Origin of the sequence: Deefgea rivuli DSM 18356 (assembly GCF_000620145.1) — a bacterium.
GTDB classification, from domain to species: Bacteria; Pseudomonadota; Gammaproteobacteria; order Burkholderiales; family Chitinibacteraceae; genus Deefgea; species Deefgea rivuli.
Map to the genome: position 1 here is coordinate 57,198 of NZ_KK211082.1, position 57,671 is coordinate 114,868.

50 protein-coding genes and 4 tRNA genes (1 of these 54 only partly in view) are annotated in these 57,671 nt (G+C 48.5%); 20 read left to right on the plus strand and 34 right to left on the minus strand.

What is annotated here, in order from left to right:
• The first annotated feature begins 2 nt into the window (after positions 1 to 2).
• From Q320_RS0113015 to hrpA, 4 genes are all read left to right on the plus strand, one after another.
• A tRNA-Val gene (locus tag Q320_RS0113015) sits at positions 3 to 78 on the plus strand.
• Between the two features lie 157 nt (positions 79 to 235).
• Positions 236 to 312, plus strand: a tRNA-Asp gene (locus Q320_RS0113020).
• Positions 313 to 624: 312 nt separating this feature from the next.
• Positions 625 to 1,665: a PAS domain-containing protein gene (locus tag Q320_RS0113025; protein ID WP_027469364.1), complete on the plus strand. Its 1,041-nt coding sequence runs from the start codon at positions 625 to 627 to the stop codon at positions 1,663 to 1,665.
• A gap of 96 nt (positions 1,666 to 1,761) precedes the next feature.
• Positions 1,762 to 5,709 carry an ATP-dependent RNA helicase HrpA gene (gene hrpA, locus Q320_RS0113030; protein WP_027469365.1) on the plus strand — a complete coding sequence of 1,316 codons (3,948 nt, stop codon included), beginning with the start codon at positions 1,762 to 1,764 and terminating at the stop codon, positions 5,707 to 5,709.
• 35 nt (positions 5,710 to 5,744) lie between these two features.
• On the opposite strand, the gene Q320_RS0113035 is transcribed toward hrpA, so the two are convergent.
• Complete coding sequence (locus Q320_RS0113035) at positions 5,745 to 6,578, minus strand: sulfurtransferase (RefSeq protein ID WP_027469366.1); 834 nt, start codon at positions 6,576 to 6,578, stop codon at positions 5,745 to 5,747.
• A 352-nt stretch (positions 6,579 to 6,930) separates the two neighbouring features.
• Here Q320_RS0113035 and Q320_RS22145 point away from each other — a divergent pair, with 352 nt between their 5' ends.
• Positions 6,931 to 8,592 carry a lytic polysaccharide monooxygenase gene (locus Q320_RS22145; protein WP_051534730.1) on the plus strand — a complete coding sequence of 554 codons (1,662 nt, stop codon included), beginning with the start codon at positions 6,931 to 6,933 and terminating at the stop codon, positions 8,590 to 8,592.
• Between the two features lie 98 nt (positions 8,593 to 8,690).
• Here the strand turns inward: Q320_RS22145 and Q320_RS0113045 are convergent, their stop codons facing one another.
• Positions 8,691 to 9,470 (minus strand): inositol monophosphatase family protein, encoded by a 780-nt coding sequence (locus Q320_RS0113045; RefSeq protein WP_027469367.1) that lies wholly within the window; start codon positions 9,468 to 9,470, stop codon positions 8,691 to 8,693.
• 371 nt (positions 9,471 to 9,841) lie between these two features.
• On the opposite strand from Q320_RS0113045, the gene bfr (Q320_RS0113055) reads away from it, so the two are divergent.
• From bfr (Q320_RS0113055) to Q320_RS0113065, 3 genes are all read left to right on the plus strand, one after another.
• Positions 9,842 to 10,315 carry a bacterioferritin gene (gene bfr / locus Q320_RS0113055; protein WP_027469368.1) on the plus strand — a complete coding sequence of 158 codons (474 nt, stop codon included), beginning with the start codon at positions 9,842 to 9,844 and terminating at the stop codon, positions 10,313 to 10,315.
• An 11-nt stretch (positions 10,316 to 10,326) separates the two neighbouring features.
• A complete protein-coding gene (bfr, locus tag Q320_RS0113060) occupies positions 10,327 to 10,794 on the plus strand; it encodes a bacterioferritin (RefSeq protein ID WP_027469369.1) in 468 nt (155 codons plus the stop codon).
• Between the two features lie 151 nt (positions 10,795 to 10,945).
• Positions 10,946 to 11,701: a YdcF family protein gene (locus Q320_RS0113065; protein WP_027469370.1), complete on the plus strand. Its 756-nt coding sequence runs from the start codon at positions 10,946 to 10,948 to the stop codon at positions 11,699 to 11,701.
• Between the two features lie 48 nt (positions 11,702 to 11,749).
• Here the strand turns inward: Q320_RS0113065 and Q320_RS0113070 are convergent, their stop codons facing one another.
• From Q320_RS0113070 to Q320_RS0113100, 7 genes are all read right to left on the minus strand, one after another.
• Positions 11,750 to 12,148 (minus strand): VOC family protein, encoded by a 399-nt coding sequence (locus tag Q320_RS0113070; RefSeq protein ID WP_027469371.1) that lies wholly within the window; start codon positions 12,146 to 12,148, stop codon positions 11,750 to 11,752.
• Position 12,149: 1 nt separating this feature from the next.
• The gene (locus Q320_RS0113075) at positions 12,150 to 12,983 is read right to left on the minus strand and encodes a CheR family methyltransferase (RefSeq protein WP_035853722.1); all 834 of its coding nucleotides are present in this window, start codon (positions 12,981 to 12,983) and stop codon (positions 12,150 to 12,152) included.
• Positions 12,984 to 13,034: 51 nt separating this feature from the next.
• Entirely contained in the window at positions 13,035 to 14,558 is a 1,524-nt protein-coding gene (gene ubiD / locus Q320_RS0113080) for a 4-hydroxy-3-polyprenylbenzoate decarboxylase (protein ID WP_027469373.1), read from the minus strand.
• A 61-nt stretch (positions 14,559 to 14,619) separates the two neighbouring features.
• Positions 14,620 to 15,516 (minus strand): D-hexose-6-phosphate mutarotase, encoded by an 897-nt coding sequence (locus Q320_RS0113085; protein ID WP_051534731.1) that lies wholly within the window; start codon positions 15,514 to 15,516, stop codon positions 14,620 to 14,622.
• Positions 15,517 to 15,570: 54 nt separating this feature from the next.
• Positions 15,571 to 15,990: a MaoC family dehydratase gene (locus Q320_RS0113090; RefSeq protein ID WP_027469375.1), complete on the minus strand. Its 420-nt coding sequence runs from the start codon at positions 15,988 to 15,990 to the stop codon at positions 15,571 to 15,573.
• Between the two features lie 89 nt (positions 15,991 to 16,079).
• Positions 16,080 to 16,904 (minus strand): dienelactone hydrolase family protein, encoded by an 825-nt coding sequence (locus Q320_RS20960; RefSeq protein WP_027469376.1) that lies wholly within the window; start codon positions 16,902 to 16,904, stop codon positions 16,080 to 16,082.
• On the minus strand, positions 16,905 to 17,246 hold the full coding sequence (locus Q320_RS0113100) for a DUF4870 domain-containing protein (RefSeq protein ID WP_027469377.1): 342 nt from the start codon (positions 17,244 to 17,246) through the stop codon (positions 16,905 to 16,907).
• Between the two features lie 210 nt (positions 17,247 to 17,456).
• On the opposite strand from Q320_RS0113100, the gene Q320_RS0113110 reads away from it, so the two are divergent.
• Positions 17,457 to 18,254, plus strand: a complete 798-nt coding sequence (locus Q320_RS0113110; RefSeq protein ID WP_027469379.1) for an enoyl-CoA hydratase-related protein — start codon at positions 17,457 to 17,459, stop codon at positions 18,252 to 18,254.
• Here Q320_RS0113110 and Q320_RS21630 read toward each other — a convergent pair.
• The 9 genes from Q320_RS21630 to Q320_RS0113160 all read right to left on the minus strand — a co-directional run bounded on the left by Q320_RS21630 (position 18,247) and on the right by Q320_RS0113160 (position 27,622).
• On the minus strand, positions 18,247 to 18,426 hold the full coding sequence (locus Q320_RS21630; protein ID WP_027469380.1) for a hypothetical protein: 180 nt from the start codon (positions 18,424 to 18,426) through the stop codon (positions 18,247 to 18,249). The genes Q320_RS0113110 and Q320_RS21630 overlap by 8 nt on opposite strands.
• Before the next feature lie 151 nt (positions 18,427 to 18,577).
• Positions 18,578 to 20,416, minus strand: coding sequence for a SurA N-terminal domain-containing protein (locus Q320_RS0113120; RefSeq protein WP_027469381.1), 1,839 nt, complete (start codon positions 20,414 to 20,416; stop codon positions 18,578 to 18,580).
• Between the two features lie 119 nt (positions 20,417 to 20,535).
• A tRNA-Asp gene (locus Q320_RS0113125) sits at positions 20,536 to 20,612 on the minus strand.
• Between the two features lie 196 nt (positions 20,613 to 20,808).
• Positions 20,809 to 21,081, minus strand: coding sequence for an HU family DNA-binding protein (locus Q320_RS0113130; RefSeq protein ID WP_027469382.1), 273 nt, complete (start codon positions 21,079 to 21,081; stop codon positions 20,809 to 20,811).
• A 156-nt stretch (positions 21,082 to 21,237) separates the two neighbouring features.
• The gene (lon, locus tag Q320_RS0113135; RefSeq protein ID WP_027469383.1) at positions 21,238 to 23,646 is read right to left on the minus strand and encodes an endopeptidase La; all 2,409 of its coding nucleotides are present in this window, start codon (positions 23,644 to 23,646) and stop codon (positions 21,238 to 21,240) included.
• A 224-nt stretch (positions 23,647 to 23,870) separates the two neighbouring features.
• On the minus strand, positions 23,871 to 25,139 hold the full coding sequence (gene clpX / locus Q320_RS0113140) for an ATP-dependent Clp protease ATP-binding subunit ClpX (RefSeq protein WP_027469384.1): 1,269 nt from the start codon (positions 25,137 to 25,139) through the stop codon (positions 23,871 to 23,873).
• 81 nt (positions 25,140 to 25,220) lie between these two features.
• Positions 25,221 to 25,841: an ATP-dependent Clp endopeptidase proteolytic subunit ClpP gene (clpP, locus tag Q320_RS0113145; protein WP_035853724.1), complete on the minus strand. Its 621-nt coding sequence runs from the start codon at positions 25,839 to 25,841 to the stop codon at positions 25,221 to 25,223.
• Positions 25,842 to 25,860: 19 nt separating this feature from the next.
• The gene (tig, locus tag Q320_RS0113150) at positions 25,861 to 27,171 is read right to left on the minus strand and encodes a trigger factor (RefSeq protein ID WP_027469386.1); all 1,311 of its coding nucleotides are present in this window, start codon (positions 27,169 to 27,171) and stop codon (positions 25,861 to 25,863) included.
• A 366-nt stretch (positions 27,172 to 27,537) separates the two neighbouring features.
• A tRNA-Leu gene (locus tag Q320_RS0113160) sits at positions 27,538 to 27,622 on the minus strand.
• Positions 27,623 to 27,898: 276 nt separating this feature from the next.
• Here Q320_RS0113160 and Q320_RS0113165 point away from each other — a divergent pair.
• Positions 27,899 to 28,237 (plus strand): P-II family nitrogen regulator, encoded by a 339-nt coding sequence (locus Q320_RS0113165; protein WP_027469387.1) that lies wholly within the window; start codon positions 27,899 to 27,901, stop codon positions 28,235 to 28,237.
• Between the two features lie 116 nt (positions 28,238 to 28,353).
• Here the strand turns inward: Q320_RS0113165 and Q320_RS0113170 are convergent, their stop codons facing one another.
• The 6 genes from Q320_RS0113170 to Q320_RS0113195 form a co-directional block, all read right to left on the minus strand.
• Positions 28,354 to 30,516, minus strand: a complete 2,163-nt coding sequence (locus tag Q320_RS0113170) for a primosomal protein N' (RefSeq protein ID WP_035853726.1) — start codon at positions 30,514 to 30,516, stop codon at positions 28,354 to 28,356.
• Positions 30,517 to 30,856: 340 nt separating this feature from the next.
• Positions 30,857 to 31,909: a uroporphyrinogen decarboxylase gene (gene hemE / locus Q320_RS0113175; protein WP_027469389.1), complete on the minus strand. Its 1,053-nt coding sequence runs from the start codon at positions 31,907 to 31,909 to the stop codon at positions 30,857 to 30,859.
• Positions 31,910 to 32,344 (minus strand): NUDIX hydrolase, encoded by a 435-nt coding sequence (locus tag Q320_RS0113180; protein ID WP_027469390.1) that lies wholly within the window; start codon positions 32,342 to 32,344, stop codon positions 31,910 to 31,912.
• A complete protein-coding gene (locus Q320_RS19835; protein WP_051534789.1) occupies positions 32,345 to 34,063 on the minus strand; it encodes an ABC transporter ATP-binding protein/permease in 1,719 nt (572 codons plus the stop codon).
• A gap of 92 nt (positions 34,064 to 34,155) precedes the next feature.
• Positions 34,156 to 34,548 carry a hypothetical protein gene (locus tag Q320_RS0113190; RefSeq protein ID WP_027469391.1) on the minus strand — a complete coding sequence of 131 codons (393 nt, stop codon included), beginning with the start codon at positions 34,546 to 34,548 and terminating at the stop codon, positions 34,156 to 34,158.
• Between the two features lie 121 nt (positions 34,549 to 34,669).
• The gene (locus Q320_RS0113195; RefSeq protein ID WP_051534733.1) at positions 34,670 to 36,376 is read right to left on the minus strand and encodes a glutamine--tRNA ligase/YqeY domain fusion protein; all 1,707 of its coding nucleotides are present in this window, start codon (positions 36,374 to 36,376) and stop codon (positions 34,670 to 34,672) included.
• Positions 36,377 to 36,498: 122 nt separating this feature from the next.
• On the opposite strand from Q320_RS0113195, the gene Q320_RS0113200 reads away from it, so the two are divergent.
• Positions 36,499 to 36,828: a DHCW motif cupin fold protein gene (locus Q320_RS0113200; RefSeq protein WP_027469393.1), complete on the plus strand. Its 330-nt coding sequence runs from the start codon at positions 36,499 to 36,501 to the stop codon at positions 36,826 to 36,828.
• A 106-nt stretch (positions 36,829 to 36,934) separates the two neighbouring features.
• Here Q320_RS0113200 and Q320_RS0113205 read toward each other — a convergent pair whose 3' ends face one another.
• Positions 36,935 to 38,176: a uracil-xanthine permease family protein gene (locus tag Q320_RS0113205; protein ID WP_027469394.1), complete on the minus strand. Its 1,242-nt coding sequence runs from the start codon at positions 38,174 to 38,176 to the stop codon at positions 36,935 to 36,937.
• A 322-nt stretch (positions 38,177 to 38,498) separates the two neighbouring features.
• Complete coding sequence (gene upp / locus Q320_RS0113210; protein WP_027469395.1) at positions 38,499 to 39,131, minus strand: uracil phosphoribosyltransferase; 633 nt, start codon at positions 39,129 to 39,131, stop codon at positions 38,499 to 38,501.
• Between the two features lie 435 nt (positions 39,132 to 39,566).
• Here upp and Q320_RS19840 point away from each other — a divergent pair, with 435 nt between their 5' ends.
• From Q320_RS19840 to Q320_RS0113230, 3 genes are all read left to right on the plus strand, one after another.
• A complete protein-coding gene (locus Q320_RS19840) occupies positions 39,567 to 42,413 on the plus strand; it encodes a bifunctional 2',3'-cyclic-nucleotide 2'-phosphodiesterase/3'-nucleotidase (RefSeq protein WP_051534734.1) in 2,847 nt (948 codons plus the stop codon).
• A 69-nt stretch (positions 42,414 to 42,482) separates the two neighbouring features.
• Complete coding sequence (locus Q320_RS20965) at positions 42,483 to 43,235, plus strand: tetratricopeptide repeat protein (protein WP_051534735.1); 753 nt, start codon at positions 42,483 to 42,485, stop codon at positions 43,233 to 43,235.
• A 299-nt stretch (positions 43,236 to 43,534) separates the two neighbouring features.
• Entirely contained in the window at positions 43,535 to 45,451 is a 1,917-nt protein-coding gene (locus Q320_RS0113230; protein WP_027469396.1) for a carboxypeptidase-like regulatory domain-containing protein, read from the plus strand.
• A 96-nt stretch (positions 45,452 to 45,547) separates the two neighbouring features.
• Here Q320_RS0113230 and gspK read toward each other — a convergent pair whose 3' ends face one another.
• The 7 genes from gspK to gspF form a co-directional block, all read right to left on the minus strand.
• The gene (gspK, locus tag Q320_RS0113235; protein WP_027469397.1) at positions 45,548 to 46,438 is read right to left on the minus strand and encodes a type II secretion system minor pseudopilin GspK; all 891 of its coding nucleotides are present in this window, start codon (positions 46,436 to 46,438) and stop codon (positions 45,548 to 45,550) included.
• Positions 46,435 to 47,052 (minus strand): type II secretion system minor pseudopilin GspJ, encoded by a 618-nt coding sequence (gspJ, locus tag Q320_RS0113240; protein WP_027469398.1) that lies wholly within the window; start codon positions 47,050 to 47,052, stop codon positions 46,435 to 46,437. The genes gspK and gspJ overlap by 4 nt, the downstream gene beginning before the upstream one ends.
• On the minus strand, positions 47,049 to 47,426 hold the full coding sequence (gene gspI / locus Q320_RS0113245) for a type II secretion system minor pseudopilin GspI (protein WP_035853730.1): 378 nt from the start codon (positions 47,424 to 47,426) through the stop codon (positions 47,049 to 47,051). The genes gspJ and gspI overlap by 4 nt, the downstream gene beginning before the upstream one ends.
• A complete protein-coding gene (locus Q320_RS20970; protein WP_169734461.1) occupies positions 47,426 to 47,944 on the minus strand; it encodes a GspH/FimT family pseudopilin in 519 nt (172 codons plus the stop codon). Before Q320_RS20970 ends, gspI begins: the two co-directional genes overlap by 1 nt.
• Before the next feature lie 8 nt (positions 47,945 to 47,952).
• The gene (locus Q320_RS0113255; protein ID WP_156939067.1) at positions 47,953 to 48,228 is read right to left on the minus strand and encodes a hypothetical protein; all 276 of its coding nucleotides are present in this window, start codon (positions 48,226 to 48,228) and stop codon (positions 47,953 to 47,955) included.
• The gene (gene gspG / locus Q320_RS0113260) at positions 48,219 to 48,638 is read right to left on the minus strand and encodes a type II secretion system major pseudopilin GspG (protein ID WP_051534737.1); all 420 of its coding nucleotides are present in this window, start codon (positions 48,636 to 48,638) and stop codon (positions 48,219 to 48,221) included. Before gspG ends, Q320_RS0113255 begins: the two co-directional genes overlap by 10 nt.
• A 186-nt stretch (positions 48,639 to 48,824) precedes the next feature.
• Positions 48,825 to 50,027, minus strand: a complete 1,203-nt coding sequence (gene gspF / locus Q320_RS0113265) for a type II secretion system inner membrane protein GspF (protein WP_027469402.1) — start codon at positions 50,025 to 50,027, stop codon at positions 48,825 to 48,827.
• Between the two features lie 526 nt (positions 50,028 to 50,553).
• On the opposite strand from gspF, the gene Q320_RS21745 reads away from it, so the two are divergent.
• From Q320_RS21745 to Q320_RS0113295, 6 genes are all read left to right on the plus strand, one after another.
• Positions 50,554 to 51,342, plus strand: a complete 789-nt coding sequence (locus Q320_RS21745) for a hypothetical protein (RefSeq protein ID WP_027469403.1) — start codon at positions 50,554 to 50,556, stop codon at positions 51,340 to 51,342.
• A gap of 4 nt (positions 51,343 to 51,346) precedes the next feature.
• Complete coding sequence (gene gspD / locus Q320_RS19855) at positions 51,347 to 53,458, plus strand: type II secretion system secretin GspD (RefSeq protein ID WP_051534738.1); 2,112 nt, start codon at positions 51,347 to 51,349, stop codon at positions 53,456 to 53,458.
• Between the two features lie 4 nt (positions 53,459 to 53,462).
• Positions 53,463 to 54,932, plus strand: coding sequence for a type II secretion system ATPase GspE (gspE, locus tag Q320_RS0113280; protein WP_035853732.1), 1,470 nt, complete (start codon positions 53,463 to 53,465; stop codon positions 54,930 to 54,932).
• 166 nt (positions 54,933 to 55,098) lie between these two features.
• On the plus strand, positions 55,099 to 55,323 hold the full coding sequence (locus Q320_RS0113285; RefSeq protein ID WP_027469405.1) for a LapA family protein: 225 nt from the start codon (positions 55,099 to 55,101) through the stop codon (positions 55,321 to 55,323).
• A gap of 65 nt (positions 55,324 to 55,388) precedes the next feature.
• A complete protein-coding gene (locus Q320_RS0113290) occupies positions 55,389 to 55,766 on the plus strand; it encodes an SHOCT domain-containing protein (protein ID WP_027469406.1) in 378 nt (125 codons plus the stop codon).
• A gap of 300 nt (positions 55,767 to 56,066) precedes the next feature.
• On the plus strand, positions 56,067 to 57,377 hold the full coding sequence (locus Q320_RS0113295) for an erythromycin esterase family protein (protein WP_027469407.1): 1,311 nt from the start codon (positions 56,067 to 56,069) through the stop codon (positions 57,375 to 57,377).
• Between the two features lie 171 nt (positions 57,378 to 57,548).
• Here the strand turns inward: Q320_RS0113295 and gspN are convergent, their stop codons facing one another.
• On the minus strand, positions 57,549 to 57,671 hold the end of the coding sequence (gene gspN, locus Q320_RS0113300) for a type II secretion system protein N (RefSeq protein ID WP_027469408.1). Its footprint extends 618 nt past the window's final position; 123 of the gene's 741 nt are visible here — the last part of the coding sequence; its start codon lies off the right edge, out of view; it ends in the stop codon at positions 57,549 to 57,551.

Below are 57,671 nucleotides of genomic sequence, written 5' to 3' on the forward strand. Positions count from 1 at the left end.
ATGGGTCGTTAGCTCAGTTGGTAGAGCGCCTGCCTTACAAGCAGGATGTCGGCGGTTCGACCCCGTCACGACCCACCAAATTCTAGGGCATCTCTAAGCTGTCGAGTTGTTCTTCTAAGTTTTAAAGTTCCACATTTTTGTATATTACTACCACCAAAATAAGTGGTAGTTGAAGCGGCATGTTTTTAACTAATTGAATGTGCTGATGTACAGATAAGTTTGTTAGTGCCACTGCGGAGTGGTAGTTCAGTTGGTTAGAATACCGGCCTGTCACGCCGGGGGTCGCGGGTTCGAGTCCCGTCCACTCCGCCATATCTCTTGTTGCTTCCCATCAGTAAAATCCAGAAAACTATACCTAAGACTCAGCATTCACGTTAAGATTGGTAATACTCACATAATACCAATGGCATTCGCTGATTGCTTATGACTAAAAAATCATCTTCGCCAAACTGGGCAACAGCAACTCACAGCCAACAAGCACGTATCCTCGTGTATCTGGCTATTTTCCTTAGTTTATTCATTCTATTAATTTTTTCTAGTTCAGAAAGTCAATTCAGACTTCCAAGTCAGATTGCAATTACACTATGCCTTTTCTTACTTTTGGCAACTCTGAGTTACGCTCAAGTGGTATTAAAGCCAATCAAGGAAGAAACCACCACCCTCGCAACAAATACGACGATTGTTCTACCCGCAGAAGCCTCTGAAGCTTTGGCTGCGCTACCTGATTTAATTTGGACCATTGATTACGCCAGTCGCCGCGTCACAGCGCAAAATCAAGCACTCAGCGAGAGCCATCCTGATGGCGTTGAACAAAGTAAACTCGCCTCATTATTCCCAGCCCGCGTTTCACGCCAATTTTTAGAAAGCCTGATCAAAATCCAAAACACCCAAGCGCCGCAACGCTTTGAATATCAACTCGACAATACCGAAATCACGTTTGAAGCTCGGCTTTCAGCACTTACCTCACGCAGCTGCGTCGTGGTAATTCGCGACATTTCCAGCACCAAAGCGATTGAAACTGCACTATTTCAACAGCAAATGTTCACGCAGCAAATTTTGGATGCCAATCCAAGCTTGATTTTTGTGCGCGATAATCACCGCCGCTTCTTGCTGGTGAACCAAGCGACGCAGTCTTTACTAGGGCATGAGCTGCTAGTTCAATCTCATATGGGGCTAGACGAAGATACCTCGATACTGACCGCCGGTGACGACGAGGTATTGCAATACGGTAATACCGTGCGTTTAGAAGACCATTGCACATTGCACAATGGCCGAACGCATTGGTTTGATCTGACTAAAATTCCGCTTGAGCGTGAAGGCCAAGTGTATATTTTGACGATTGCGATGGACATTACGCATCTGAAAGAGGCCGAACAAGCACAAGCCGGCACCAGCCATTTAGTGCGTGCAATGGCCGATGTCTTGCCGCAAGCTTTTTTATTAGTGGAAAATGAAATCATCCAGTTTGCCAATCTTGCCGCTTGCGAGCGGCTTGGGCTAACGCCGGAAAATCTCATTGGCGAATGCATTAGCCAATTCGCTCAAGGCGAAAGCAAATACGCCAACCTGACCCACTTAAAAAACCCACAAGGCGAAGCAATCCATTGCGCTTTGCATAAAGTCGATCGTGGCAATCAAAACACGCACTTAGTGACGCTGCATTAATCCTTCTGTATTGAGTTGACTCCCAAGGTTCGCAAGGAATGAAAGTGCGGCGCATGCTAAAATTGGCGCTTTAGTACCTTTTAAGCCTCTGCCGCAATGAATCTGGACTTTCGCGCCCTGCGCGCACAACTCGCTGACTGCCAATCCAACGACTTTCACTCACTCTCGCGCCTGCTACAACAATGCAGCGAAAGACAAAAAAAGCAGCAAGACTTTGCACAGCAGCACGCTGATTTACTCGCGGGCATCGCGAAATCGCAAGCTAAAACCCACTTGCGCCGCGAAAGACTTCCTGCTCCCGAATACGACGATAGCCTACCCGTCAATCAGCGCCGCGATGACATCAAAGCGGCGATTGCCAAGCATCAAGTCGTCATCATTTGCGGTGAAACTGGCTCCGGCAAAACCACGCAGCTCCCGAAAATCTGCCTTGAACTCGGTCGTGGCGTACATGGCCTCATCGGCCACACGCAGCCGCGCCGTTTAGCAGCACGCTCGGTCGCCAGCCGCATTGCGCAAGAGCTGAAATCTGAAACGGGGGCGATTGTCGGTTATAAAGTGCGCTTTACCGATAAAAGCACGCCCTCTTCGTATATCAAGCTGATGACCGACGGTATTTTGCTCGCCGAAACGCTATCTGATCGCTTTTTAAATCAATACGACACCATCATCATCGACGAAGCACACGAGCGCAGCCTGAATATCGATTTCTTGCTAGGTTATCTCAAGCAATTGCTACCACGCCGCCCAGACCTGAAAGTGATTGTCACCTCGGCGACGATTGATTCAGATCGCTTTAGTAAACACTTTAACGATGCGCCGGTGCTTGAAGTTTCGGGCCGCACCTTTCCGGTAGAAGTTCGCTACAAAGCTCTCGCCAGTAAAGATGAGGACGATCAAGAAATCGAAATGGAAGAAGCCATCGCTCAAGCAGTCGATGAGCTGTGGCGCAAAGACGGTAGCGGTGATGTTTTGGTGTTTTTGCCCGGCGAGCGCGAAATTCGCGAAACCGCAGAGGAACTCCGCAAAGCCAAACTGCGCGACGCCGAAATTTTGCCGCTATTCGCCCGATTATCCAATGAAGACCAACAGCGGATTTTCCGCCCGAGCAGTACTGGGCGACGTATCGTGCTGGCAACTAATGTGGCCGAGACTTCTCTAACGGTACCCGGCATTCGTTACGTCATCGACAGCGGTCAAGCGCGGATTAACCGTTACAGCCCACGCGCCAAAGTCGAGCAATTACTGATCGAGAAAATCTCACAAGCGTCGGCGCGCCAGCGTGCCGGTCGTTGCGGGCGCGTCGCCAGCGGGATTTGCGTTCGCCTGTATTCTGAGCAAGATTTTTTGCTTCGTTCTGAATTTACCGATCCAGAAATCACTCGATCGAGTTTGGCCGGCGTGATTTTGCGCATGGCCGCATTGAAACTTGGCAATGTCGATCAATTTCCATTCCTTGAAGCACCATCGATCAAGCTGATTTCTGATGGGTATCAGCAGCTACGCGAATTGGGTGCGGTAACAGAGAACGATACCCTCACTGAAATTGGCCGACAACTATCACGCCTGCCAGTCGATCCGCGCGTTGGCCGCATGTTGCTGGCGGGTCGGGATGAGGGCTGCTTAAAAGAAATGCTGATTATTACCTCAGGACTGTCGCTGCAAGATCCGCGAGAGCGCCCTTTCGATGCGCGCGCGGCGGCCGATCAGGCGCACGCGAAGTTTAATGAAGAAAAATCCGACTTTTTATCCTACTTACGCTTGTGGGATTTCTTCGAAAAACTGCTCGCCAATAAAACGACCAATCGCCAATTAGTACAAGATTGCCATCGCAATTTCTTGTCCTATTTGCGCCTGCGCGAATGGCGTGAACTGCATCAACAACTCTCCGACATGGTGATTAGTGATGAGGCCAGCGATTCGCGCAGCCGCCATGCACCGTTCCGCTTAAATGAAAAACCCGCTACGTTTGAGCAAATTCACAAAGCACTCATCACTGGCCTCTTGGGCGTACTGGGCTTTAAGCAGCCCGAAAACGACGAATACCTCGGCGCACGCGGGATTAAATTTAATGTGTTTCCCGGCTCTAGCCTAAAAAAAGCTCGGCCAAAATGGATAGTCGCTGCTGAACTGGTTGAAACCAGCAAGCTGTATGCGCGCTGCGTTGCGGCGATTGAGCCCGAATGGATAGAAAAACTCGCACCACATTTGATTAAGAAACAATATTTTGATCCGCATTGGAGCAAAGACAATGCGCAGGTGAATGCCTCGCTACGTATTACGCTGTACGGCTTACCCATTGTGGCGCGCAGAACCATACACTATGGCAGTATTAATCCAGTCGAAGCACGCGAGCTGTTTATCCGCGAAGCTTTGGTGCGCTTTAATTACAACTCCAAAGCCAAGTTTTTTGAGAGCAATTTCGCACTGCTGCTGGATGTGGAAGAGCTCGAACACAAGGCGCGCCGCCAAGATGTGTTGGTTGATGAAAACGCGCTGTTCGCTTTTTTCGACGCGATTATTCCGCACGACATCGTCAACGGCGCTGGCTTTGAAGCGTGGCGTAAAGGTGCTGAGAAACTCAATCCGCAAATATTGTTCCTGAAAAAAGACGATTTGATGCAGCACAGCGCTGCCACGGTGACTGAAGAGCAATACCCTGAATTTATCCGCCTACACGATGTGAAGCTGCCGCTCTCGTATCGCTTCGAGCCCGGCCACGTGCTCGATGGCGTGACAATGACACTGCCGCTGCATTTACTCAATCGCGTCAATCATGCGACGTTTGATTGGCTGGTGCCCGGACTAATCCGCGAAAAAATCACGCTCTTGATTAAATCGCTCCCCAAATCCACGCGCCGTCTGTGCGTGCCAGTGCCTGAGTTTGCGACCAAAATGCTGCTGGCGCTAGAAACCGCCAGCCGTGACGAACCGCTGCTGCCGCAATTGGCGCAATGCGCCACGCGCGGCGTCGGCCAGCCAGTCAGTGCAGATGAATTTAATCAGAGTGATCTACCGCTGCATTTGCGAATGAATTTCCGCATCGTCGACGATGCTGGGCAAGAACTGGCGCAAGGGCGTGATTTGATTGCAATTCGCGCCCAGCTGGGCGAAGCCGCCCAGCTCACATTCCGCGATACCGCAGATGAAACCACTGGCATTGAAAAATCCGGCATTCGCTTGTGGGATTTTGGCGATCTGCCGAGCAAGCTCAATTTCACGCGCCACGGCAAAGCGATGATCGGCTTTCCAGGCTTAGTTCCTGATGAAGAATTAGCGGCGGATGGCAGCATTAAAGAATGCGTTGCGATTCGTTTATTTGACACCGAGCACGCGGCCAATGAAGCGCACCGCGCTGGCGTGGTGCGGCTGTTGCAGTTGGAGTTGAAAGATCATCTGAAGCAATTGCCAAAAAGCTTGCCGAATTTTAACCAATTGGCGATTCATTTCCGCTCGTTCGGCAATAGCGATGAGCTGATGAATGACGTGGTGACGTGCATTTGCAATCGCGCGTTTTTGGGCGACGACGACGCGCCGCGCAAGCTCAAAGAATTTAACGATCAAAAAAGCCGCGCCCGTGTTCGCCTGCCATCGGTACGCGACGGCGTACAACGCATTTTGACTGAAATCGCACCAGACTATGTGGCGCTCAGCAGCTTACTGTCCAAAGGCGGTGCGTTCCAAAATGAATTGAAAGCGCAATTAGACAGCCTGATTTTCAAAGGTTTTCTCAGCGCCACGCCATGGGAGCAACTCCCTCGCCTGCCGCTGTATATCAAAGCGATGAAAATCCGCCTTGAAAAACGCTCGGTCAATCCATCGAAAGACGGCCAACGCGGCGCGGAAATCAATGAGTTAATGCAAAGGTATACGGCTGAAATGATTAAGTGGCAACGCGAAGGGCGCGATACCGCAACCCTCTTGCCATTCAGATGGATGATAGAAGAATTGCGAATTGGCCTATTTGCGCAAGAACTCAAAACACCATATCCGGTGTCGATGAAGCGCTTGAATAAAACATGGGATGAAATAACCAAGCGCTAATTACCCGAAACCCAGCATGATCGATGATTATACGTTCAACACAACATCGGTCTTGCTGGGTCACTGCACCACTCGCTCCATGATCCTGGATACAAGCGCCCACCGTCCAAACCCGCTACAGCCAAGGCCAGTAGATTATGGCAAGCGGTGACGCCGCTACCGCATTGATGCACGATTTGATCAGGACGCTGCATACCCAAGAGCGCTTGCCATTCTTGCTGCAATTGCTCAGGCGATTTAAAGTGACCATCGAGCAAATTGAGCATAAAAAAGCGATTGATCGCGCCGGGGATATGCCCTGCGATTGGGTCTATCGTTTCGCCCTGCCCGATAAAACGCTCGGCGCTACGTGCATCAACGAGTTGAAATTGCGGTTCGCTTAAATTGGCCAATACCTCATTCGCACTCACATGCAGCGCGTATTGTGGACTGAAAGCAAATGTCTGAGGCTGCCATTCAGAGATTTGATCACTGACTACCTCGCCCGCAGCAATCCACGCCTGCCAACCGCCATCAAGCACTTGAACTTGCTCGCAACCCAGCCAGCACAGCAGCCACCAAAGCCGCGCCGCAAACGGGCCACCGCTGGCGTCATATGCCACGACTCGGCTTTGTGCATTGATACCCAATTGCCCCAGTTTCTCTGCCAGAGCCTCAGGTTCAGGTAGTGGATGTCGGCCATTCAAACCCGTTTTAAGCCCCGATAAATCCTCATCCAAATGCATAAACCGCGCACCGAGAATATGGCTGGCAGCATACGCAGCGCGCCCCGCCGCAGGCTGCGCCAAATCATGGCGACAATCGATAACAATCACATTCGGATCACTCAGAATGGCTTGCAGTTGCTCAACACGAATCAGAGGGTGCATACAGAAATCAGCCTTTAAACTGACAAAGAGCCAGAATCATAACCTAAGCGTCTTTTTTACTTCGCACTGAGCACATAAAGTGTCGCTACCACGCCCAATCAATACAGACAAAATAAGTATTTTCCCCTAGAAGCCACTCTGAATAATGTGCGCTTATTCACACAATCCAACAGCCCTCAAAAACCTAGTAAGAAACATTTGTTCTTGCCTTCGTGACCGTGTTAAATTACGGGCGCTTGGCGCAATATAAATCAGCATTATCAAAATCTTATAAGCAATTTTTGTGCTGCAAACGCACAAAAAGAGTTGCAAGCGTTAAGCGAAATTTCTACTAAAAAATGGAGCAGACGAAGTGAAAACAAAACATATTTCTAGCTTAATCGCCAGCAGCTTATTGGCTTCCAGCGCCGCATTGATGATGCCACAAACCGTTTCAGCACATGGCTCGATGGAAGTGCCGGTGAGCCGTGGTTTGAGCTGTTTTAATGAAGGTCCTGAAACCCTCAAATCCGCGGCCTGCCAAGCCGCAGCAGCCACTTCGGGTAAACAAATGCTTTACGATTGGCCTGGTGTGAACCAGTTGCCAAACGGCGATCACCAAGCTTTTGTGCCGAATGGCCAATTGTGTGGCGGCGGTAAGGCCGATTACGCCGGTTTGAATTTAGCGCGTACCGATTGGGCAACAACCCCGATCGCTCCGGATGCAAACGGCAATTTCGAATTCATTTTCAATGGCACCGCACCGCACCAAACTCGCGACTGGCAATTATTTGTCACGCGTGATGGCTGGAATCAAAATGCGCCCTTGGCGTGGACTGATCTGGAAAAATTCTGCACTTTAGGCAATCTGCCAACGGATGCCAATAAACGTTATCACCTGACGTGCAAGCTACCGAAAAAAACTGGCCAACATATTATTTACTTGGCTTGGCAACGCAGCGACAGCACTGAAGCGTTTTACTCTTGCTCAGACGTGAATTTCACCGGTGGTGTTTCTACGTTTAAAGAGCTAGGCCAAGTTCGTTCTGCACAAGATTTGGCAACAGGTACCAAAGTCTCATTCCGCCTGTTTGACAGCAAAGGCTTTGACGTAGAAAACATTCAAGTGACTTTGGGCTTTGATAATGTCACCGGCTTGGAAACCAACCTCGCAGCCAACTGGCCGTTTGCCTTGGCACAAAAAGTGAACGAAACATCACGCAATGTCAGCATTGGTGTATTGCAAACCAATAACACCATCGTGCCAGTGAAAAGCGCGCAAGACAATCGCGTCTACAACCGTAGTAATTTGGAACTGACCTATCAAATTGACATTGCTTCACCAGGTAATGCCACACCAGTTCCATCACCTACTGTAACTGCAGCACCAACTGCGACACCGGTAGTGACTGCAACGCCAACACCAACGCCAGTTGTGACTGCGACACCAAAACCAACTGCAACACCAACTGTTACCCCAAAACCAACGGCAACTCCTGTTGTGACAGTGGCACCGACTGCAACACCCGTTGCAACCATTGCACCAACGGCGGCACCAACAGCAACTCCATCTGGCAGCTGCGTTAACGCATGGAACAGCGCAACAGCCTACACGGGCGGTGCGATTGTTTCTTACCAAGGCCGCAACTACAAAGCGGGCTGGTGGACACAAGGTAATGAGCCTTCAACTAACACGGGCTCTGGCAAACCTTGGACTGATATTGGCGCATGCGGTGCTGCAGTAGCAACGCCAACAGCAACGCCAAAACCAACTGCCACAGCGACTCCGGTTGCCACTGCGGCACCAACGGCAACTCCGGCAGTAACAGTCGCTCCGACGGCAACGCCAGTGACAACGGTAGCACCGAGTAATGCTTGCGTAGCAGCATGGAATGCAAGCACTCCATACGCAGTAACTAACACAAAAGTATCTTATAACGGTCGCAACTACAGCAACAAGTGGTGGACGACAGGTGAAATCCCTAGCACCTCAGGCCAATGGGGTGTTTGGAACGATTTAGGCGTGTGCAACTAATTTAGTCATCGCCCAATGAAATAGCCCGCTTTAACAGCGGGCTATTTTTTATTCTGGGCTAACAAAATGACATCAAGCTGAGATTTTACAATGCGCGGTTATTCTGCGTTTTGCATTGCTGCCACAGCCTGCTGATGCAATGCCTCACTGGCCGCGGCAATGACTCGTCCCACCGAGCCTTTTTGTAATGGTTCGCCATGCCAATCCGTCATCCAGCCACCTGCAGCAATCACCACTGGCGCGACGGCAGCAAAGTCGTGTAATTTCAAGCCCTCTTCAATCACCAAATCCAAGCCGCTTGTGGCGAGCAAGGCATATTGATAACCATCGCCGCCATACACCGTAAAGCGCCCCTCGGCTTGTAATGCATTAAACTCGGCTAATCCACCGATAGAAAAATACTGCGGCCCTGTTGTGCCAACGCGCGCGCGCGCTAGCTCGCTAATGCCACTCACCGTCACTGGCTCACCATTTAACGTGCAGCCCTGCCCCGGAACACCCAACCAGCGCTCGCCCGCAATCGGCTGGTTCACAATCCCCAACACCGGCTGACCGCGATACAACAAGCCGATCAAGGTCACAAACAAAGGGCGACCCGTAATAAATGCTTTAGTGCCATCCACCGGATCGAGCACCCACACCCAATCAGCATCCTCGCGCTCGGCACCAAATTCTTCGCCAATAATCCCCTCATCCGGCCGCTCGGTATTAATTAAAGCACGCATTACCTGTTCGGCTTCGCGATCAGCCTGTGTCACAGGGCTGGCATCAAGTTTGTCGTCAATCGCTAAACCGGTGCGGTAGTAAGGGCGAATCGCCGCGGCGCTAACATCGGCCAGTTTGTGGGCAAAAGCAATTTGTTCTGGGCTTGGGATCACAACATTCTCCATCTGAAATAAGGTGGCGCTATTTTACGGTGATTTGATGACAGAAAGTATATCGTCTAGATGTAAGTCACAGGCAAATAAAACAAGTTTGCAACTTCTGCTTATTAACCGGCCAATTTGCAGCAATCTTAGCTTTATTGCGAGCGATATTATTTAAAATAAAATCATTCATTCGTAATAAAGCTGAATAAATGCTGACATCAAAATAATTTATCTTATTTTATCAATAAGAATCAATCTTATTAGTATTTTCATTCATTACGCCAATCGTAATTTATATTGAAATTCACAAATAACAGCGTAAAATCGATGCAAGGTGAGATAAAACCAATAAAATTATAAACTACGCTCTGGAGAACAAAATGCAAGGCGATAAAAAAGTCATCAAAACCCTGAATGGCGTGTTAGCCAACGAGTTAATTGCCATTAATCAAACCTTTTTGCATGCCCGTATTTTTAAAAATTGGGGCTACAAAAATCTCAATGACAAGGTCTATCACGAATCAATCGATTCAATGAAACGCGCTGATAAGTTGATCGAGCGCGTATTGTTCCTAGAAGGTTTACCGAATTTGCAAGATTTGGGCAAACTGCTGATTGGTGAAGATGTCGCTGAAATGTTGGCCTGTGACTTAAGCTTATTCACCGGTTTTCTTAGCACGCTACGCGATGCGATCAAAACCTGCGAAGCCGCACAAGATTACGTCAGCCGTGATTTGCTTGAAGATTTGCTAGAAGATGAAGAAGAATACGTCGATTGGCTAGAAACCCAACAAACACTCGTTAAAGACATGGGCTTGGCTAACTATCTACAATCACAAGCATTTAGCGAGTAAGGAGTACGATCATGAAAGGTAATGCTAAAGTCATCGCAGCGCTGAGCGAGCTTCTCGCTGCGGAACTCACGTCGGTCGATCAATATTTTGTTCACAGCCAGATGTATCACAACTGGGGTTACGACAAACTATTTGCGCGCATCGACCACGAACGCCAAGACGAAATCGGCCACGCGACTTTGCTGATTAAGCGGATTTTGTTTTTAGATGGCATCCCCAATGTCGCAGCACGCACACCCTTACGTGTGGGCGCGGATGTGCCTGAAATGCTGCAGTTTGATTTACTGACTGAATACGAAGTCGCCGCAGCGCTCAAAAAAACCATCGCGCTGTGTGAAAAAGAGCAAGACTACGTAACACGCGACATGCTGATGGTGTTGCTTGAAGATACTGAGCAAGATCATGCGCATTGGCTAGAACAACAACTCTTCCTGATCAAGCAAATCACGCTAGAAAATTACCTGCAATCTCAAGTTTAATTTGATCTACGTATTGACTTGTAGCCCTTACTAACAAAAGGCTGCAAGTCAATACTACGTAAAACCAACAACTTTACCCAAACTAATTATTTCAGCTGCATCACTCTGTCATTCGCTCTAAACTGCTTTTTTCCCTTGTTCTGAGCATCTTATGGCGCTGAGCGTGATTCTTAAAACCGTCGTGAGTAGCTTTCTACTTCCGCCTGGTTTGTTTATTTTTCTGTTGGCCATCGCCTTTTTCCTGCGCCACAAAGCCCCCAAATGGAGCCCACGCTTATTCTGGGCGACGCTTCTTAGCTTGTATTTATTCAGCACACCATTGATCAGCAATGCCATCTCGCACCTTGTTGAAGCTCAAATCACCAATGTTGCCAATCCGGGCACCAGCGCGAATGTAATTGTCGTGCTAGGTGGTGGCAAGCGTTTTGGCGCTGTCGACATAATAGAAGGGGAAACCATTAATAACGTTACTTTGGCGCGGCTGCGTTACGCTGCGAAAGTACACAAATTTAATCACTTACCGATCTTAGTTTCAGGTGGCGCGCCCTTTGGCGGCATCAGTGAAGCGCAACTCATGCGGCAAAGCCTGAAAAATGATTTTGGTGTGGATACCACATGGCTAGAACCGGCATCGAATGACACCGCAGAAAATGCGAAGGAAAGTGCGAAATTGCTCTTGCCAAAATATCCAGAAATTATTCTCGTAACGTCAGCAGATCATATGGTTCGCGCCAGCCGCAGTTTTGAACAAGCAGGCTTTATCGTTCACACTGCGCCAACCGATTTTCATAATGCTGAGCCACTGAGCATCATGAGTTTTGTCCCGAAAGCCAGTTTCTTAGCCAGCAGCAGCAGCGCAGCAAAAGAATTGCTGGGGCAGATGTGGTATCGACTCTTAGGAAACTAAGTGTATAGGGTTCTAGCCTTTAAACAATAAAGGCTAGAACCCTATACATCAAACATGTGGAAAATCAGGATTCCACGCCACTTCCCACAGATGACCATCGGGATCCGCAAAGTAGCCCGTGTAACCGCCCCAAAATGCTTTATGCCCAGCTTTGACTAAATGCCCGCCGCCTTGCGCACCAATCGCCAGTAACGCATCAACCTCTTCGGGGCTGCGCACATTGTGCGCTAAGGTAACCCCCCGAAAGCCGCCGCCCTCACTCGGAACGCCAGCATCTTCAGCCAATAATTCATGTGGATACAGCGCCAGCCACGTTGCACCCAATTCAAAGAACACCACGTTATCGAGAATACTGCGCGGCTTTAAGCCCAAAATATCACGGTAGTAAACTAACGATCGCTGCAAATCACTCACGCCCAGCGTGATAAAACTGACTCTAGCGTCCATTTTAGCGTGCCGCAGTATTCGGTTTAGCTAATTCATAGACGGTTTTGCCTTGCAACTTAAAGTATTCAGCAGCGTGATAGAGGTTTTCCGAATGCCCTACAAATAATAAACCTTCATTTTTAAGCAGCGGCGCAAAGCGTTGCAGGATTTTTAACTGCGTCGGTTTATCAAAATAAATCATCACATTACGGCAAAAAATCGCATCAAACGGTCCACGCAGCATCCAATTGGTTTCAATTAAATTCAGTTTGCGAAACACAATCATATCGCGTAATTCTTGTTTTAATTGATAACGGCCATCAGGCTGTTTATTAAAGAATTTACTCACGCGCTGTGGGCCGAGCTTTTGCACTTCTTCGCCCGGATAAATCCCCAAACGTGCCACATCCAGCACGTTGGTATCCAAATCGGTTGCCAGTACTTTCACTGGTGGGCGCAAGCTATCAAAGGCTTCACAAGCGGTCATTGCAATTGAATAGGGCTCTTCGCCCGTGCTTGAAGCTGAACACCAAATATTAATGGTGCCTACGCTGCGCAAGGTTTTAAGTTGCTGATTGAGAATATCGAAATGATGCGCTTCGCGAAAAAATGACGTTAGATTCGTCGTTAAAGAATTGGTGAATAACTCAAATTCTTTATGATCGCCTCGCTCTAAAACCTGCAAATATTCATTAAATGTTTTCAAATTCAAAGCGCGCAAACGTTTCGCCAAACGGCCATACACCATATCGTGTTTGGACGTGGCGAGCGCAATGCCGGCATAGTTGTAAATCATCACACGAACTTTTTCAAAATCCGCTTCGGTAAACTGAAATTCGCGATTGCTCGGCAGCATAGTGTTTAATCCCAAAAATAATCGTGGCGAATGAATAACAGCATAGCTTAATTACAAGCCGAGTTCGCCCCAGATTGCATCGATACGCGCAGCAGAAACCGCGTCGCGCTCAATCACACGGCCCCATTCACGGTTGGTTTCACCCGGCATTTTATTGGTTGCATCCAAGCCCATTTTGCCGCCTAAGCCTGAAATCGGGCTAGCAAAGTCCAGATAATCAATCGGTGTGTGCTCAACCAAGGTCGTATCGCGGACTGGATCCATGCGCGTGGTAATCGCCCAAATCACTTCTTTCCAATCGCGGCAATCCACATCGTCGTCAACGATGATGATGTATTTGGTGTACATAAACTGGCGCAAATACGACCAAACGCCAAACATAATTCGCTTCGCATGACCCGGATATTGCTTCTTAATCGACACAATCGCCATGCGATAGCTACAGCCTTCCGGCGGCAAATAAAAGTCGACGATTTCGGGAAATTGCTTTTGCAAAATCGGCACAAATACTTCGTTCAGCGCCACGCCGAGAATTGCCGGTTCATCTGGCGGTTTGCCGGTGTAGGTGCTGTGGTAAATCGGATCAGGTCGCGATGTAATACGCTCCACTTCAAACACTGGAAACCAATCTTGTTCATTGTAATAACCCGTATGGTCGCCATACGGGCCTTCCAATGCGTGCAAAAAGCCGTTCACTTCTTTTAATGGCACGCCGTGCTCAGATACACCGGTATAGCCCGTCTCGCAGGGTTTAAGTACGCCTTCCAAAATAATCTCGGCACTTGCTGGTACTTGTAAATCCGAACCTATACATTTCACTAGCTCGGTTTTACTGCCACGCAATAGCCCCGCAAATTGGTATTCACTCAAGGTATCAGGAACTGGCGTCACAGCACCAAGGATCGTAGCTGGGTCACAACCGAGCACCACGGTGACTGGATATGGTTTGCCAGGGTTTTGCTTAGCGTGCTCACGAAAATCCAGCGCGCCGCCGCGATGCGCCAACCAGCGCATAATCACTTGATTGCGGCCGATTACTTGCTGGCGATAAATCCCCAAATTCTGACGCTTTTTATTGGGTCCGCGTGTAACGACTAAACCCCAAGTAATCAGCGGCGCGACATCACCCGGCCAGCAGTGCTGAATCGGCAATGCTGTTAAATCCACATCAGGGCCTGCTAGTACATTTTCTTGGCAGATGCCTTTACGCACTTCTTTCGGTGCCATATTCAGCACTTGTTTGAGCAGCGGCAATTTATCCCAAGCATCTTTAAAACCTTTTGGCGGCTCGGGCTCTTTCAGGTAGGCCAAGGTCTGACCAATTTCGCGCAGCGCAGAAACTTCTTTCGCGCCCATGCCCAAGGCCACACGCCGTGGCGTACCAAATAGATTACCAAGCACCGGCATGGTGTAACCCGGCACATTTTCAAATAGCACCGCTGGCCCCGCCGCTCTAAGCAAGCGATCACAAACTTCAGTCATTTCTAGTTTGGGCGAAATGGGCGCTTGGATACGTTTTAACTCGCCCTGTGCTTCTAGCTGCGCCATAAAATCGCGCAAATCTCGGTATTTCATTTAGACCCACCCAAAAAAACGCCCGGCAATCACCGGGCGTGTGTTGATGCTGTAAGCACGTTTAAGCAGATAAAGTCATCGTCGCGATGTGTTTTTCGCCGGCAGCTAAAGTCAACGCATTATCAAAGACATCGCCGCGCTCGACGCAAACAAAATGCTGATTGGCCCCGCCACCAATATCGCCAATTTTTTCCGCGTGATCACCAGGATTCCACAGCACCGCACTTTTGCTATTGCCTGAAATTTGAATCGTGCGCGCCGCATCGACAATCGTTTGCACTTTTGCCACATCCAAATAAACGCGGTCAGTTGCGCCCGTAAAGTGTACGTCACCCTCTTGTACCAAGCGGCGCACTTCACCCAACGTATCAATATACGTGCAGCCTGCAAGCCCGGTCACGGCAATACGGGTATAGTCCTCTACAGCAAAGTAAGTATGGAATGCGTAGGTATACGGCACGGTAGTATCGCTTAAATTTTCAGCACTCAAACTCAAATCCAAAGTTTGACCAACGCAAATCGTGAATTCAAAATTAAATGCATGCGGCCACAGCGCGCGCGTTTGCTCACTATCTTGTAAACGCATTACGACTTCAGTCCGACCATCGGCTAAATTACGTGCTGAATGCAAAGACCAATCCATACTGCGCGCAAAACCATGTGATGGTAAGCCATCAGGATGGCCACCAAACCAAGGCATACACAGCGGAATACCGCCGCGCACTGCTTTACCTGGTTTAAATACCGCATTGGGCGACAGCCAAAGCACGTCTTGGCCGCCCGCCGGAATAAACGAAATTAAATGCGCGCCCTGAAAAGCCAACACTGCTGAGCCTAAGGCATTTTCTATCACCAATAACGGCAAACCTTCATCCGCTTTATTGAAATAAGCGCCCGAATCAATGACGCGAACGCCTTGTACATTGGCTAAAACAGCAGAAAAATTGTGTTGGCTCATTCCAAAAAACTCCATCGATAAGCGGCCTATTTTAATGTAAAGCGGACTAGGGAGCTATGATTCTTTGATGGGCACCCACACCAAAGCATCGCCCGTTAACACCACTTCACCCCGCACTAAACACTCAGTTAAAAGCTTGATACGCTGTTTTTCAGGGTAAATCTCAATCACCGTGGCGCGAGCAGTGACGGTATCGCCAATGTGCACGGGTTTTAAAAATTTCAGATTTTGCCCCATGTAAATGCAGCCTGGGCCCGGCATTTTCATGCCAATCACACTAGATAGAAAACTCGCAGTTAGCATGCCATGAATAATCCGGCCACCAAATCGAGTCTGACTAGCAAACTCTTCATCGATGTGCATAGGATTATTATCCCCAGTCAATCCCGCAAACAGCACAACATCGGTTTCGGTAACTGTTTTTCGATATTCATCGAAATCACCAAGCGATAATTCATTGAAAAATCGAGCCATGTTAAACCCTTTTTAGATGAGTGAACGCAGCAAAGGCGCAAAATCAATCGTACAGGATTTAAGGCATAGATTTATGAATTGGGCACAATTTAAGGCAAGTTACTTGGCGGCACGCCTTGCATGCTGCGCTCGGGATCAAACCAGCGTGAAATCCATTTAAATGAACGACGCCATGCGTCTTGTGCCGCGACTGAATTGGGTTGTGGGACAGGCTTAGCCGTCGATTTATCTGCGCGGGGCTTTTTGCTACTCACATCGGCATCGGCAAAGTCATGCTCCGCATCGGGATAGCTCACTTGATGAAATAAATCTTGCCCCGATTTATCGCCCAGTTCACGGCACCACTGCGCTGCGCTGCGCTGCCCTTCTTCGCCGACCAACAACAAAGTGGGTGCCGCAACGCGGTAACCATTTTTGCCTAAAAATAATTGGCAATTGGGATAAAATGCCACCGCAGATTTCACGCCTGGATTTTTGCGATTCATTAAAGCCAAGACGGTAGTAGCGCCTTGCGACCAACCAATCACTGCGATACGGCTGGCATCGACTTCATTACGTGCTTTTAGCCACGCAATTGCAATCTGTGCATCGTTGGCCCGCAAACCAATATTTTTTTTATTATTTTTACCCGTGCAGCCCTTGCGTTTGCCTTTGGGGCCTTCCAAATCCAGCATCAAGACGCCAAAACCCATTTCCTGCAATAAAGACGCCATTTTCATGGTTCGCTCGTAGCTCGGCGTTTGCTCGTACCCCAAGCGACTGCAACCATGCAAGAGCAGCACGGCCGGACCAATCACTTTAGTCGGCGCAAGGAAAATCCCAGACAAACTCACTTTGCCCGAATTGATTGTAACCGGCTTGGCAGATGCCTGAGCCGTCACCATCAACAATACAAAACACAGCACAATTTTCATTTAAGCAATCAAACGTAGTGCAAAAGGAAATCGATAGCTCAAACCCTTACTGGCGTTTAGCGCGGCTAAAATACAGCAAATCACATTCGTTAGGTACAACACACCAGCCAAAATCCAGCCTAGAAACGGAATCCACGCGAGAACAGTCGATAGCAATAATAAAGTAATCGACCAGTTCAATGCTTCTTTGGCCGCGACACAGACAAATTCATCCTCTTTTTTAAAGCAATACGCCAACAAGCTAGGAATAAAACTAAAAAACAGCGTCAATACAAACACCAGCGTAGCAAGGTTTTTGGCGTCCGTCGAAATGACTGTCGACGGCGTTAAAGATGGGCGCATTCTTGATGTCTTGGAAGCTAAAACATGGGCTGCGACTTTACCACAGCGGGCAGCACGAAAAAAGTTAATCCGGCCAAAATGGCCGCTCAATTCAAGCTTTATTAATCAATTACAATTTAAGCGGCAAATTCACTGGCACAAATCCGGTTTGTACACTAAACCAGAATGAGTCTAGTGCGCTGCAACATTTTAATTCGTCGAGGTCATAGCATGAGCGATACCACCAGCTGTTCAATTGATCGCCGTGGCGTTGCGACGGTGACATTAAATCGGCCTGATGTGTGCAATGCAATGGACGAAATCATGATTGCCGAGCTCACCGCAACGCTCACTGCTCTGCGTCTCAATAGTGAAGTACGCATGTTGATATTAGCAGCAAGCGGAAGCTGTTTTAGCAGCGGCAGCGATTTAAAATGGATGAAGCGCGGCGCCTTAGCCGACCCCAATCATAATTTTGAAGATGCGCTCCGGCTGGCACGATTGCTACGCACTCTTGATCGTCTACCGATTCCTACCATCGCCCGAGTACACGGCCCTGCGCTAGGAGTCGGTCTAGGGATTATTTCTTGCTGCGATTTAGCTGTTTGTACCAAAGATGCCTGGTTTTCAATTCCAGAAACTCGGCTTGGCCTTATTCCTGCCGTGGTCGGCCCGTATATTATTAGCCGAATTGGCAGTACAGCGGCACGGCGGTATTTTCTGACTGCAGAAAAAATGAATAGCGCCACGGCCTGCAAAATAGGTTTAATCCATGAGGAGGCGCATGACCTCACTGGCATGGATGCACAAATTGAATGCTGGGTGAATGAAATTGGCCAGAATAGCCCGCATGCATTAGCGGCTGCGAAACGCTTGATTACTTCGGTGGATCATCGCCCGATTGATGATGCGATGATTTCGGATACCGCGCATCGGATTGCTCACATCCGTACACACGAAGAAGCGCAAGAAGGCGTCAATGCTTTTTTAGAGCAACGCGCGCCTTATTGGCTTTCGGCAGCTATTTAAAAAGCCAAGGGCGTGGCCGTGGAACGGGTTGTTGCTCTTCCGACTCTGCAACGGTAAGCAGGCGTAACGCTAGCTCGTTCTGTGGATATTGAGGGCAAGTCGCTGTCGCTGTACGCTCATTCGCGAAACTTGGATCTATTTGGCCAGAAGCCATGTCAAAGGTGCGGGACATTTTGTGCTCCTCCATCAGGGTAGTGCGTTGAGGAACCTTACAAATACGGCCTTACAATTAGAATATCGGCCCGTTTGAGTCAAAATGCAATTTTTATTTCGCTCAAAATAGAAAACGGCAGCCAAGGCTGCCGTTTTTGTCTACCAGCGGCTTATTCCGCTTTAGTTGGTTTTAAGTGATATTTCACTTGAATGTCTTTCTTGATCGCCTCAATGAAGGCCGTCATTTCAACCTGACCATACATTTTTGCCAAATTTTCCTGCATTTTAAACTGGTTCTCAGGCGACAAAGCAGGAGCAGGAATCGCTGCATTTACTTTATAAATCGCATAGCCACGTCCTGGAATTGGCGCACCAATATAAGCCGGTAGCTTTGCAGTATCCGCTTTGAAAATCGCTTTCAAATCAGCCTCAGCCACACCCTGCTCTGCAATACGCGTAAAGCCTTTACTTTCACTCCACGTTAATGGCGTAGCAGCACCTGACTTCAAACTCGCTAGCTTTTTCTCGCCATCAGCTAAAGCTAAAGCCAACGCTTTTTCTTGCTTGAGTTTTTGTGAAATTAGCGCTGAAACTTCAGCTAAAGTTTGTGTACTTGCTGGTTTATGCTCAAGCACACGCACAGAAACCAACTGGCCTGGCGCAACTTCAATCGCTTCAGAATTATGCTTAGCTTTCAGCACATCATCAGAATAAGCTGCTTCAATCAACTTAGGATTATTCAATAATGGATCTGCAGTTCCCGTACGAGTCACCCAATCGCTCTGTTTCACGGTCAGTTTGAGCGTATCAGCCGCCGGTTTTAAACTATCTGATTGCTGATAAACCAGCTCAGTAAACTTTTCAGCTTGGGCTGGAAAAGCAGTTTGAATTTTCTGAAGTTTTAATTTCTCAACAATGCCTGGCTTCACATCAGCCAAAGCTGTTGATTTCAAATCATTCAGCTGCAAAATATGAAAGCCAAAATCAGTTTCAACCAAACCACTGATTTCACCTTTCTTTAATTTGAATGCCACTTCATCAAATGGTTTTACCATCGCACCACGAGGGAAAAAGCCTAAGTCGCCGCCATTCACTGCCGAGCCTGGATCTTGCGATTTCTGTTTTGCCAATTCAGCAAAACGGGCAGGATTCGCTTTTAGCTCAGCCAAAATCGCCTCAGCCTGTTTACGCACAAGCGCTTTATCTGCAGGCTTCGCAGTTTTATCTACAGTCAGCAAAATATGGCTAACACGGCGCTCTTCTTTCGCGAGTTCTTGCTGGTGATCGGCAAAGTATTTCGCAACTTCTTCATCGCTCACCGTTTGCGCAGCAGCCAAATCGGCTTGCGACAACAGTAGATATTCTAATTTCACCATTTCTGGTTTTTTAAACGCGGCCTGATTCGCGTCAAAATATTTTTTGATTTCTGCATCAGACACAGTGACTTGCGCTAAATATTGCTCTGGCGACACGATCGCCGTTGCTACTTCTCGTTTTTCAGCCATTAGCTGATTAAGTTGTTGCATTGATGCATTAGATACAAAGCCAGTTTGTACAAAACCATCCATCAATTGGCGCATTACGATGTCTTGGCGAACTTTCTGCTCGAAAATCGCAGGCGTCATTTGCTGTGATGCCAAAAGCTCTTGATAACGTTGATCGTTAAAACGACCATCAACTTGAAATGCAGGAATCTGTGTAATGACGTTGCGAACGAGTGAATCGGGTGCCGTTAATTTGAGCTGTTCTGCACGCGCTTGTAGCAGTTTTTGGCTCACGATTTGTTCTACCACCATCGGCTTCATCTCATCGGAGACCACTTGATTGCCAACCGCTTGTGCCACATCGCGCTCAGTAATCATCCGCCCGCCTACTTTTGCAAGATAAGGCTCACTATCATCACTCATTGCGCCCAAACCGGAAACGCCAGCCCCCACCACTAAGCCCAATGCCACCAAGCCCAACACAACGGTTACTGCAGTTTTATTCTTATTTACGATATCAAACATACCAGCTAGCTCCTGCTATTTATGCGCGTTATCATGCCATATTGCGGCGATGCTGTCTGTAAGCGAGTCATTTTAGGCAACAAAAAGGGCAAACATAACGTTTGCCCTTTTTCATTGTTTGGCGGAGTGGACGGGACTCGAACCCGCGACCCCCGGCGTGACAGGCCGGTATTCTAACCAACTGAACTACCACTCCATGCATGTAAGTGATAGCAAACTTAAAACGGGTATTGTAACGCCGCTTAAGTGAACTACCACTCCATTTAAGTAATACTCAACTCAAAACGCGTATTCTAACGTTACTTAAGTCAACTACCACTCCATAAAATACCGACTCTGAATTACATAAATTCCAGCCGGCATTTCACAATCATTCGTTTAACAGCAGTTGATTATTGAACTGCGTCTTTCAAAGATTTACCAGCGCGGAATTTTGGCTGTTTTGCAGCTGCGATGGTGATGCTTTCGCCAGTGCGTGGGTTACGGCCAGTGCGCTCTTCACGCTCAGACACGTAGAAAGAACCAAAACCAACCAAAGTCACTTCATCGCCACCCTTCAGGGCACCAGAGATGGCTTCAATTGTTGCATCTAACGCTTTACCAGCAGCAGCTTTAGACAAGCCTGCAGATTCAGCGATTGAGTCGATGAGTTCAGATTTATTCACTTACATCCCCTTTCAATTTTGATTGGACTTAACTGTGTTTTGATTTGCTACAAGCTTTATATCAAGCGACAAAAATACATGTCAACTTAGCTTGATACTTTGTTGGGTAGTTTCGACGTAATGAGCTGTTTTCAACTACACCAACCGTTTAAATGATTAATGCTTGGTACTCGGCTGTGGTGCTTCGGTGCTTTCTGGCACAGGAACATCTACGGCAATGACTGCCACCGCCTCAGGTATTCTCTCTAAAGCATGTGCCAATACGTCATCAAACCATTTGACGGAATGAATAGCAAGCCCTCGCTTAACATTATCGGGAATTTCTGCCAAATCTTTGACATTTCCTTCCGGAATCAGCACGTGCTTGATGCCGCCACGGTGTGCAGCGAGCAATTTCTCTTTCAAACCACCAATTGGTAGCACTTCACCGCGCAAAGTAATTTCACCCGTCATTGCCACATCGCAACGTACAGGTATACCCGTCAACACGGATGTGAGTGCCGTCGCCAAGCCAATACCTGCCGATGGGCCATCTTTCGGTGTTGCGCCTTCTGGCAAGTGAATATGCATATCGTTTTTCTGATAAAACTCAGGATCAATCCCTAAGCTGACAGCACGCGTACGCACGACCGACAAAGCCGCTTGGATCGATTCTTGCATCACATCGCCTAACTGCCCAGTCTGGATCATTTTGCCCTTACCTGGCAGCTTCACAGCCTCAATCGTGAGCAATTCGCCGCCGACTTCAGTCCAGGCCAAACCGGTGACCTGACCCACTTGATTTTTCAGCTCAGCTACGCCGTAGTCATAACGGTGCACACCCAGATATTTATCCAAGTTTTTATTGGTTACGCTGAGTTTTTTGTCGCTTGGCTTCATTAGCAAGGCTTTAACCACTTTGCGGCAAATTTTCGCGATTTCCCTATCCAAACTACGTACACCTGCTTCACGTGTGTAATAGCGAATAATATCGCGCACAGCCGTATCAGCAATTAACAACTCGCCTTCTGCAACGCCATTATTTTTCATTTGTTTCGGCACGAGATATTTCAACGCGATATTCACTTTTTCATCTTCGGTGTAACCCGAGAGGCGAATAATTTCCATCCGATCCAATAAAGGCGCAGGAATATTCAGTGAATTCGCGGTAGCGACAAACATCACGTCGGATAAATCGTAATCCACTTCTAGGTAATGATCGCTAAACGCATGATTTTGTTCAGGATCGAGCACTTCCAGCAAAGCAGACGATGGATCGCCGCGCATATCGCTGCCCAATTTATCCACTTCATCTAGCAAGAACAGTGGATTTTTCACGCCAACTTTGCTCATGCTTTGCAAAATTTTACCTGGCATCGAGCCGATATACGTACGGCGATGACCACGGATTTCAGCTTCATCGCGTACGCCACCCAGCGCCATACGAACGAACTTGCGATTCGTAGCACGGGCAATGCTTTCACCTAAAGATGTTTTACCCACACCCGGTGGGCCAACCAAGCAAAGAATCGGCGCCTTGAGTTTTTCTACGCGCGTTTGCACCGCGAGATATTCAACAATCCGCTCTTTAACTTTATCCAAACCGTAGTGATCTGCATCCAATACCGTTTCAGCTGCCGCCAAATCTTTGCTGATTTTGGTTTTTTTCTTCCACGGCAGGCCCAACATCGTTTCGACGTAATTGCGAACGACGGTCGACTCAGCCGACATCGGCGACATCATGCGCAGTTTTTTGAGTTCAGCTTCGGTTTTTTCCTTAGCTTCTTTGCTCATACCTGCGTTTTTAATTTTCTTTTCTAATTCATCCAGATCGGCATTTTCATCCAGCTCGCCAAGTTCTTTTTGAATCGCTTTGACTTGCTCGTTTAAATAATATTCGCGCTGGCTTTTTTCCATTTGGCGTTTTACACGGCCACGGATGCGCTTTTCAACTTGCAAAATATCGAGTTCAGATTCCAATTGCTTGAGCAAATGATCCATTCGCGCAGCAACGTCTTCCATTTCAAGTACCGCTTGTTTTTGCTCCAGCTTCAGCGGCAAATGCGCCGCTACCGTGTCGGCTAAACGACCAGCAGTATCAATGCCAGCCAAAGAAGTCAAAATTTCTGGTGGGATTTTTTTATTCAGTTTCACGTACTGATCAAATTGCGACAGCAAAGCGCGGCGCATGCCTTCGGCTTCGTGATTGCTTTCATCGGCAAGAGGTTGCGGCGTTGCCATTGCTTGGTAAAAGCCATCTTCGTCTTGCAAAGATTCAACCAATGCCCGCTGCACGCCTTCAACCAAAACTTTAACCGTACCGTCCGGCAACTTTAAAAGTTGCAGCACGGTGGCAACGGTACCGACAGGGTACAAATCCCCCATCGTCGGCTCATCTTTAGACGCATTTTTTTGTGCGACCAGCAGAATATGTTTGCCACCTTCCATTGCCGCTTCAAGCGCTTTAATCGACTTTGGGCGACCAACAAAAAGGGGAATAACCATGTGTGGGAATACCACCACGTCGCGCAATGGCAACATTGGGAACGAAGTAGATTCAACCGCGAGTAATTGATGTTCAGACATATTGGGATGACCTGATCGAGAGTATGTTCACAATATGTGGCCATTGCGCTTAAATTCAATTGCAATGCCATAAGTAGTAAGGCAAAAACTGCCATGCAAGCCACTTCGTCTCGCCATACAATTTGTACTGGCGTCACGTACGACTTGCGTGAAAGCTTTAAACAACACCGCCCGCCTTAAGCTCCAAACCACGGAACTACCGGCGGGCGAGAGAAAAACAGACTTTACTTACTAGCTACAATCGTTTCCGCAGCTACGGGTACAAATTCTGGTTTTGCTGCCGCAGTGATGACTTCTTTACTCACCACAACCTTAGCAATCCCTTCCATCGCTGGCAACTCAAACATCGTATCGAGCAATGTTTGTTCTACGATAGAGCGTAAACCACGCGCGCCAGTTTTGCGCTCCATGGCTTTATGCGCAATCGCAGCCAAGGCTTCAGTACCGATTTCCAGCTCAACGTTTTCCATTTCAAACAGTTTTTGATACTGTTTGATCAAGGCGTTTTTCGGCTCAGTCAAAATAGTAACCAGAGCGGCTTCATCGAGCTCGGCCAAGGTGGCAACCACTGGCAAACGACCCACGAATTCAGGAATCAAACCGAAACGAATCAAATCATCCGGCTCAACTTCATGCAGCAATTCGCCGATGTTTTTTCTATCATCTTTGCTTTTCACTTCAGCGCCAAAACCAATGCCGCCTTTCACTGAACGATTGCGAATGATTTTATCTAAACCCTCAAACGCGCCGCCGCAAATAAACAAGATATTGGTCGTATCAACTTTCGGCAAATCTTGATTTGGATGTTTACGGCCACCGCTTGGCGGCACCGAAGCCACCGTACCTTCAATCAATTTCAGCAACGCTTGCTGCACGCCTTCGCCCGATACATCGCGAGTGATTGACGGATTTTCTGATTTACGCGCGATTTTATCCACTTCATCGAGGTAAACAATGCCGCGCTGCGCTTTCTCAACGTCGTTATCGCACTGCGCCAAGAGCTTGGCAATAATGTGCTCAACGTCTTCACCGACGTAACCGGCTTCGGTTAAAGTCGTCGCATCGGCAATCACAAACGGTACATCCAACAATTTCGCCATTGTTTGCGCGAGCAAGGTTTTACCCGAACCCGTTGGGCCAATCAGCAAAATATTCGATTTAGCTAACTCAACGTCATTACCCGCTTTGCCTTTAGTCGACAAGCGTTTGTAGTGGTTGTACACCGCCACCGACAAAATCTTTTTAGCCCGCTCTTGCCCAACCACGTACTGATTCAGATCATCACGAATCTCAGTTGGCTTTGGCAAACGTTTGCCATCGGTTGTTGTAACAGGGCCAGCCGCTAAATCAGTTACTTCTTCTTCGATCACATCGTTGCATAAATCAATGCACTCGTTGCAAATAAAGACCTGAGGGCCGGCAATCAATTTTTTCACTTCGTGCTGACTTTTGCCGCAGAAGGAGCAATACAATAATTTTTCTTTATCTGACATGAACAGCTATTCCGAATAAAACGCGCCAAGGAAAGAAAAGCCGCCAGACAGGCTGGCGGCTACAGGAGTTTCGGCGAGAGATTAACTTGCCAGAGCTGCCCGCGAAGCCAGTACTTCATCCACGAGGCCGTAGGCTTTTGCCTCTTCGGCATTCATGAAATTATCACGATCGGTATCACGCTCAACCGTTTCGATATCTTGACCCGTGTGTTTCGCCAGCAATTCATTCAAAGTGCGTTTGGTCTTAATCAATTCACGCGCATGAATTTCAATATCCGAAGCTTGGCCTTGCAAACCGCCAATCAAAGGCTGATGAATCATGATACGAGAATTAGGCAAGGTGAAACGTTTACCTTTGGCACCACCCGACAACAAGAAAGCGCCCATCGAAGCCGCCATCCCGATGCACAATGTCGAGACATCAGGCTTGATAAATTGCATCGTATCGTAAATCGCCATCCCCGCAGTGACCGAGCCACCCGGTGAATTGATGTACAAAGAAATGTCCTTATCTGGGTTTTCTGATTCCAGAAAGAGCAACTGAGCCACCACAAGGTTCGCCATTTGATCATTCACTGGACCGACCAGAAAAATGACCCGTTCTTTCAGCAAGCGTGAATAAATATCATACGCACGTTCGCCGCGGCCGCTTTGCTCAACGACCATTGGTACTAGACCGATATTTTGCGGATCAAATCCCATCTTGGACAACCTCTTATGTTTATTGACCTTGCTGACCCATCAACTCATCAAAAGCAACCGCTTGTTCTGTTACTTTTGCTTTTGACAAAACGAACTCAACCACATTGTCTTCTAGCGCCATATTAGTTGGGCCTGACAAGCGATCTGGGCTAGCGTAGTACCAAGCCACAACTTCGCTTGGATCTTCGTAGTTTTGTGCCAAATCTTCGATAATCGCTTTGATTTGTTCTGGTTGTGTAGACAGTTTTTCTGCCTCAACCAATTCAGACAAAGCCAAACCGAGGTGAACACGGCGACGCGCTTGCGCTTCGAACAAAGCAGGTTGGAACGGAACCGTTTTCGGATCGATACCACGTTGTTGCAAGTCAGCTTGTGCGCCTTCAACCAAGCGGCCGATTTCAAGAGAAATCAACGAACGTGGCAATTCCATTGGCGTCGCTTCAATGACAGCGCTCATTGCGCTTTCTTTGATGCGTGATTTCAAGCGGAAACGAACTTCACGCTCCAAATTACCTTTTACTTCGGCGCGCATTTTTTCAACATCGCCATCTTCAATGCCTAAGCTTTTCGCAAAGTCAGCATCCAACGCTGGCAAGTTGGCCGCAGCGACGTTTTTCACAGTGATCGCGAAAACAGCTGTTTTACCTGCAACGTCTTTACCGTGGTAATCGGCTGGGAATACAACTGTAACGTCTTTGCTTTCGTCTTCTTTCAAGCCAACCACACCCGCTTCAAACTCAGGCAACATTTGGCCTTTGCCGATCAAAAATGCGTAGTTGTCTGATGAACCACCAGCGAATGCAACGCCATCAATCGTGCCTTTAAAGTCGATGATCACGCGATCACCATCTGCAGCGGCGCGCTCTACGCGCTCAAAACGCGTGCGTTGGCTGCGCAAAATGTCGATGGTTTTGTTGATTTCTTCGTCACCAACAAGCAGTGTTGGTTTTTGTACTTCAATCGCGCTCAAGTCACCCAATTTAATTTCTGGGTAAACTTCAAATGTCGCCAAGAATTCAAATGGGCCATTTTCAGCCACATCTTGTTTTGCTTCAAAACGTGGGTAGCCAGCAACTTGTAGTTTTTGCTCAACAACCGCTTCGCCGAACGAGCGCTCAACCGTTTCACCCAAAACTTCTTCTTGGATACGGAAGCCATGGCTTTGAAAAACCACGTTCAACGGTGCTTTACCAGGACGGAAGCCATCAATTTTAGCGGTTTTAGCAACGCGCTTGAGGCGGGCATCAACTTGCTTAGCGATTTCTTCGCGTGGCACCGCAATGGACAAACGACGCTCGAGAGCGCTCAGGGTTTCCAGTTGTGCTTGCATTACCAGTATTCCTCAAACGTATTTCTGGATGCTTTTGATCCAGAAAAATATTAATCAATAAAATATAAAGCGCCTAAAACGCTGCCAAAGTGCTTGTGCACCGGCCAGCTCGGCCACTCCAATCCTGCTTGACAAAGCGCCATTCTGACGGCTCTATCCAGTAAAGCTGAGCATTATAGCAAAGTCTCAACCCCATTACCATCTACCGCCCGGCGCGGAACGCCTGTGCAACAGACCCTAAGCATCAATTACACATCAGGCTCAATCGCCATATTTCAAGCCCTATCGCCCCAATTCGCGCGGACGCAAAAAAGCCACCCGTTTTCACGTGTGGCTTTTCAGTTTTGATGCAATGCATCTTTGTTCTGGTGGGGGATAAGAGACTCGAACTCTTACACCTTGCGGCGCTGGAACCTAAATCCAGTGCGTCTACCAATTCCGCCAACCCCCCAACAAGTGCCGAATAGTACAGAACTTCCCTGAGCCGGTCTAGTATTTTCGTTGAAATTTATTTATGCCGAGCAAACAAACCACAGAAAATCCTTATCTTTCAAATACTAAGTGTTTCTATTTTTTTACATCACCGCCTGAATATTCAATCCAAGCCTGACAGCAGCGCGCTCAATTCATGATTCACGTTAAAAAATATCGCCTGTACTTGGCGTGCTTTCCGTTGCAAAGCTATACTCGCCGAACGTTTAACACGCACTCAACGGAAATATGTACCATGAAAAAAATCGAAGCGATTATTAAACCTTTTAAACTCGACGAAGTGCGTGAAGCTTTGTCTGAGCTGGGCATTTCTGGCCTCACCGTGACTGAAGTAAAAGGTTTTGGCCGGCAAAAAGGCCATACCGAACTGTACCGTGGCGCGGAATACGTCGTTGACTTCTTGCCGAAAGTTAAAATCGAAGTGGTTTTATCGGACGATCAAGTCGATGCTGCGATCGAAGGTATTATTAAAGCCGCGCACACTGGCAAAATTGGCGACGGCAAAATTTTTGTGAGCCCGGTTGAACACGTAGTGCGGATTCGTACCGGTGAAACCAACGATCAAGCCGTTTAATGCACTGAATTGCTACTGATCGAATAAAAATGCCAGCTCGCGAGCTGGCATTTTTTATGAAACCTAGGGTATAGATACCTAGCCATTACCTAATAAGTTCTAGAGCAACATACCCACTACACCTCAACTGGATCCACATCCAGCGTCCAGCGCACTTTGCCCAGTTTGAGCGCCTGAATCGCTGGTAAAGCCTCATCAAGCACCGCTTGCAATTGCGCTTTGGATTTCGCCGCAATCAAGAGTTGCGCACGCTCAACACCGGCGCGTTTGAGCATCGTCGCTGCGACGGGTTGATTGAGCGTCAAATTCGGCTCTGGCGCAATGCACATGCGAATCTGCGTCAGCGCAGCCAAGGCTTGCTCCAATTCAGGCGCATCGGCGCGAAACAGCGCCCATGCGCTAGCAGGCGGCAAGAGCAGCATATTGCGCTCTTCTAAAGTACGATTCGCAAACGGTGCATAATCGCGCGCTAGCAATTGGTGATAGAAAGGATGATCGGAAAACGCAGTTTGGATAAACACTTCACCCGGCGTTTCGCGCCGCCCTGCTCGCCCTGCCACTTGCGTCAACAGCGCAAATAATCTTTCCTCAGCGCGAAAATCGACGCTATACAGCCCCGTATCGGCATTCAGCACCACCACACAGTTCAACCGATCAAAATCATGACCTTTAGCCAGCATTTGCGTGCCAATAATAATGTCGGCCTCGCCCGAATGCACTTGCGCCAGCGCCGCGTCGAGTTCACCTTTTTTACTGGTCGAATCGCGATCAATGCGCAGGATTTTTTTGCCTGGAAAATGCTGCGGCAAAGATTCCTCCATGCGCTGCGTACCCTGCCCGACCGGTTTCAAATCGTGATTGCCGCAATCGGGGCAAGCAGGCGTAATCGCTTCTTCATGCCCGCAATGATGGCAGCGCAGACGACGCTCTTTCAGATGCAGCACCAAGCGTGCCGAACAATGCGAGCAGCTCGCCATCCAGCCACATTCACCGCATTGCAAAACCGGCGAAAATCCGCGCCGATTTAAGAAAATCAGCACTTGCTCACCACGCGCCAGCGCCGCGTGCATCGCGGCCAGCGCCATCACATGCAGGCCGTCGACCAAGCCAACGTTTTTGGTCGGCAACAAGGTAATTTTTGGCAACACCGCGCCCGGCACAGCGCGCTGCGTTAAAGGCAGTAGTCGATAACGTTTAGCTTTGGCATTTGCCCAACTTTCGATACTCGGCGTCGCCGAACCCAGCACAATCGGCACCTTCGCTTGCCGTGCGCGGTAAACCGCGACATCTCGCGCCGAATAGCGCAGACCTTCTTGCTGCTTAAAGGAGGGGTCGTGCTCTTCATCGACGACGATCATGCCGAGCTTAGGTAGCGGCGTGAACACCGCCAAACGCGTACCCAACACAATCTGCGCTTCGCCGCGCAAGGCGGCCAGCCAATTGACCGCACGTTCGGTATTATTTAAGCCGCTATGCAGCGCCGCCATACGCACGCCTGGAAAGCGCGCACGAAAACGCCCTTCGAGTTGCGGCGTCAGATTAATTTCGGGAATTAAGACGAGAACTTGCAAGCCGCGCGCCAAAACTTGGCTAATCGTTTGCAAATAGACTTCAGTTTTACCGCTACCGGTAATGCCATACAGCAGGAAGGGCGAAAAATCAGTCGCCGTGGTCAGTTCGTTCACGACCAGCGCTTGCTCAGCATTCAATGGCAAATCAGGACTCGCTACACCCACGCGGCATTCCTCAGCCGCAGCCGACACCCAACCTGCCGCATGCCACGCCTGCACCCAACGCCAAGCGCTATCGTGCAAGCGACGCAGCGCGGCTGGTGTATGTGGCACCAACAGTGCCTCGGCAATCCGGCGCTGCGCAGGCGCGCGTTTGGAGAGTTGATTCAGCAGCACATCCACATCGTCGACAAAATAAACGCTAGCCGCCGCAGGCTCACGAAACGCCGCCGTACCGCGAAACGCCGTTGGCAGCGCAGCGCTCAGTACCGCACCAATCGGATAGTGATAATAGTCAGCGACAAACTGGCACAGTTGCAGCGTATCGCTAGTCAGCGCGGGTAAATCATCAAATGTCGCCAGAATGGCTTTCGGCGTGCCAGTAAAATCGGCGGCGTCGTCCCGTAATTCCATCACGACAGCCGATAATCGGCGCGGACCGAAAGGAACCAACACCCGTGAGCCTACAGCCGGTGTAAACCCAGCCAGTGCATACGCAAACAGTTTTTTGAGCGGCACGTCAAGCGCAACGAGGGCAAAACTAGCCACTTTATCTCTCTTTATCGCGTAAATACTTTGGCGCGGGGGTTATGCACAGTTTCTGTGGATAATTTTGTGGGCAAGTTGTCAAAATGCCAGAAAAGCCCAATAAAGCCGTGGTTACGGTTAGGTTGCACAAAAATTAAACACGAAAATTAATTCAACAAAATCAACAACTTAGCTTTGTCAACGATTTACATCATATTTTTCACAAGGGATTGACAAGTCAAAAATCAAGCTCAAAGCAAATGTGCATAACTTGATGTAGCTTTGCAATCTAAGACTACATATAACGCCGATAAATCATTGATTTTCATCATCATTACAAACAAAATACAACTTGTAAGTTTTATACTTTGCCCGACAAACGATGTACCGCTGCCACCAAAGCTGCCGCGTGATCGGGATTGGTAAATTGCGAAATACCATGGCCTAAATTAAATACATGCCCCGTCCCGCCACCATAGCTTTGCAAGATCCGCTCAACTTCCGCTTCAATCGCCGCAGGCGGCGCAAACAAGGCGATTGGATCAAAATTGCCTTGCAAGGCGACTTTATCGCCGACGCAGCGACGCGCTTCGCCCAGATCAGTCGTCCAATCCAAGCCAATCGCATCGCAACCCGTTGCCGCAATGTCTTCCAGCCATTGACCGCCGCCCTTGGTAAACACAATCACCGGCACTTTGCGACCATCGTGTTCGCGTTTTAGGCCAGCCACAATCCGCGCCATATATTGCAATGAGAATTCTTGGTATTTACCGAATGGCAAAGAGCCGCCCCAACTATCAAAAATCTGCACCGCTTGCGCGCCCGCTTCAATTTGTGCATTCAGATAATCAATCACCGTGAGGGTATTGACCTCTAAGATACGGTGCAAAAGGTCTGGACGCGCATACATCATGGTTTTTATTTCACGATAATCGCTAGAGCTTCCGCCCTGCACCATATAACAGGCCAAAGTGTACGGACTGCCAGAAAAGCCAATCAAAGGCACGCGATTATCCAGCGCCTTGCGAATTGAACTCACTGCGTCAGTGACGTATTTCAGCTCGGTACCAACATCCGGCACAAAGAGTTTGGCAACATCGGCTTCGGTACGCACCGTGCGCTCGAATTTCGGGCCTTCGCCTTCAGCAAAATACAGCCCCAAACCCATTGCATCCGGTACGGTCAAAATATCGGAAAACAAAATCGCCGCATCGAGCGGAAAACGCTCCAGCGGTTGCAAAGTCACTTCAGTCGCCAAATCGGTGTTTTTGCACAACTGCAAAAATGAACCGGCATTTTTGCGCGTCGCGCAATATTCCGGCAAATAACGCCCCGCTTGGCGCATCATCCACACGGGCGTGTATTCAACAGGTTCACGCATTAAAGCGCGTAGGAAGGTGTCGTTTTTTAACATTTAAAATCTCTCATTCATAGCGGGCATCACGTCCAGTAATCCTTCAGGGAAAACTGGCCAGCCCAAAGCATCGATTTGCTGGCGCGTTAACCAGCGCAAATTAAATTCTTCGCCATTACTCTCAACGCCGCGCAACAGGGATAAAGGCGCGGCCAAATCGGCCTGATACACAAAAACAATTTCGTGCCCTGCGATGCCATCAAACGTGAATAAATTCTCTAGCACGGTTAGCTGTCGCAGATTCAGAGCTTCAATTCCGATTTCTTCTTGCACTTCACGGCGAATGGCATCTTCACAGCGCTCACCAAACTCAACGCCACCACCAACAGGCATCAAATAATGCTGGGTTTTGCTCGGATCATAGCCTTCAGCGAATAAAAACAGCCCTTCTTGCTCAAACAGGCAAATCACTTTGACACGAATATGGGCTGACATTTATTTCAACGCCGCCAACGACCAAGCGCCCTGCCCTTGGCACTCCAAGACTTGGGCGTGATATTCAGTCAGGCCAACACGATGACCAACGCTCACCAGTACGCCGTCTTTCATGCATTCAACCACCGCCGCATACAAGCGCGCTTCACCCGCCACATCCAGCGCCGATGTCGATTCATCCATAAATAGGAAATCAGGTTTCAGTAAGAGCACACGCAGCAAGGCGATACGTTGTTGTTCACCCAAACTCAGTACGTGCGACCAAGCGTCGGTTTCGTCCAAGCGCGGCAGCAAATGCGATAAACCCGCCATCGCCAATAGCTCGGTAATTTTGGCATCGTCATGCTGTGCTGGCTGTGGGTAATACAGTGCGGCTCGTAATGTACCCAGCGGCATATACGGTTTTTGCGATAAATATAATACTTGGGTATTGGCTTGCAAGCCTAATGCACCCGATGCATACGGCCATATACCTGCCAGTGCACGTAGCAAGGTTGATTTTCCAGCGCCTGAAGCACCGCGCACCAACAGTGTATCGCCCGCTTGCAATTGCAGATTTAATTTATCCAGCAACACTTCGCCATTCGGCTTGCTTACCGATAGATTATCTAGCGATAAACCATGGCTAATGTTTTGTGGTGTGAGGCGTGGCAAGGCTTGTGCGGCATCGAGGCTGGCTTCGAACGTCGTTAAACGGTCGATGACCGCTTTCCAATTGGCCAATGTACTAAAACTGCCAATGATAAAATCCAGCGCGCCATACACTTGACCAAATGCTGAGTTAATTTGCATCAAGCCACCCAAAGAGATTTCTTTGGCAAAAAAACGTGGTGCAGCGACGATCAATGGAAAAATAATCGCCAATTGCCCCCAAAATGACGTAAACCAAGTTAAGCGCTTATTCATCCGCATCAATGACCAGAAATTACCAACCACAGATGCAAAACGCTGACTTAAATTTTGCTTTTCCTCAATATCGCCATGGTACAAAGCAATCGATTCAGCATTTTCTCGTACACGTACCAAACCAAAGCGAAAATCAGCCTCATAGCGCTGTTGCAGGAAATTCAAACCAACGAGAGGACGCCCCAATAAAATGGTAATTCCGGTACCAATTAAAGCGTAAATAATCGCAATCCAGACCATATAGCCCGGAATATTAACTTCAGCGCCACCTAACATCAGCTTCATTGGTCCCGACAAAACCCATAAAATCCCAATAAAAGACACTAGCGTAACAACAGCTCGCAACAAACCCAAAGACAGCGAGAGTGAAATAGAAACAAATTGTCCAACGTCTTCCGCGATACGCTGATCTGGATTATCAGTTCCCTTATCAGTGAGCTGAATACGATAAAAATTACTCTCTTTTAACCAGCGCGCGGTAAAGTGTTCCGTCGCCCATTTTCGCCAGCGAATTTCCAGCATTTGTTGAAACCAAATTGCATAAACTGCAATCACGATATAGGCAAAAGCAAGGTAGCCAAATTTATAGAGCGCGGCTTTAAAAGCCTTCGCATCCAGATTTTGTAAAGTGTTATAAAACTCGTTATACCAGCTATTAAACTGGACATTCATATACACGAGCCCTAGCGATAAGCTAATGACCAGCGCCAATAAACCCCAAGCATAAAGCTTGTCTTCCGACACCCAATACGGTTTGGCGAGCCGCCAAAAATTGCCAAATAAATTTCGAACAACTGGTGCTTTTTCAGACATAAAGCTCATAGCTTTCAACTCAAGGTGTACGCGCGTTTAAAATACTTTGCGGTAAAAAATGAGGGCGATGGCCCCCATCCATTATTTGCTACTTATTTACAAGGTTTTTGCGTCCAGCCTTTACTTGCACCACGGCGGCATTGCCAATCTTGTTTGACCGTATCGATCAACCATACCGATGTTTCTTCGTTAAAACTCATACCCAATTGAAAACGCTGCGTTTTAATTGAATCGTCCAGCAAGCCTTGCATTTGCGCTTCAATGCTGACCTTTTTAAAATTTTCCGGCCCCGCCGCACGTTGTTTAATCACTAATTCGCGGTATTCACCAATGCCGTATTCATCGGCAATGCGATTTTTTAGGTAATCAAACATCACCTGCACCGGTGCTTGGCCCAACTGACCGGTATACAGTTGTTTACGCGGCTCTTCGGCCATAGCCATGCTACTGATTGCGGCGATCATTATTACCAAGATTGTTTTCATCTGTCAGTCCAAATGTAATGGGTTTGATGGTCGTAAGTCGAAGTGAGCGCAGCGCTACCCGACGCGTCAAAGGCAGTGCCAAGTCGGATAAGGCCTTCGGCTCATCCGACCTACGTGATATTTATTTTGCCCAACTGTCTTTTAGCGTCACTGTACGGTTAAACACGGGTGTGCCGCCCGCTTTATGGTTGTGACGGTCGGTGATGAAATAGCCCAAACGCTCAAATTGATAACGCGTTTCTGGCGCGGCATTCACAACGCAGCTTTCCACATAAGCGGTAATGGTCTTGCAGGATTCTGGATTGATAAATTGCGTGAAATCGACGTATTCACCATCCGCACCGCGAATCGCATCGGGGCGCGCTTCGGTAAACAAGCGCTCGTACAAATTCACCGTCGCTGGCACCGCATGCTCGGCTGAAATCCAATGAATCACGCCTTTCACTTTGCGGCCTTCTGGATTTTTACCTAGCGTTTCGGTATCCAAACTGCAACGCAATTCGATCACATTGCCAGCAGCGTCTTTCACCACTTCATCGCATTTAATCACGTAGGAATAGCGCAAACGCACTTCCGAGCCCAAGGTCAGACGTTGCCAACCTTTGGGTGGCTCTTCTGCAAAATCGTCTTGTTCAATCCAAATTTCACGCGCAATCGGGATTTCACGCTCGCCAAATTCTTCGTGATGCGGATGGAATGGCGCAGAACGACTGCCGGTTACGCCTGCTTCAAAATTAGTCAGCGTCACTTTCAATGGATTCAACACCGCCATGACGCGTGGGCTACTGCCTTCCAGCTGCTCGCGCACCGCGCCTTCTAGCGTCGTGAAATCAATGATGTTTTCGCCTTTGGAAACGCCAATCCGCTGCGCGAATAATTTGATGCCTTCAGGACTATAACCACGACGGCGCATGCCGCTGATCGTCGTCATGCGGGGATCATCCCAGCCCGATACAAAGTTGCCGGTTACTAGTTGGTTCAATTTACGTTTCGAAGTGATCGAATACAGCAACTCAAGGCGCGAAAATTCGATCTGCTGTGGATGGCATTCGAGGCTGATATTGTCGAGTACCCAGTCGTATAGCGGGCGATGATCTTCAAACTCCAAGGTACACAGACTATGGGTAATGCCCTCTAGCGCATCAGAGATGCAGTGTGTGTAGTCATACATCGGGTAAATACACCACGTATCACCGGTTTTGATGTGCGTCGCGCGTTTGATGCGATAAATGACTGGATCACGCAGGTTTAAATTGGGCGATTGCATATCAATTTTGACGCGCAGGGTTTTGCTACCGTCTTCAAATTCACCAGCGCGCATGCGGCTAAACAAATCGAGATTTTCAGCAACCGTACGTTCACGAAACGGACTATTGCGGCCAGGCTTTTGAAAGTCGCCACGGTAATCACGCATTTCTTCCGCGTTCAATTCGCAAACGAAGGCCTTGCCAGCGGTGATGAGTTCAACCGCGTAGCCGTACAAGGCGTCAAAATAATCCGAAGAATGGCGCACGTCGCCGTTCCATTCAAAACCCAACCAGCGCACGTCGGCTTCAATCGCTTTGGCGTATTCGTCGTTTTCTTTTTCTGGGTTGGTGTCGTCCATGCGTAGATTGCACTGGCCGTTGTAATCTTGGGCGATGCCGAAATTCAGGCAAATCGATTTGGCGTGGCCGATGTGCAAGTAGCCGTTCGGCTCAGGCGGAAAGCGCGTCTGCACCGCAGTGTGCTTGCCGCTGGCAAGGTCGGCATCAATGATTTGGCGGATAAAATTACTGGACACTGGTGCGCTATCGGCACTCACTGCAGGATTGTTTTTTTCACTCATCGCGGCTCAAACTCATGGGATTTTTACTCAAGGCAACGATTCTACCAAAACAGCGCTCTCGCTGCCTTCCCAATCACAGAACGTGATCTATAAAGGTTGCAAAACCTAAGCGAGAACTGAATATGCAAATCAGCAACATTCCCTTTGGAACGACCGACTGGTCGAACCTAGAAAAGACCGAACACTCTGGCATCAGTGGAATAGCTTATTGGCGAACTCAACAATTTGGCGAGATTCGGGTACGGATGGTGGAATACAGCGCAGGCTATCTGGCAGATCACTTGTGCAGCAAAGGACATATCTTATTGTGCTTGGCTGGCGAACTAACGACCGAGCTTGAAGATGGGCGGGTTTTTACACTTAAGGCAGGCCACAGCTACCAAGTCGCCGATCATGCCGAAGCGCATCGTTCGTCAACCCAACACGGCGCAACGCTGTTTATTGTCGATTAAACCACATCGATAAAAAAAGCCGCTCAGCAATTTTGCTAAGCGGCTTTTTATTACCATGGGTATATGGTGCTAGGCTTCTAATTTCCTAGCATACGAACAAATACCTCTATACATCCTGCCCTTCAACAATTCCATCATGGTGCTGATCTTTGGGCAGTAGCAAATTCAGCGCAATCGCCAGCACGCTAACTAGCCCCACGCCCGCCAGATTAAAGTTACCCACTTGGACCATCAAACCGCCAATCCCGCAAGTGAGCACCACCGACACAATGACTAGATTGCGCGGCGACATCAGATCGACTTTGCTATCAATCAGCGTTTTCAGGCCTATCGATGCAATCGTGCCAAATAGCAGTACCATAATCCCACCCATGACGGGTAATGGAATCGACACCAAAATCGCATTAAATTTGCCAAAGAAGGCCAAAATCACAGCCAGCACCGCAGCGTAGGTCATGATGACTGGATTGAAATTGCGCGTAATCATCAGCGCGCCAGTGACTTCGGAATAAGTCGTAATCGGGGGGCCGCCGATCAAGCCCGCAAAGCACACGCCTAAGCCATCGCCCGCCAAGGTGCGGTGCAGGCCAGGCTTTTGCATATAATCCTGCCCCGTCACTTTGCCGACGGCCATCACCGCGCCGATATGCTCAATCGTCGGCGCAATCGCCACGGGCAACATAAACAGCGCCGCCGCCCAATTCACTTCCGGCGTTACAAAATGCGGTTTCGCTAACCACGGCGCGGCGGCAATCGCCGCCAAATCAACCACACCCAAAAAGACCGCCGCAATATAACCGACGATCACGCCCGATAAAATCGGCACCAAGCGCAACATGCCGCCCGCAAAAACCGACACCGCAATCGTCGTCGCCAAAGAGAGCGCAGCTAAAAACAGCGACACATTGTAGGGAACGAGCTGTTTACCACCGCCCTGCCCCATAGCCATACCCGAAGCCGCCACCGCGACCGACAAGCCAATCACCATAATCACTGGGCCAATCACCACGGGTGGCAGCAATTTATGGATAAATCCCATGCCGCGCCATTTGATCAGGCCCGCGATAATGAAATACATAAATCCGGCAAAAAATAGCCCGAACTGAGTTGCCGCTTGGCCCCAAGTTTGCATCGAAAAAATGATCGGCCCAATAAACGCAAACGACGAACCTAAAAAAATCGGCACTTGCCGACGCGTCACCAGTTGAAACATCAGTGTACCGACACCGGCACCGAGCAGCGCCATCGCTGGGTTGAGTCCGGTTAGTAGCGGCACCAGCACCAGCGCACCGAACGCAACAAATAAAATCTGCGCGCCGGATAGTAATTGTTTGATTTCTGAAAACATCACAACCCCACATAAAAAATCTTGGATCACAACAATCACGAAGGACACGAAAACACACGAATACTTAAAATAATCACGGTCCGAAATACCACACTCAACAATATCGTCATCCCCGAGTGCTTTTATCGGGGATCCAGCTGCGCGGCTGGATTCCCGCTACAGACATGCGGGAATGACGAGCTTTTGAAGATTGGAAGTTAATCTGAACCACATCCTCAGCTGCTTTGCTTCCCACTTTTTATAAGATATAAGCAAAACCAACACCTTAAGTGAAGCGCATTTAAGCTTGTTCGGTTCGTGTCTTTCGTGATCTGCCTTGGCCTCACTTACTAATCGTGCCGAAAATCTTGTCCCCAGCATCTCCCAAGCCCGGGATGATGTAGCCCAACTCGTTCAAATGCGAATCGAGCGAAGCGGCGACGATTTGTACATCAGGATGCGCTGCATTCACCAATTTCACGCCTTCCGGTGCGGCGACCATCACGATCGCTTTGATTTCTTGGCAGCCATTGCGTTTAAGCATATCAATCGTCGCCACCAGCGAGCCGCCTGTGGCCAGCATCGGGTCGATAATCAAAGCGAGACGGTCTTCTAGATCACCGACAAATTTTTCAAAATACGGCACAGGTTGCAAAGTTTCTTCATCGCGCGCCAAACCCACGACGCTGATTTTGGCCGATGGCACTAGATCGAGAACGCCGTTCAGCATGCCGATGCCTGCACGCAAAATTGGTACGACGGTGAGTTTTTTGCCTTTGATTTTTTTAACTTGCACATCGCCGCACCAGCCAGCAATTGTCACGTCTTCAAGCTGCAAATCCCGCGTCGCTTCGTATGCCAAGAGGCGTGCTAGCTCTTCGGTCAGTAAGCGAAATTTGTTGGTCGACACATCCGCTTCGCGCAGTAGCGCCAATTTATGCTGTACCAATGGGTGATTAACGACAGTAATTTGCATGATAGATCTCGTCATAAAGGATGCCGACATTGTAGGCCTTAGCACGCAAAATACTATTGTGGAAAATGCGGGTACTGGCGCTTTGTTGATCTAGATCGCAGCCATCACTACCGCAAAGCTTGCTGCCGTTTGCAATCCCATTCAGATAGCAACGCCACACAGTGTATGCATTTAAATTAAAATACATCCATAAAAAACAAACACATTAAATCAATTACCGATTTCCCGTATCAATTAGAAACCACTCATTAAATGAAAATAATTTAGATGACACTTTAAACATTTAATTAATAAAAATAAATCTACGGCAAAACAATCGTTTAACGACTAGAAAACAGCCAAATCATTAACGTCATATATTTGTGATAGTTTTGTCATATCCCCCGCCTATTCTCGCAAACTTTTATAAACACGATAAAAGTAATCGGGAGAGATATGCGTATTCAAACCATCACTGGTGCGGCATGTAGCGTACTGGCATTAACCTTAGCCGCTTGCGGCGGATCATCTTCTTCAGTCGATCCTATTCCTAGCCCAAGCAGCGGCGCAGTACTCAATGTACAACCTTCGCTCGGTCTGATTTCAGGCGCGGATGTCAATTTAAAAAGCCTAAACGGTAGCATCATCGCCACGACGACCACGGGCGCGGATGGTATCGCCAAATTCACTTTAAGCGCCGAACAAGCCAAATTGACTGGCCCATTTTTGCTGGAAGTCACTGGAAAAGCCGGTGCTAAATATTACGATGAAGGTTTGAATATCGACATCGATCTACCGGCTGGCAATACCTTGCATACGCTGATTAATCACCTTGATGGCAGCGTGGGTGTGACGGCGCTGACTGAAATTGCGTATGAACGCGCTTTAAAAATCAAAGCGGGCAAGCTGGAAACGATCAGCAGTGCTGATATCGACAAAGCCAATGAAGAAACCCGCCTGCAATTTGCACCTGAACTCAAAAACATCGCTTCAGCCCCGCAATTAGTGAGCAAAGCCACTGCCGCTGGTGCGCTAGGCGATACGGAAGCCGGACGCTACGCGCTTAAACTGACTGCACTGGCTAAATTCGCCGCGCAAGCGATTGAAGAAACCACCGCTGGCGCGTCCACATCAGACGATGTGAAATCGGCAATCAAAGCCAAATTACCGGCGCTGAAACTTGCCAAGTTATTGGCCACTGATTTTGCCGATGGCAAACTCGATGGTAGCGATTTGTACCAAGCGATTAATTTCCACGACAAACTGCAAGATAAGCTCAGCCAAGCCGTGCAACAGTTGGGCAATGAGCAGCTACTCGCGATTGTGAATACCCTGCAAGCCATGCCAAAACCCGCCGTGGCATTAAGCACTGCCGCTGTCGGTAGCCAAATTGATTTGGCAATTATGGGCACGACCGATTTGCATACCAATGTGAAAAGCTACGATTACTACAAAACCAATGACGACCTTACACTGGGTTTCGAGCGCACCGCCAGCTTGATTGATGCGGTACGTAAAGATAATCCTAACAATCTTTTATTTGATGATGGCGACACCATTCAAGGCACGCCGCTGGCCGATTACCAAGCGCTGGTTAACCCTGTGAGCTGCAATACGCCGCTGGCGATTCATAAAGCCATGAATGCAATGCGCTTTGATGCGGGCAATATTGGTAACCATGAATTTAATTACGGCCTGCCGTTCTTGGCGCAAGTGACTGGCGCGAGTATGCGCATTGCGGGCACTGAAGCCAGCAAAGGCTGCCAAGGCCCGCAATTCCCATTGCTACTCTCAAACGTGTTTAACGCGACCGATAAACGCCCGATCTTCGCGCCGTACAGCATTTTAAGCCGCAGCTTTAAAACGGCCGATGGCAAAACCATCGCGCTCAAAGTCGGTGTGATTGGCTTTGCGCCACCGGGCATTATGAATTGGGATAAACGCAATTTAGAAGGCAAAGTTTACGCAACTGGCGTCAAAGAAGCCGCTGAGCGCTATGTGCCTGAAATGAAAAAAGCCGGGGCCGACATTATCGTGGCGCTGTCGCACGGTGGTATTTCAAATCAAGCGTATTCGCCAACGATGGAAAATGCCGTGTATCACTTGGCAGAAGTACCGGGCATCACAGCGATTGTTTCTGGTCATTCACATAGCTTTTTCCCTGATGGCAAAAACTATGCAGGCATCAAAGATGTCGACAATGTCAAAGGCACGGTCAAGGGTATTCCAACGGTGATGGCGGGCTTCTGGGGTAATCATCTTGGGGTCATCAAGCTCAATTTAAAATTTGATGGCAAAGCTTGGACAACAGCGGATTCGAAAGCAGAATTGAAACCAATTTCAGGCAAATCAGCCGATGGAAAAACAACGATCGCGCTGGCCGAAGTGAAACCTGAAATCAGCAAGCTGGTAGAAAAAGAGCATCAAGCGACGATCAAATTTGTGAATACCGGCGTGGGTAAATCAGATTACCAAATTAGTTCTTTCTTCTCTCAAGTCGCACCGACCGCAGCGATTCATTTGATTAATTTGGCGCAAATCGATTATGCGACACAATTTATCAAAACTAATCTACCGCAGTATGCCAATCTGCCGATCTTGTCGGCTGCCGCGCCGTTCAAGATGAATTTCCGTGGCGGTGGTTATACCGATATTGCCGCTGGTGATGTTGCAATCAAAAATATCGCCGATCTATATATTTACGCCAATACGCTTGAAGCGGTCAAAATTGATGGCGCGATGGTCAAATTGTGGCTAGAAAAATCAGCCGAGCAATTTAACCAAATCGATCCGACTAAAACGACCGAGCAAGCGCTGATTATGCCAACGTTTGCTTCGTATAACTTTGACCAGATTGATGGCGTCACCTACGAAATCGACGTTACACAAGCCAAAGGCAGCCGCATTGTGAATCTCAAACTCAATGGCCAGCCATTAGATCCAGCGCAGCAAGTGATTGTCGTCACGAATAACTACCGTGCTTCAGGCGGTGCGCCCTTCACGTTCTTGGCGGGTGCCAATGTGATTATCAGCGGTGGCGATGCCAATCGTGATGTGATTGTGAGTTATGTCAAAGCGCAAAAACAGCTGACTTTAGCCAAACACGCAGCAGTACCAAACTGGCGTTTCAAACCTGTTACGACGCAAGGCGCAGTAACATTTGAAACGGCGCTTAATACCGCGATTGTGAATGCAGTTGCCAAGCAAGAAGGCGTGAAGAACGTCGTCTACACCGGCAAAAACAATGATGCGGCGGGCAATGCCATCTATAGAATTGACCTCAGTTACGGCTTAGATAAATAAACCCAAGCTGATTCAGTACTTTAACTTCGCAATGGAGTTGGCCCGAGTTCGCTCGGGCCTTTTTAACAAATGACTAAAATCTATACCGCCATCGCCCTCAGCCTGATCCTAATTGCCAGCGCCGCAGGCTACTTCTTGCTGCAACAACAGCGCTTAGCAACACCCAATAATCAAGTCCTCAAAATCGCGCAAGAAATGGGCGCCAACCCGCAAAAACAAGAAGAAATAAATACACTCGCTCGCGCCGGCCATCCTTTAGCCATGCGCCTATTGGCCGATCAAGCCAAAGCAGACATCGCTAACTGGCCGCAAGCACTGGTGTGGTACCAAAAAGCTGCAGAAGCTGGCGACGACACCGCGCGTTTTGCAGCCGCAATGATGCATTTGCAAGGCCAAGGTGGTCGCGAAAACCCAGCACTAGCTCGCCAAGAATTCGCGCAACTCCCCAATATGCCGCGCGCCCAATATCGGCTTGGATTAATGCTGATTAACGGCCAAGGTGGTGCTGCCGATGTTGCCAAAGGCCAGCTGCTCATTACTACTGCAGCACAAGGGAATGACAAAATGGCACAGTTTTTACTCGCCAACTGGTATCGCAACGGCGAAGGCAATCAGCCTAAAGACGAGAAAAAAGCATTGCAGTACTTTGAAGCCGCCGCCAACCGCCAATATCCACCGGCAATGCAAGAGCTAGCCTTGGCTTACGAGGTGGGCGATTTAGGTTTAGAAATGGATTTAGGCCGCGCCCAAACCTTACGCAGCATGGCCGAGCATATTGCTAAATGTAAAGACGAACACGATGTGCTTGTAAAGCTTTTTTAAAGCTATTTGGTAGCATCAAGACTAAGGCATTCATTAATAATCATTTTTCAAAGTCAGCATCATGGCATTGCGGCACACACATGCCCATTCTTTTCGCGATGTATTTCTCAATCATTAACACGAATCAATTCAGTCATTCATAAAACTGAAATATGTTGAATCTTTTTATTTCAATACAGAACAATTTGATTGATTGCAGCAACTCAAATCGCATAAAATTCACGCGCAATTACTTACAATAAAAACAACCAAAGCCTTCTGTAAAATTTCAGAAGCTTAAATAAACAACAGGAAACCAGATGAATACATTTTCTAGCCAACAAAAACTGCTCGTTGTGCTTTTGGCCTCTGCGCTGAGTGCATGCGGTGGTGGCGGTAGTGACTCAAGTGTAAGCACGACCCCCGCAACGCCAGCGACACCAGCAGTACCAGTCGCTGTAAATGCCGGCAGCTTAAAAGGTTCTGTCGCGATTGGCAGTGCGTTGGCCAATGCCAAAGTCGAAGTGAAAGACGCCAAAGGCGTTATTGTTAGCACGAGCACCGATGCCAAAGGCGCTTATAGCCTATCTACTGCAGCACTCACCGCGCCGTTTATTATTCGCGTGACTGGCGGCACCGTCGTCACAACCGGCGCAGCCAATACCAGCGAATTGTATTCAAGCAGCGTATCGGGTGAAACCTCAGCCAATGTCAGCACCTTAACCACGTTGCTGATTGCACAAATGAGCCAGCAATTACCAGCCGATGCGTTTGCTAAATTTACCGATAGCAAGGCACTGCTCGCGGCCTTAAATGATAAAGCTAAAATTGATTTGGCCATCACCGCGCTGACTCAATATATTGCCAAAGAACTCGGCATTGATATCAGCAAAATTGGCAACCCAGTCACCGCCTCACTCGATCCCATCGCGAGCGGCAATGCTTATGATGCCTTGCTAGAAAAACTCAAAGAAGCCGACCCAAATATCATTAATAAAGCGATTGCAGTCGTCAAAGCGGGCGGCGGTACAGTCACAATCAATCCGGCAACCGAAACATTGGGCCAATGTATTGCCTCATTGTCTTTGCCTGCGGATCTAAAAATCGTTGACTCAACTGAGCCTGCTGCTGCCATCTATGAATGGAATGGCAATAAATCAGTCGATTGGACTGGTCAGCAAAAATTCCGTGAAGGCTGGTTTGGTGGGCTATTCAAAACGTATTACGGCAAAAACGCCAGCGAAGCTGAATTTAACGGCGAAAAAGTGCTGCGCCGTTTTGATGAAACCTATTTAAATGACGACTTAACGGGTTACGCAGTTAAGCAAACATATCCACAAAAATTTATCTTTAACTGGTACACCTCGCTCGACAGCAAATACCGTAAAGGCTGGCAAGAAGATACTTTTGATAAAGATAATAAGCTGACCGAATGGCATAAAAAGTTTGAGCAAACCGGCGCTCAAACAGACCACATTTATGACATCACTGCCACAGCGCCGCTTAAAACGAGCGTGAGCCGAAAATCATTGGGTAGCTGGTACTCTCCTGCCAATGTAGCGCGAACAGAAACCTTCACCGAAGAAGTCGTCTTCCTTGGGCGCGAAACCGTACCGACCTTGATGGGCAAGTTTGAAACATGCAAGTCGAAAAACACGACCAAACTGGTTCAAAAAGACGCCACAGGCAAAGTTACAGTCAAAGAAACTTGGACGACCAGCAAATGGCACGTGCCTAAACTGGGCTATGTAAAAAATGTAACGACCGATTCTGAAACTGATGAAAGCGGAAAAGTTGTCTATTACACCGATACGCGCACCTATGACATTATTGCCGCGCGTAATCATGGCAAACGTTATGGCGCCTATGACGTTTGGAGCGGTCGATTGACCGGCACTGGTTCATCGGCAACACCGGCCAGTTCAGCGTGTGATTACAATAATAAAGATGTGACGGTGGGCAATCATTGGCTGGTTGATACGGCAGCTAAAAAACTGCATTACTGGAATGGCACAGCGGTGGTCGATACCGCACTGAACTATCCGGGAACAACCGAATTTAAAGACTTCCGATCAGAAACCTATGCCAACGGCGGTAATGTTTGGTCACAAACTCTGATTTTTAATGCCGACAAAACAGCATTAACGGGTAGCTATACACGCAAAGAAACGCAAAAAACGCCGATCTCTTGCAGCGGAACACACCCATCAAGTATTAACGCCAGCAAAATATTTTAAGTCGTAAATATTAACTAGCGGCCACTTAGAACAAAGCCCCTGAGCTGCATTCAGGGGCTTTTTTCATGACGATGAGCCATTCGCAACGCTATTTTATCAATAGATCCGTCGTACCCATAACACAGTTGGCATTTCGCTTTTGGATCGATCCAGCAAAGCGCGGTGTTGCAGAAAAACTTTTCCAAAACGCGCGCCCATGTCGGCCCAGAAAAACTGGCTATTCACTGCCAACATCGCTTGCGGCACCTCAGAATCTTTGGGTAATTGATCAACTAATTCAGATACATTAGAGAAGTATTTGCTTCTACGCTTTGTTAACGCTTGCTCAGCGGCAGATACACTCAATTTTGGCACCCATGCGGCGAGCACTTCAGCCGAAACAAAATTCACATTCAGCGTAGTCGGCACGGGCAGCGCCACGATACTCGGCTCGATTTGCCGTACGATATCAATGCTAAAACCTTCAATTTGGTTCAGCTCATTCACATCCACCAGCGGCAAAATTTTGCTCTTATCATTCTCTTTTACCGCTTTCGATTGCAGGTGTTTGGCCAAGTTATCCGCCAAATTAGCAGGTAAGCCTAAGTTGCTGAGTAGTTTTTTAAACGCTGCCACGCCCAGTGGATTGAGTTGCCCGTCTTTATCCAGCAAATTGGCCAGATTAAAACGACCATTGAGCTCAGTAAGTCGACCACTCATTGCGCCATTTTCAATTTTAATTTCAGGAATCGGCACCGCCCAAGGTTTGAGTAAATGATCGGGCTGCCCCGCTCGTGCATCATCGCGCAAAGTGAGCCGCACCAATTGCAACACCGACCACGTCGCCGCGCGCGCCTCAGCAGTGTCTTTGCGAATTTCGAGCTGTTGCAGTGCACGTTGCTGGCGCAGCATCAGTAATCCAGCGACCGAGGCGACTAAGGCGGCGACCATCAGCGCGGCAATAATCGCGACACCCGCTTGTTTAGGGAAAATGAAAGTGGGCTTCATGGAATCAAAAATACCCTTTCGTATTCACCCAAATGCTGATCCACTGCGAGGCGAATGCGGATTGCACGCGGGCGGCTGGCAGCTTCGTTCCATTGCGGCCGCCATTGATTTTTACTATCTAGAAAATCAATTTCGCAGCGACTGAGGTTTTTTAATAATTCATGGCTAATCGCTAGCTCGCCTGCGGCGATATCCGGTTTAGGAAACAACTTTAAAATTAGGCTGCGCTGCCGACATTGATAAATCCCATGTAGCGGTGCGCGGTCGGCATCAAAGCGAATAAATTCCAAACCCACGCTCGCATCAGGATTGCTCACACTGCGTAGCGGCGGCTGGATTTTACCGCTTGCATCGGTCCATGGTCGTGGCACGAGTTGGCTTAAATCGCTTTCCATCCGCTCGAACGCCAGCGTTAATTCGCGCCAATACGCCGTTTCACTGACCACCGCCGTGCGCGTATCAATCACCATATTTACGCCACGATACGTAATCAGGCTCATGATGGCAAAAATCGCCAAAGCCACCAGCACTTCCAGCAGGGTAAAGCCGCAATGCTTTGATTGATTTTGAGTACGATATTTTTCAGAGAAAAGTACGTTTAAATCGCGACTCATGGCGTATCCACCCGAGCAGCATAATAAACTTGCAGTGCCAGTATATGCTCAGGGCGCTCAGCCACTGCGACGCTCAGCTCGATACGTCGAAAACTATAGTTCGGTGTTGGGCTCACATTCATGCTGTAAATAAACTGCTCACCGCCTTGCGTAACTTGCCCTTGCGTGGCTCCGGTTTCAGGAAAAGCGCGCATCGCCAATTGCTGATTGACCAAATTACTCGCCACCCAGCTCGCCAAAGTTCGGGTGCGATAGGTCATCAAGGTATCGGTAGAACCGATGACCAGTTTGGCGGCGGCGGCCAAGGTAATGCCCAGCACCGCCAGCGCGACCAGCACTTCAACCAAGGTAAACCCAAGCGATTTTCTCTGCATCAAGGCTGCGCCTCGACTTGCGATGACGGTTGAGCTTCTGCTTGCGACAACGGTTGGATCTGCGACACCGCAAAGCGCCCCATGACATCACCGCTAACGCGCCATTGCGTCTGGCTGCTTTGCAAGTGCACGATAAAAGGCTCGATGACGCCATCAGCAGGAAACAGGATTTTCTCGCCCAATGGGCGCGTCTGTTGATTAATACTTTGCGCCTTCACTTGCACGCCATCAGCAAGCTGAGTCGCACGCAGACCATCGCGGGCATTGAGCACTTCCCATTCTTGGCGCTCGTTTTTCTGCCAAAACTGATAACCCGCACCATCGCTGGTCCATGCTAACGCTCGACCACTGGCAATCGCCTCGTCGCGCGCGCTTTCAAATTGCAGCATCAAACGCTCCGCCGCCGCTTGCGCCCCATCGCCACGGTTAAAATGAAACACCGTAAAGCTAGTCGCAATCAAAATAATCGCCGTGACGACGAGGATTTCGAGCAGGGTGAAACCGGATTGTATACGCACTGAGCTATTCATAAGAAACACTGGATTTTGCGTAGCGAGAAGCGCAAAGACAAGGCATTGCGAGGAGAAAAACCGGAGTTTACATCAAGTAAAAGAGGATTTTTCCCCGCAGCAATAACGCAGGATTTGCGGTTCGTAGTAGCAAAAATTTTGCGTAGCGAGAAGCTCGAAGACAAGGCATTGCAAGCTAAAAAACCGGAGTTGGCATCAAGCCAATGAGGATTTTTTAGTGAAGTAATAACGCAGTATTCGAGCTTCGCAGTAGCAAAAATCATTACTGCCATGAACCGATCAGATTCTCTGGCTTATCACTACCCGCTTGACCTTCTGGGCCGTAGCTCAACACGTCAATCTCACCATGCGCACCGGGATTCAGATAAACATAATCCTGACCCCAAGGATCTTTCGGTGCTTTTTCCAGATAACCACCCGATTTCCAATTCATCGGCACAGGGTCGCTGGTTGGTTTTTGCACCAAGGCTTTCAGGCCTTGCTCGGTGGTTGGCAAGCGACCGTTATCGAGCTTATAAATTTTCAGCGCCGCCATAATCGCCGACACGTCTTGCTTAGCCGCGACAATTCGCGCTTCGTTCGGCCTATCCATAATCTTTGGCACAATCAGCGCGCCCAAAATCGCCAAAATCGACACGACCACCAAAATCTCAATTAAGGTAAAACCACGACTTTTTTTCACACAAACTCCATACAGGTATACAGATAGGAACTAATAAAAATAAGGATCACACTCATATACTGCCAACTATTCGCTAGCGAGCCAAAGTAGTTTGTTGTCGGCCGGAACACAGAAACCGGAATGTACTTATGTACATGAGGATTTCGAGTACCGCCCGACAGCAAAATACGCAGGCGCAGCAGCGAATTACTTCACCAACTGATTCATCTCGAACACCGGCAACAAAATCGCCAGCACAATCACCATCACCACAGCGCCCATCACGAGCACCATCAAGGGGCCGAGCAAGCTGGTGAAGGCGGTGACTTTGCGGTCGAGTTCTTTGGTTTGCTCAATCGATGCGCGATCGAGCATCAGCGCCAAGCGCCCTGTCGCTTCGCCGCTGGCGACCAGATGCAATAGCAGCGGCGGAAATTCATTCGCGCTTTTCATCGCACGCGCCAAGCTCACGCCTTCGCGTACTTCGGCTGCCACTTCACCCACCGCACTTTGTAATTTCAAATTGCTCATCACGCCTTCAGCAGCATCGAGCGATTTAAGCAGTGGCACACCGCTGCCGACCAAAATCGCCAAGGTGCTGGCAAAGCGTGCGGTATTGGCGAGGCGATCCAAATAGCCGAGGATCGGCCATGTTAAACGCCAAACATGAAAGCGCAATTTCAGCTCGGGCTTTTTTAACGCATAAAATCCAGCGACACTAGCAATCATCGCCGCCAGCAAGACCCAGCCACCGGCGCTTTTGATCGCCGCGCTCGTCCACAACAGCGCACGCGTGAGTAGCGGCAGCGTTTGTTTGGCTGATTCAAACACTTGCACCATTTGTGGCACCACCCACGTTAGCATGCCCAAAATCACCAAGGCCGACACAAACATCACCACGGCGGGATAAATAAACGCAATCGCAATTTTACTATTGAGCTCGCCACGCGCTTCCAAGTAGTCAGCCAAACGCTGCATCACGCCAGCGAGTTTGCCCGACTCTTCACCGGCTTTCACCAAGGTGCGGTACAGCATCGGGAATACACGCGGAAATTGCGCCATGCCGTTCGACAGCGGCATACCGGCCATCACGTCCGCACGCAATCCGGCCAAAACTTGGCGGGTTTTGTCTTGATCGGCTTGCTCGGCCAACACAACTAATAGCTCGTCTATCGTTAAACCCGCATCAAGCAGCGCCGAAAATTGCCGCGTTAGCGTTGCAAGATCTTGGCTGGATAATTTTAAGCGCGCAGCTTGGCCCACAGCGGCGGTGGATTCGCTCACACACGTCGCCAGCAAACCTTGCTCACGCAACAGGCTACGGGCGTGACGCGGTGAATCGGCGTCGATTTGGCCGGATGTCTCTTTTCCCCCGATCAAGGGAATAGCTTGGAAACGAAATGCAGTCACGGAAGGTCGCTTGAAAAGGCTGGCGGATAAATAAAAAACAAACAAACTCTGCGTTGCGGCATCTCGCCCTGCATAATTTGTGTCGTTACTTAGCCCGAAATTCTTAAAAAAAAATCAAAATAGCAGATGAATGCCATATTACAGTCATCTATATGTGATTCAATGCCGATGAATGATGAATATTTCGATGATATTACTATTGTTGATGTAAAATTTTCTACTTTCCCGTATGAGTTCGCTGCGAATATTTCACAGCATTGAATAAAAACGTCAATCTACCGCGCAGTTTACGCCGCAGAGATGACGATTATAAGTAATTAGATAAGCAAAAGTTTTCTTACATCGTTGTTTCCCGAGTCGTACTCGATGTACTGCCTGCGGCTTCGATGCCTTGCCATAAAACTTTTGCACGAGTACTTTATTCTGGGTACAAAATATTCCCGCATCGCTGCTGGAATATTTTTTTCTTCGTACTGAAACCACGTTCAGTTAAATAAAACTACACAGCGTTGCTGCCATTAGGACTATGTCTTTTTCTTTAAAACATCTCGCGCAAATCACCCAATATGGCGCAGTTGCACTTCTAATCTGGCTTGGCGCCGGGCTCGTTTGGCAATTACTGAGCCCCACCCCGCACAGCGCAGCATTGCGCTTAGCACAGGAAGCGCCCAAATCATTTAACCCTGATGCGGTACTGCGTTTATTTAAAAGCAGCACGACGACAACGGTTGCCAATGAAGCCGGCAGCTTAACATTAAAAGCACTGATTTCAGGCCACTCAGGGATTGCGATTATCGAAGGCCTTGAAGCCAGCGCTGTCGCGGTGAAAGTCGGTGGCGATCTCGGTCAATACGGCACACTGCTCGCGACAAATCGTGATCACATCGTGCTTGAGCATCAAGGCGTGCAAAGAAAAGTCTATTTACCGGCCTCTGCTGTGGCAAGTAGCAACAACGCCCCCATTACCGTTCAGCCAACGGCAGTCGCAGTATCCAATCCGGTATCACCGTCGATTACTTTAACGCGTGGCCAGTTAACTGGCATTTTACAAGGCGGCAATCTCGCCAATTGGAGCAAAGGGCTGAACACCAGCGCAGCAGGCGGAATTGTCGTTGAACAAGCCAGCCAGCAGCAATTGGCTCAAGTACTGCAATTGCGCGATGGCGATATTTTAAAAGCGATTAATGGCCGCCCGCTCAATAAGCTCGATGATTTATCCTTGCTGTATGGCGCATTTAGCCAACAAACTAATCTCACGTTGCAAATTCAACGCCAAGATCAACCTCAATCAATTAGCTACACTGTTAACCCATAAATCCATGAAAAAACTATTGATTGCCGCGCTGCTTTGCAGCCAAGTCGGTTTCATCAACCAAACCGCTTTTGCTGCTGACGATGCCAGCGAAAAAATCATGCTCAATTTCGTTAACTCCGATATTGAAACCACAATTAAAGCAATGAGCCTGATTACGGGTAAAAACTTTATTATTGATCCGCGCGTTAAAGGCACGATCAATATCGTTTCGACCCAACCCGTCGCCAAAGATCTGGTGTATCCGATTTTGCAATCAGCATTGCGCCAAGCCGGTTTTGCGACTGTGCAAAGCAACGGCGCAATCAAAATTCAGCCAGAAGCCGACAGCAAGACACTCAGCAATAAAACTTTGCTGCGCGGTGAAAATGCCAACGGCGAGCAAATCATTACGCAGATTTTTAATCTGAATAATGAAAGCGCCAATCAAATGGCGACGATGCTGCGTCCTTTGGCAACGCCCAATAGCCTGATTAGCGCCTATCAATCAGGCACCAGCAATACGCTGGTGATTACCGATTACGCCGATAATATTCGCCGCCTTTCGCGCATTATCGACAATATCGATCAACCCAAAAATACCGATGTTTTTACCATCAAACTAATCAACGCTTCGGCTTTAGATGTCGCGCAAAACATCGCTCGCCTAATGCCTGAAGTAACCGTACAAGCCGGTGGCGCGCCGATTCCGCCTGCCGATGGTGTACGCCGCTCGATTGTAGTACCTGATCCACGCGGCAATCGCTTAATGATCCGTGCACTGAATGCCGCACAAGCCAGCCAATTGCGCCAATTGGTGAAAAGCTTAGACGAAGCGGCAACGACCGATAGCGCGATTAATGTGGTTTATCTGCGTAATGCCGAAGCGAGCAAACTCGCGAGTACGCTCAAAGGCCTACTCACCGGCCAAGACAGTGCAGAAACACCAAGCACGAGCAGCAATACCAGCTCGACCAGCAGCAGCAATAATTCGATGCAAAGCACCGCAGCGCCCGCCACCAATACAGCGACCAACATCCAAATTGCGGGCGCATCGGTGCGGATTCAAGCTGATAGCACGACCAACTCACTGATCATCACCGCACCACAGAATATTTATAATAATTTACGCTCAGTGATTGAAAAACTCGATGTGCGCCGCTCACAAATTTACGTTGAAGCAATGATTGCCGAAGTGAATTTATCCAAGCTTTCTGAGTTTGGTTTTCAATGGCTAGTTGCAGGTGGTAACGATAAAGTCGGCGCTGGTGGCGTCAGCAATCTGAACCCTGGCGCTGGCGGCTTGGGCAATATTATCAGCAATATTTTAGCCAAAACCCCTGCGGGGATTCCTGCAGGCTTGACGATGGGTTTGTTTAATGGCGATCCACGTGACGGCAGCGCCTCGCTCGGCCTACTCGCCTCAGCACTGCAAAGTACCGGTAATGGCAATGTGCTCTCCACGCCTAATCTACTGATGCTGGATAACGAAGAAGCCAAAATCACCGTCGGCCAAAATATTCCGATTATTACTGGTTCACAAAATGGGACTGGCGCGAATGCCAATCCTTTTGTGTCGGTTGAACGTAAAGATGTCGGGATTAAACTGCGCGTTCGCCCGCAAGTCTCTGAGGGCGGCGTGATTACGCTGAATGTGTATCAAGAAGTCTCCAGCGTGGACACGTCTTTAAATACCAATGGCGCGGGCTTGGCGACCAAGGTGCGCACGATCGAAACCAAAGTGCTGGTCGATGATGGGCAAATTGTCGTGCTCGGTGGCTTGATCGAAGATCGCGTGACCAATAACGACAGCCAAGTACCCGGCTTGGGTGATCTGCCTTATTTGGGGCATTTATTTAGATACGAAAATCGCAAGTATGAAAAAGTTAACCTGATGATTTTCTTACGCCCTGTTGTGATTCGCGATGGCGCAGCCAATAGCCAATTGGCCGATGATAGATACCAATATCTACGCAAACAGCAAGGTGATTTCAAAGTGGGCGAGCACTGGTTCTTGCAAGATATGCCAAAGGTTCAGCTACCTGATCGCTTACCCGAAGCGGGTAAATCGGTTTATTCACCGCAGCCGAAAGCCAGCGCGCCAGCTGTAGCTCCTGCGCCCACTGCGACTCAACAATAAAAATATGACGATTGTTTCTTATAGTTATGCACGCGAGTTTGGCGTTTTTGATGGCGATACAGTCGATGACGTGACCGCAATCATCATGCGCCAAGGTGCAAGCATCGCTGCACTGGGCGAATTGCGCCGCAAAATGACTCACAGCCAATTGCACGTTTTAGCCAGCGATGCATTTGATGCCCGTCTCACGCAGCACTTCAACAACAGTCGTGATAGCAGCGCGATGAATATGGTCGACGATATCGAGGAATCGGCCGATCTAGCGCGCCTCGTGCAAGACATGCCCGAAGTGTCTGACTTGATGGAAGCGACTGAATCGTCGCCCGTCATTCGGCTGATTAATGCCATTTTCACCGAAGCGCTACGCGAAAATGCATCCGATATTCATATCGAACCGTTCGAAACGCGCTCCGTCGTGCGTTACCGCGTGGATGGCAGCTTGCGCGATGTGGTTGAGCCCAATCGTGCGCTGCATGCGGCGTTGGTATCGCGGCTCAAAGTGATGGCGGCGCTGGATATCGCCGAAAAACGCTTACCGCAAGACGGTCGTATTAATCTGCGCATCGCGGGTCGTCCCGTCGATATTCGTGTTTCGACCTTGCCCACTGGCCACGGCGAGCGCGCGGTGCTGCGTTTACTGGATAAATCCGCTGGACGTTTGCAACTGGCCAAACTCGGCATGGCGGAAAAAACGCTCAAGCCACTGAATCAATTGCTCGCGTCACCGCACGGCATTGTGCTGGTGACGGGGCCGACTGGCTCGGGGAAAACGACGACTTTATACGCGGCGCTGGGCAGCATGGATGCCAAAAACAGCAATATCATGACTGTGGAAGATCCAATCGAATACGATCTGGATGGCATCGGCCAAACCCAAGTTAATACGCGCATCGAGATGAGCTTTGCCCGCGCACTGCGCGCTATCCTGCGCCAAGATCCCGATGTGATTATGATCGGTGAAATCCGCGATTTAGAAACTGCGCAAATCGCCGTGCAAGCTTCGCTCACCGGCCATTTGGTACTCGCGACACTGCACACCAACGACGCCGCTAGCGCCATCACCCGTTTGGTCGATATGGGCATCGAGCCATTTTTGCTCGCATCATCGACGATAGGCGTGCTGGCACAGCGTTTGGTGCGTACGCTGTGTATCGAATGCAAACAAGGGTATATAGCTAGCAGCGATGAGCTAAAAGAGCTAGAGCTAAATACCCAAGAAAAAATTACTTTATATCGCGCCGTCGGTTGCCCGCATTGCGCGCAAACCGGCTATCGTGGCCGTACTGGGATTCATGAATTATTGGTCGTTGATGAAGCAATGCGCACGCAAATTCATAACGCGGCCAACGAGCAAGATATTCGCAGCTACGCGGAAAGTATCGGCATGAGTAGCTTACGCAAAGATGCACTTGCGCGTGTATTGGAAGGCAAAACCAGCGTCGAAGAAATGCTTAGAGTGACTCGTAGTCAGTAATATTTACGCGATATGAGGCAATTAACCATCAGTAGAATCATTGACTTGGCAGCCTAACTTTCATAACATCCACTTCAATTAGTAAGTTTTAAATAAAAAAACAATATCATTTAATCCAATTTTCAAATCGATCAAGTACATTCCCTTCACCGCCTAAGGATTCACCATGCGCTACCTATATATCGCTTTGATTGTTATTTTGACCGCTGCAGTCGTGCTATTTAAATTTCAAAATCTCACCGCAGTCACCATCACGTTTTTTAACCTGAGCTTGACCATGCCAGCATCGCTGCTCGTTTTTGCGGTCTACGCCTTAGGCATGGTGACCGGCGGCGCGCTCCTGTCGTTATTACGGACATGGATTAACCGAGCAACACGTAAACCGTACTAAACCCATCGGGTCAAAGCGTCTTTTTCATCATCACTATTTTTAGTGAACCGCAAGGAGTTGTATTTATGAGTAATTTTTGGGATGTATTTTGGCTCATCGCCGAAGCTTTTATTTTTATTGTTTATCTTTTCGTTCTATTTCATATCATTGCCGACTTGTTCCGCAACCATGAAATGTCGGGAATTAGAAAAGCATTCTGGATTATTGGTTTGATCCTGCCTGTGCCGTTTGTTGCTGTCATTTACATCTTGTGCCACGGCCGTGGCATGGCACAACGCCAACGCCAATCAATGGAACGCGTAAAATCAGATACTGATAATTACATCCGCCAAATCGCCGGCAAATCGCCAGCCGAACAAATCAGCGAAGCAAAAAGCTTGCTCGATGCAGGCACGATTACTGCGGATGAATTTGCTCAACTAAAAGCAAAAGCATTAGCCTAAACTCCTGACTTGAACGCCCCAAAAAAAGCCATCCGAATCGGATGGCTTTTTGTTGAAACATTCATTATTTAAAAAATCATCTACCTACCTTATGGCGACTCAGCATAACTACCTGCTGGCACTGGATTCGTATTAACGGGGCTAGATTAGAAATGCGCTACATCACCATCAACAAATAAATTCATTACAGAAGCACACTTAAAATTTACAAAAATTGCAAATAAACGTAAGTAAAAGTATCATCCACGCTAAGTATTACGTCACTAAGTATAAAAATACCAATTACTCAGGGGAATTAGCATGGCCGTAAAATCAACGTTTGTATTATTACTTGGCTCCACCTTGCTATTAGCCGCTTGTGGTGGTGGCGACAACGTTACTGCTGAAGCTAAGCAAGACATTCAGAAAATCATTGAATCAAATACCAAAACCATTTCATCGATCAACCCAAGTAATACTGATTTTAGTGATCTTGCTCCCTTTGGTGCCGCAGTGGGCAATGCGCGGATTGTATTTTTAACCGAATCCATTCATGGCTCGGGCGATACAATGCTACTCAACACGCGTTTACTAAAATACCTGCACCAAGAAAAAGGTTTTGATGCCATTTTGATCGAAAGCGGTATGTTTGATTTAAGTCGGATGGTTGAAATGAAAGCCGAGCTTGGTGTTTCCTATCTCGATTCTGCACCAGGACGTATCTTTTTTGATTGGTCCAGAAATGAAGAAGGCCGCAAGATGGTCGAATATCTTGACACGACTTATGCAAGTACCCGTCCTTTGCAGTTAATCGGTATTGATGGTTTACAAGCTGGTGAAGCCTCAGTCAATGAATTACAGCCACGTTTTGAAGATTATCTAAAATCAATTAGCTCAACGATCCCCCAATCCGCCAATTGGCCAACTTATAAAAAAGTGGTGAGTTTAATCGCCAATCTAAGCGATAAAACACCGCCAAGCAGCGCAGATTTAGCCACCTTCAAGCAAGTCAGCATGAGCTTAGAGGCGGCACTTTGCGATACCCCTTATGTTTCTGGTGAACTGCCGCTGAAATCAAAAAGCTATTGGTGCCGGATGACCAGAACCATCATGAATGAGACCGATTATTTGTGGAATAAAACTGGCGGCCTAGATCATATACCTCGGGATAAATCACAAGCAGCCAATGCACAATGGTGGTTGGAGGGGCCGCTCAAAGGGAAGAAAGCAGTGATCTGGACGCATGCAGCGCATGGTCTATCAGAGCGCGGCGCAATAGACGAAACCAACACGGGATCGGAAATGAAAAAGTATTACCCCGGTCAAATCCATACCACGCTCACCACGAATAGCTCCGCTTTCCGCTGCAAAACATGCCTACCAACGGCGCGTGATTTAGAGTTTTATCTACAGCCGAGTCAAAAACATTTGTATCTAGCCTATCCAAGCGACCCAGCCACACAAACGCTATTAAGTAGCCTTGCGATTCGCCAAACTAACTTTTCGCCAGTGATGCCGAATCACTTCAGCAAAGGTTACCAGAGTCTATTTTATACACCGAGTGTGGGCGTGTATTCGACCGATTGGGTGAAATATCCAGCAAAAGCTTGGCCTCAGAAATTAGTCAACTAATGAGCTAAGTCGATCAGTAAACGTATTTGCAGCCTTGTTTCGCCTTGTCATAAAACTTCTGCACGATTCACGATTACTTGTATGCAGCATCCAACAAAAAAGCCATCCGAATCGGATGGCTTTTTGTATTTCAGTGCGCCGTACAAATTTGCACCGCACGGCACAGGCAGATTAAAACTTAATCTGATACCCCTCACTTGTAGCTGGTACTTGCAATAACAGCGGTGCGAGTTGTTGGCGGACATTTTCTTCAGGCTTTAAATTAATCGTGCCATGCGCCGCGCCTTGCCACTG

Excerpts from the sequence above, each read along its gene's own strand:
- hrpA (WP_027469365.1), top strand. The coding sequence starts at position 1,762 with ATGAATCTGGACTTTCGCGCCCTGCGCGCACAACTCGCTGACTGCCAA.
- Q320_RS0113035 (WP_027469366.1), bottom strand. The coding sequence starts at position 6,578 with ATGCACCCTCTGATTCGTGTTGAGCAACTGCAAGCCATTCTGAGTGAT.
- bfr (WP_027469368.1), top strand. The coding sequence starts at position 9,842 with ATGCAAGGCGATAAAAAAGTCATCAAAACCCTGAATGGCGTGTTAGCC.
- bfr (WP_027469369.1), top strand. The coding sequence starts at position 10,327 with ATGAAAGGTAATGCTAAAGTCATCGCAGCGCTGAGCGAGCTTCTCGCT.
- Q320_RS0113065 (WP_027469370.1), top strand. The coding sequence starts at position 10,946 with ATGGCGCTGAGCGTGATTCTTAAAACCGTCGTGAGTAGCTTTCTACTT.
- Q320_RS0113070 (WP_027469371.1), bottom strand. The coding sequence starts at position 12,148 with ATGGACGCTAGAGTCAGTTTTATCACGCTGGGCGTGAGTGATTTGCAG.
- Q320_RS0113075 (WP_035853722.1), bottom strand. The coding sequence starts at position 12,983 with ATGCTGCCGAGCAATCGCGAATTTCAGTTTACCGAAGCGGATTTTGAA.
- ubiD (WP_027469373.1), bottom strand. The coding sequence starts at position 14,558 with ATGAAATACCGAGATTTGCGCGATTTTATGGCGCAGCTAGAAGCACAG.
- Q320_RS0113085 (WP_051534731.1), bottom strand. The coding sequence starts at position 15,516 with ATGAGCCAACACAATTTTTCTGCTGTTTTAGCCAATGTACAAGGCGTT.
- Q320_RS0113090 (WP_027469375.1), bottom strand. The coding sequence starts at position 15,990 with ATGGCTCGATTTTTCAATGAATTATCGCTTGGTGATTTCGATGAATAT.
- Q320_RS20960 (WP_027469376.1), bottom strand. The coding sequence starts at position 16,904 with ATGAAAATTGTGCTGTGTTTTGTATTGTTGATGGTGACGGCTCAGGCA.
- Q320_RS0113100 (WP_027469377.1), bottom strand. The coding sequence starts at position 17,246 with ATGCGCCCATCTTTAACGCCGTCGACAGTCATTTCGACGGACGCCAAA.
- Q320_RS0113110 (WP_027469379.1), top strand. The coding sequence starts at position 17,457 with ATGAGCGATACCACCAGCTGTTCAATTGATCGCCGTGGCGTTGCGACG.
- Q320_RS21630 (WP_027469380.1), bottom strand. The coding sequence starts at position 18,426 with ATGTCCCGCACCTTTGACATGGCTTCTGGCCAAATAGATCCAAGTTTC.
- Q320_RS0113120 (WP_027469381.1), bottom strand. The coding sequence starts at position 20,416 with ATGTTTGATATCGTAAATAAGAATAAAACTGCAGTAACCGTTGTGTTG.
- lon (WP_027469383.1), bottom strand. The coding sequence starts at position 23,646 with ATGTCTGAACATCAATTACTCGCGGTTGAATCTACTTCGTTCCCAATG.
- clpX (WP_027469384.1), bottom strand. The coding sequence starts at position 25,139 with ATGTCAGATAAAGAAAAATTATTGTATTGCTCCTTCTGCGGCAAAAGT.
- clpP (WP_035853724.1), bottom strand. The coding sequence starts at position 25,841 with ATGGGATTTGATCCGCAAAATATCGGTCTAGTACCAATGGTCGTTGAG.
- tig (WP_027469386.1), bottom strand. The coding sequence starts at position 27,171 with ATGCAAGCACAACTGGAAACCCTGAGCGCTCTCGAGCGTCGTTTGTCC.
- Q320_RS0113165 (WP_027469387.1), top strand. The coding sequence starts at position 27,899 with ATGAAAAAAATCGAAGCGATTATTAAACCTTTTAAACTCGACGAAGTG.
- hemE (WP_027469389.1), bottom strand. The coding sequence starts at position 31,909 with ATGTTAAAAAACGACACCTTCCTACGCGCTTTAATGCGTGAACCTGTT.
- Q320_RS0113180 (WP_027469390.1), bottom strand. The coding sequence starts at position 32,344 with ATGTCAGCCCATATTCGTGTCAAAGTGATTTGCCTGTTTGAGCAAGAA.
- Q320_RS19835 (WP_051534789.1), bottom strand. The coding sequence starts at position 34,063 with ATGTCTGAAAAAGCACCAGTTGTTCGAAATTTATTTGGCAATTTTTGG.
- Q320_RS0113190 (WP_027469391.1), bottom strand. The coding sequence starts at position 34,548 with ATGAAAACAATCTTGGTAATAATGATCGCCGCAATCAGTAGCATGGCT.
- Q320_RS0113195 (WP_051534733.1), bottom strand. The coding sequence starts at position 36,376 with ATGAGTGAAAAAAACAATCCTGCAGTGAGTGCCGATAGCGCACCAGTG.
- Q320_RS0113200 (WP_027469393.1), top strand. The coding sequence starts at position 36,499 with ATGCAAATCAGCAACATTCCCTTTGGAACGACCGACTGGTCGAACCTA.
- Q320_RS0113205 (WP_027469394.1), bottom strand. The coding sequence starts at position 38,176 with ATGTTTTCAGAAATCAAACAATTACTATCCGGCGCGCAGATTTTATTT.
- upp (WP_027469395.1), bottom strand. The coding sequence starts at position 39,131 with ATGCAAATTACTGTCGTTAATCACCCATTGGTACAGCATAAATTGGCG.
- Q320_RS19840 (WP_051534734.1), top strand. The coding sequence starts at position 39,567 with ATGCGTATTCAAACCATCACTGGTGCGGCATGTAGCGTACTGGCATTA.
- Q320_RS20965 (WP_051534735.1), top strand. The coding sequence starts at position 42,483 with ATGACTAAAATCTATACCGCCATCGCCCTCAGCCTGATCCTAATTGCC.
- Q320_RS0113230 (WP_027469396.1), top strand. The coding sequence starts at position 43,535 with ATGAATACATTTTCTAGCCAACAAAAACTGCTCGTTGTGCTTTTGGCC.
- gspK (WP_027469397.1), bottom strand. The coding sequence starts at position 46,438 with ATGAAGCCCACTTTCATTTTCCCTAAACAAGCGGGTGTCGCGATTATT.
- gspJ (WP_027469398.1), bottom strand. The coding sequence starts at position 47,052 with ATGAGTCGCGATTTAAACGTACTTTTCTCTGAAAAATATCGTACTCAA.
- gspI (WP_035853730.1), bottom strand. The coding sequence starts at position 47,426 with ATGCAGAGAAAATCGCTTGGGTTTACCTTGGTTGAAGTGCTGGTCGCG.
- Q320_RS0113255 (WP_156939067.1), bottom strand. The coding sequence starts at position 48,228 with ATGGCAGTAATGATTTTTGCTACTGCGAAGCTCGAATACTGCGTTATT.
- Q320_RS21745 (WP_027469403.1), top strand. The coding sequence starts at position 50,554 with ATGTCTTTTTCTTTAAAACATCTCGCGCAAATCACCCAATATGGCGCA.
- gspD (WP_051534738.1), top strand. The coding sequence starts at position 51,347 with ATGAAAAAACTATTGATTGCCGCGCTGCTTTGCAGCCAAGTCGGTTTC.
- gspE (WP_035853732.1), top strand. The coding sequence starts at position 53,463 with ATGACGATTGTTTCTTATAGTTATGCACGCGAGTTTGGCGTTTTTGAT.
- Q320_RS0113285 (WP_027469405.1), top strand. The coding sequence starts at position 55,099 with ATGCGCTACCTATATATCGCTTTGATTGTTATTTTGACCGCTGCAGTC.
- Q320_RS0113290 (WP_027469406.1), top strand. The coding sequence starts at position 55,389 with ATGAGTAATTTTTGGGATGTATTTTGGCTCATCGCCGAAGCTTTTATT.
- Q320_RS0113295 (WP_027469407.1), top strand. The coding sequence starts at position 56,067 with ATGGCCGTAAAATCAACGTTTGTATTATTACTTGGCTCCACCTTGCTA.